55 protein-coding genes, 4 tRNA genes and 1 riboswitch (2 of these 60 running past the window's edge) are annotated in these 56977 nt (G+C 65.3%); of the genes, 41 read left to right on the top strand and 18 right to left on the bottom strand.

Features of this window, described 5'->3' with window-relative positions; all coding sequences use genetic code 11:
* The 6 genes from ileS to ACX80T_RS04695 all read left to right on the top strand — a co-directional run.
* On the top strand, positions 1–2150 hold the 3' portion of the coding sequence (gene ileS / locus ACX80T_RS04720; RefSeq protein WP_459303840.1) for an isoleucine--tRNA ligase. The gene continues 1180 nt to the left of window position 1, outside the view; only the last 2150 of its 3330 coding nucleotides appear in the window; its start codon lies beyond the left edge, outside the window; the stop codon is at positions 2148–2150.
* A 50-nt stretch (positions 2151–2200) separates the two neighbouring features.
* Positions 2201–3586, top strand: a complete 1386-nt coding sequence (locus ACX80T_RS04715; protein WP_019482856.1) for a bifunctional folylpolyglutamate synthase/dihydrofolate synthase — start codon at positions 2201–2203, stop codon at positions 3584–3586.
* Positions 3587–3597: 11 nt separating this feature from the next.
* Positions 3598–4065, top strand: coding sequence for a DUF4233 domain-containing protein (locus ACX80T_RS04710; protein WP_459303839.1), 468 nt, complete (start codon positions 3598–3600; stop codon positions 4063–4065).
* A gap of 47 nt (positions 4066–4112) precedes the next feature.
* A complete protein-coding gene (ndk, locus tag ACX80T_RS04705; RefSeq protein ID WP_019482854.1) occupies positions 4113–4529 on the top strand; it encodes a nucleoside-diphosphate kinase in 417 nt (138 codons plus the stop codon).
* A 73-nt stretch (positions 4530–4602) separates the two neighbouring features.
* Positions 4603–5568: an aldo/keto reductase gene (locus ACX80T_RS04700; RefSeq protein ID WP_459303838.1), complete on the top strand. Its 966-nt coding sequence runs from the start codon at positions 4603–4605 to the stop codon at positions 5566–5568.
* A gap of 2 nt (positions 5569–5570) precedes the next feature.
* Positions 5571–6323: an EAL domain-containing protein gene (locus ACX80T_RS04695; RefSeq protein WP_459303837.1), complete on the top strand. Its 753-nt coding sequence runs from the start codon at positions 5571–5573 to the stop codon at positions 6321–6323.
* A 256-nt stretch (positions 6324–6579) separates the two neighbouring features.
* Here ACX80T_RS04695 and ACX80T_RS04690 read toward each other — a convergent pair whose 3' ends face one another.
* From ACX80T_RS04690 to ACX80T_RS04670, 5 genes are all read right to left on the bottom strand, one after another.
* Positions 6580–8691 carry a 3-hydroxyacyl-CoA dehydrogenase NAD-binding domain-containing protein gene (locus ACX80T_RS04690; protein ID WP_459303836.1) on the bottom strand — a complete coding sequence of 704 codons (2112 nt, stop codon included), beginning with the start codon at positions 8689–8691 and terminating at the stop codon, positions 6580–6582.
* Positions 8688–9947, bottom strand: coding sequence for a thiolase family protein (locus tag ACX80T_RS04685; protein WP_459303835.1), 1260 nt, complete (start codon positions 9945–9947; stop codon positions 8688–8690). The genes ACX80T_RS04690 and ACX80T_RS04685 overlap by 4 nt, the downstream gene beginning before the upstream one ends.
* 114 nt (positions 9948–10061) lie before the next feature.
* Complete coding sequence (locus tag ACX80T_RS04680) at positions 10062–11369, bottom strand: HRDC domain-containing protein (protein WP_019482849.1); 1308 nt, start codon at positions 11367–11369, stop codon at positions 10062–10064.
* 74 nt (positions 11370–11443) lie between these two features.
* On the bottom strand, positions 11444–12079 hold the full coding sequence (locus ACX80T_RS04675; protein WP_084442900.1) for a DUF3000 domain-containing protein: 636 nt from the start codon (positions 12077–12079) through the stop codon (positions 11444–11446).
* 67 nt (positions 12080–12146) lie between these two features.
* Positions 12147–13247, bottom strand: a complete 1101-nt coding sequence (locus ACX80T_RS04670) for a threonine aldolase family protein (RefSeq protein ID WP_019482847.1) — start codon at positions 13245–13247, stop codon at positions 12147–12149.
* Positions 13248–13497: 250 nt separating this feature from the next.
* On the opposite strand from ACX80T_RS04670, the gene ACX80T_RS04665 reads away from it, so the two are divergent.
* A complete protein-coding gene (locus ACX80T_RS04665; protein WP_459303833.1) occupies positions 13498–15057 on the top strand; it encodes an LTA synthase family protein in 1560 nt (519 codons plus the stop codon).
* Between the two features lie 8 nt (positions 15058–15065).
* Here the strand turns inward: ACX80T_RS04665 and ACX80T_RS04660 are convergent, their stop codons facing one another.
* The 4 genes from ACX80T_RS04660 to ACX80T_RS04645 all read right to left on the bottom strand — a co-directional run bounded on the left by ACX80T_RS04660 (position 15066) and on the right by ACX80T_RS04645 (position 18246).
* The gene (locus ACX80T_RS04660) at positions 15066–15818 is read right to left on the bottom strand and encodes an SDR family oxidoreductase (RefSeq protein ID WP_019482845.1); all 753 of its coding nucleotides are present in this window, start codon (positions 15816–15818) and stop codon (positions 15066–15068) included.
* A complete protein-coding gene (locus ACX80T_RS04655; RefSeq protein ID WP_019482844.1) occupies positions 15815–17191 on the bottom strand; it encodes a DUF6421 family protein in 1377 nt (458 codons plus the stop codon). Before ACX80T_RS04655 ends, ACX80T_RS04660 begins: the two co-directional genes overlap by 4 nt.
* Before the next feature lie 126 nt (positions 17192–17317).
* Positions 17318–17740: a peptide-methionine (R)-S-oxide reductase MsrB gene (gene msrB, locus ACX80T_RS04650; protein ID WP_459303832.1), complete on the bottom strand. Its 423-nt coding sequence runs from the start codon at positions 17738–17740 to the stop codon at positions 17318–17320.
* Positions 17741–17754: 14 nt separating this feature from the next.
* The gene (locus ACX80T_RS04645; protein ID WP_024477085.1) at positions 17755–18246 is read right to left on the bottom strand and encodes a hypothetical protein; all 492 of its coding nucleotides are present in this window, start codon (positions 18244–18246) and stop codon (positions 17755–17757) included.
* A gap of 114 nt (positions 18247–18360) precedes the next feature.
* Between ACX80T_RS04645 and ACX80T_RS04640 the strand changes: the two genes are divergently transcribed.
* Positions 18361–19614 (top strand): alpha/beta hydrolase family protein, encoded by a 1254-nt coding sequence (locus ACX80T_RS04640; protein WP_459303830.1) that lies wholly within the window; start codon positions 18361–18363, stop codon positions 19612–19614.
* On the opposite strand, the gene ACX80T_RS04635 is transcribed toward ACX80T_RS04640, so the two are convergent.
* Positions 19611–20054, bottom strand: coding sequence for a SufE family protein (locus tag ACX80T_RS04635; RefSeq protein WP_024477086.1), 444 nt, complete (start codon positions 20052–20054; stop codon positions 19611–19613). The genes ACX80T_RS04640 and ACX80T_RS04635 overlap by 4 nt on opposite strands.
* Positions 20051–20950 (bottom strand): sulfurtransferase, encoded by a 900-nt coding sequence (locus tag ACX80T_RS04630; protein ID WP_459303829.1) that lies wholly within the window; start codon positions 20948–20950, stop codon positions 20051–20053. The genes ACX80T_RS04635 and ACX80T_RS04630 overlap by 4 nt, the downstream gene beginning before the upstream one ends.
* 156 nt (positions 20951–21106) lie before the next feature.
* Between ACX80T_RS04630 and zapE the strand changes: the two genes are divergently transcribed.
* On the top strand, positions 21107–22141 hold the full coding sequence (gene zapE / locus ACX80T_RS04625) for a cell division protein ZapE (protein ID WP_459303828.1): 1035 nt from the start codon (positions 21107–21109) through the stop codon (positions 22139–22141).
* Positions 22142–22216: 75 nt separating this feature from the next.
* Here the strand turns inward: zapE and ACX80T_RS04620 are convergent, their stop codons facing one another.
* The gene (locus ACX80T_RS04620) at positions 22217–22468 is read right to left on the bottom strand and encodes an antitoxin (protein ID WP_019482837.1); all 252 of its coding nucleotides are present in this window, start codon (positions 22466–22468) and stop codon (positions 22217–22219) included.
* Between the two features lie 170 nt (positions 22469–22638).
* Positions 22639–22700, top strand: a riboswitch (guanidine-III (ykkC-III) riboswitch).
* A gap of 15 nt (positions 22701–22715) precedes the next feature.
* On the opposite strand from ACX80T_RS04620, the gene ACX80T_RS04615 reads away from it, so the two are divergent.
* The gene (locus tag ACX80T_RS04615; RefSeq protein WP_019482836.1) at positions 22716–23030 is read left to right on the top strand and encodes a DMT family transporter; all 315 of its coding nucleotides are present in this window, start codon (positions 22716–22718) and stop codon (positions 23028–23030) included.
* Between the two features lie 171 nt (positions 23031–23201).
* Here the strand turns inward: ACX80T_RS04615 and ACX80T_RS04610 are convergent.
* The 4 genes from ACX80T_RS04610 to ACX80T_RS04595 form a co-directional block, all read right to left on the bottom strand.
* A tRNA-Gly gene (locus ACX80T_RS04610) sits at positions 23202–23278 on the bottom strand.
* A 51-nt stretch (positions 23279–23329) separates the two neighbouring features.
* Positions 23330–23401: transfer RNA gene (locus ACX80T_RS04605), tRNA-Val, on the bottom strand.
* 26 nt (positions 23402–23427) lie between these two features.
* Positions 23428–23501, bottom strand: a tRNA-Cys gene (locus tag ACX80T_RS04600).
* A gap of 55 nt (positions 23502–23556) precedes the next feature.
* Positions 23557–23630 (bottom strand) — tRNA-Gly (locus ACX80T_RS04595).
* A gap of 173 nt (positions 23631–23803) precedes the next feature.
* Between ACX80T_RS04595 and ACX80T_RS04590 the strand changes: the two genes are divergently transcribed.
* The 5 genes from ACX80T_RS04590 (at position 23804) to rpe (ending at position 28605) form a co-directional block, all read left to right on the top strand.
* Positions 23804–24682, top strand: a complete 879-nt coding sequence (locus tag ACX80T_RS04590; RefSeq protein ID WP_019482835.1) for a hypothetical protein — start codon at positions 23804–23806, stop codon at positions 24680–24682.
* 88 nt (positions 24683–24770) lie between these two features.
* Positions 24771–25379 carry a peptide deformylase gene (def, locus tag ACX80T_RS04585; RefSeq protein ID WP_019482834.1) on the top strand — a complete coding sequence of 203 codons (609 nt, stop codon included), beginning with the start codon at positions 24771–24773 and terminating at the stop codon, positions 25377–25379.
* Positions 25376–26320 carry a methionyl-tRNA formyltransferase gene (gene fmt / locus ACX80T_RS04580; RefSeq protein ID WP_019482833.1) on the top strand — a complete coding sequence of 315 codons (945 nt, stop codon included), beginning with the start codon at positions 25376–25378 and terminating at the stop codon, positions 26318–26320. Before def ends, fmt begins: the two co-directional genes overlap by 4 nt.
* Positions 26321–26333: 13 nt before the next feature.
* Entirely contained in the window at positions 26334–27902 is a 1569-nt protein-coding gene (locus ACX80T_RS04575) for an RsmB/NOP family class I SAM-dependent RNA methyltransferase (RefSeq protein ID WP_459303827.1), read from the top strand.
* Between the two features lie 28 nt (positions 27903–27930).
* Positions 27931–28605 carry a ribulose-phosphate 3-epimerase gene (gene rpe, locus ACX80T_RS04570; RefSeq protein WP_019482831.1) on the top strand — a complete coding sequence of 225 codons (675 nt, stop codon included), beginning with the start codon at positions 27931–27933 and terminating at the stop codon, positions 28603–28605.
* Positions 28606–28680: 75 nt separating this feature from the next.
* On the opposite strand, the gene ACX80T_RS04565 is transcribed toward rpe, so the two are convergent.
* A complete protein-coding gene (locus ACX80T_RS04565; protein WP_459303826.1) occupies positions 28681–29346 on the bottom strand; it encodes an acVLRF1 family peptidyl-tRNA hydrolase in 666 nt (221 codons plus the stop codon).
* A 92-nt stretch (positions 29347–29438) separates the two neighbouring features.
* Here ACX80T_RS04565 and ACX80T_RS04560 point away from each other — a divergent pair, with 92 nt between their 5' ends.
* From ACX80T_RS04560 to nusB, 13 genes are all read left to right on the top strand, one after another.
* Complete coding sequence (locus tag ACX80T_RS04560) at positions 29439–30833, top strand: replication-associated recombination protein A (RefSeq protein WP_019482829.1); 1395 nt, start codon at positions 29439–29441, stop codon at positions 30831–30833.
* Positions 30834–31110: 277 nt separating this feature from the next.
* On the top strand, positions 31111–31737 hold the full coding sequence (rpsD, locus tag ACX80T_RS04555) for a 30S ribosomal protein S4 (RefSeq protein WP_019482828.1): 627 nt from the start codon (positions 31111–31113) through the stop codon (positions 31735–31737).
* 147 nt (positions 31738–31884) lie between these two features.
* Entirely contained in the window at positions 31885–32259 is a 375-nt protein-coding gene (locus ACX80T_RS04550) for a DUF948 domain-containing protein (RefSeq protein WP_019482827.1), read from the top strand.
* Between the two features lie 7 nt (positions 32260–32266).
* Complete coding sequence (locus ACX80T_RS04545) at positions 32267–32524, top strand: DUF6167 family protein (RefSeq protein ID WP_237715275.1); 258 nt, start codon at positions 32267–32269, stop codon at positions 32522–32524.
* 98 nt (positions 32525–32622) lie between these two features.
* Complete coding sequence (alaS, locus tag ACX80T_RS04540; protein WP_459303825.1) at positions 32623–35301, top strand: alanine--tRNA ligase; 2679 nt, start codon at positions 32623–32625, stop codon at positions 35299–35301.
* Between the two features lie 18 nt (positions 35302–35319).
* Positions 35320–35913, top strand: a complete 594-nt coding sequence (gene ruvX / locus ACX80T_RS04535; protein WP_459303824.1) for a Holliday junction resolvase RuvX — start codon at positions 35320–35322, stop codon at positions 35911–35913.
* On the top strand, positions 35910–37148 hold the full coding sequence (gene mltG / locus ACX80T_RS04530) for an endolytic transglycosylase MltG (protein WP_019482823.1): 1239 nt from the start codon (positions 35910–35912) through the stop codon (positions 37146–37148). The genes ruvX and mltG overlap by 4 nt, the downstream gene beginning before the upstream one ends.
* On the top strand, positions 37149–38060 hold the full coding sequence (locus ACX80T_RS04525; protein WP_459303823.1) for a shikimate dehydrogenase: 912 nt from the start codon (positions 37149–37151) through the stop codon (positions 38058–38060).
* Between the two features lie 32 nt (positions 38061–38092).
* Entirely contained in the window at positions 38093–39292 is a 1200-nt protein-coding gene (aroC, locus tag ACX80T_RS04520) for a chorismate synthase (RefSeq protein ID WP_024476966.1), read from the top strand.
* The gene (locus ACX80T_RS04515) at positions 39292–39819 is read left to right on the top strand and encodes a shikimate kinase (protein ID WP_019482820.1); all 528 of its coding nucleotides are present in this window, start codon (positions 39292–39294) and stop codon (positions 39817–39819) included. The genes aroC and ACX80T_RS04515 overlap by 1 nt, the downstream gene beginning before the upstream one ends.
* Positions 39820–39845: 26 nt before the next feature.
* Positions 39846–40955: a 3-dehydroquinate synthase gene (gene aroB, locus ACX80T_RS04510; RefSeq protein WP_024476965.1), complete on the top strand. Its 1110-nt coding sequence runs from the start codon at positions 39846–39848 to the stop codon at positions 40953–40955.
* 146 nt (positions 40956–41101) lie between these two features.
* The gene (gene efp, locus ACX80T_RS04505) at positions 41102–41665 is read left to right on the top strand and encodes an elongation factor P (protein ID WP_019482818.1); all 564 of its coding nucleotides are present in this window, start codon (positions 41102–41104) and stop codon (positions 41663–41665) included.
* Positions 41662–42072 carry a transcription antitermination factor NusB gene (nusB, locus tag ACX80T_RS04500; RefSeq protein WP_019482817.1) on the top strand — a complete coding sequence of 137 codons (411 nt, stop codon included), beginning with the start codon at positions 41662–41664 and terminating at the stop codon, positions 42070–42072. The genes efp and nusB overlap by 4 nt, the downstream gene beginning before the upstream one ends.
* 74 nt (positions 42073–42146) lie before the next feature.
* Here the strand turns inward: nusB and ACX80T_RS04495 are convergent, their stop codons facing one another.
* Positions 42147–43319 (bottom strand): PrsW family intramembrane metalloprotease, encoded by a 1173-nt coding sequence (locus tag ACX80T_RS04495; RefSeq protein WP_459303821.1) that lies wholly within the window; start codon positions 43317–43319, stop codon positions 42147–42149.
* A 186-nt stretch (positions 43320–43505) separates the two neighbouring features.
* Here ACX80T_RS04495 and pyrR point away from each other — a divergent pair, with 186 nt between their 5' ends.
* From pyrR to ACX80T_RS04430, 13 genes are all read left to right on the top strand, one after another.
* Positions 43506–44111 carry a bifunctional pyr operon transcriptional regulator/uracil phosphoribosyltransferase PyrR gene (gene pyrR, locus ACX80T_RS04490; RefSeq protein WP_192813077.1) on the top strand — a complete coding sequence of 202 codons (606 nt, stop codon included), beginning with the start codon at positions 43506–43508 and terminating at the stop codon, positions 44109–44111.
* Positions 44108–45112 carry an aspartate carbamoyltransferase catalytic subunit gene (locus ACX80T_RS04485; RefSeq protein ID WP_019482814.1) on the top strand — a complete coding sequence of 335 codons (1005 nt, stop codon included), beginning with the start codon at positions 44108–44110 and terminating at the stop codon, positions 45110–45112. Before pyrR ends, ACX80T_RS04485 begins: the two co-directional genes overlap by 4 nt.
* Complete coding sequence (locus ACX80T_RS04480; protein ID WP_459303820.1) at positions 45109–46452, top strand: dihydroorotase; 1344 nt, start codon at positions 45109–45111, stop codon at positions 46450–46452. Before ACX80T_RS04485 ends, ACX80T_RS04480 begins: the two co-directional genes overlap by 4 nt.
* Positions 46440–46979 carry a PH-like domain-containing protein gene (locus ACX80T_RS04475; RefSeq protein ID WP_459303819.1) on the top strand — a complete coding sequence of 180 codons (540 nt, stop codon included), beginning with the start codon at positions 46440–46442 and terminating at the stop codon, positions 46977–46979. The genes ACX80T_RS04480 and ACX80T_RS04475 overlap by 13 nt, the downstream gene beginning before the upstream one ends.
* Before the next feature lie 41 nt (positions 46980–47020).
* On the top strand, positions 47021–48217 hold the full coding sequence (gene carA, locus ACX80T_RS04470; RefSeq protein WP_459303887.1) for a glutamine-hydrolyzing carbamoyl-phosphate synthase small subunit: 1197 nt from the start codon (positions 47021–47023) through the stop codon (positions 48215–48217).
* Positions 48218–51532: a carbamoyl-phosphate synthase large subunit gene (carB, locus tag ACX80T_RS04465; protein WP_459303818.1), complete on the top strand. Its 3315-nt coding sequence runs from the start codon at positions 48218–48220 to the stop codon at positions 51530–51532. It begins immediately after the preceding gene.
* The gene (gene pyrF / locus ACX80T_RS04460; RefSeq protein ID WP_459303817.1) at positions 51519–52400 is read left to right on the top strand and encodes an orotidine-5'-phosphate decarboxylase; all 882 of its coding nucleotides are present in this window, start codon (positions 51519–51521) and stop codon (positions 52398–52400) included. Before carB ends, pyrF begins: the two co-directional genes overlap by 14 nt.
* A gap of 105 nt (positions 52401–52505) precedes the next feature.
* Positions 52506–52835: an integration host factor, actinobacterial type gene (gene mihF / locus ACX80T_RS04455; protein ID WP_019482808.1), complete on the top strand. Its 330-nt coding sequence runs from the start codon at positions 52506–52508 to the stop codon at positions 52833–52835.
* Positions 52836–52861: 26 nt separating this feature from the next.
* The gene (gmk, locus tag ACX80T_RS04450) at positions 52862–53443 is read left to right on the top strand and encodes a guanylate kinase (protein WP_459303816.1); all 582 of its coding nucleotides are present in this window, start codon (positions 52862–52864) and stop codon (positions 53441–53443) included.
* Between the two features lie 56 nt (positions 53444–53499).
* The gene (gene rpoZ, locus ACX80T_RS04445; protein WP_019482806.1) at positions 53500–53763 is read left to right on the top strand and encodes a DNA-directed RNA polymerase subunit omega; all 264 of its coding nucleotides are present in this window, start codon (positions 53500–53502) and stop codon (positions 53761–53763) included.
* Positions 53764–53784: 21 nt separating this feature from the next.
* The gene (locus ACX80T_RS04440; protein ID WP_459303815.1) at positions 53785–55065 is read left to right on the top strand and encodes a bifunctional phosphopantothenoylcysteine decarboxylase/phosphopantothenate synthase; all 1281 of its coding nucleotides are present in this window, start codon (positions 53785–53787) and stop codon (positions 55063–55065) included.
* An 80-nt stretch (positions 55066–55145) separates the two neighbouring features.
* Positions 55146–56360, top strand: a complete 1215-nt coding sequence (gene metK, locus ACX80T_RS04435) for a methionine adenosyltransferase (RefSeq protein WP_459303814.1) — start codon at positions 55146–55148, stop codon at positions 56358–56360.
* A 73-nt stretch (positions 56361–56433) separates the two neighbouring features.
* On the top strand, positions 56434–56977 hold the beginning of the coding sequence (locus ACX80T_RS04430) for a primosomal protein N' (RefSeq protein WP_459303813.1). 1649 nt of this gene lie beyond the right edge of the window; only the first 544 of its 2193 coding nucleotides appear in the window; the start codon lies at positions 56434–56436; the stop codon falls past the right edge of the window.

Raw genomic sequence — 56977 nt, 5'->3', positions numbered from 1 at the left:
AGGTCATCCTTTCAGTCGATGAAGGTGCGCGCTTCCTCCCGATGTACGGGCAGGGGCCTCTTGCCGACATCGTCGGACTGCAGGTCTTCGAGGCGAACAAACCCATCAGCCGGGTGCTGAAGGACAGCGGACGCCTGGTCCGTCAGGCCAGCTACGTGCACAGCTACCCGCACTGCTGGCGGTGCCGCAACCCGCTGATCTACCGGGCTGTGTCGTCCTGGTTTGTGGAGGTCACCAAGATCAAGGATCGGATGGTGGACCTGAACCAGGGCATCAACTGGATCCCCGAGAACGTGAAAGACGGGCAGTTCGGCAAGTGGCTGGCCAACGCCCGGGACTGGTCGATCAGCCGGAACCGGTACTGGGGCAGCCCCATCCCGGTCTGGCAGTCCGACGATCCCGCCTACCCGCGGACCGACGTCTACGGCTCGCTCGCCGAGATCCAGGCGGACTTCGGCCGGTTGCCGCTGAACAAGGCGGGGGAGCCGGACCTCCACCGTCCCTTCATCGATGAGCTGACCCGCCCCAACCCCGACGACCCCCGCACACCAGCTGAGGGCCAGTCCACCATGCGCCGGGTCGAGGACGTACTGGACGTCTGGTTTGACTCCGGTTCCATGCCCTTCGCCCAGGTACATTACCCGATGGAGAACCAGGAATGGTTTGACTCCCACAACCCTGCTGACTTCATCGTCGAGTACATCGGCCAGACCCGCGGCTGGTTCTACATGCTGCATGTGCTCTCCACGGCGCTATTCGACCGGCCGGCGTTCCGCAACGTGATCAGCCACGGCATCGTCCTGGGCGACGACGGCCAGAAGGCATCCAAGAGCCTGGGCAACTACCCGGACGTCACCGAGGTCCTCGACCGGGACGGCGCCGACGCCATGCGCTGGTTCCTGATGTCCTCCCCGGTGCTGCGTGGCGGCAACCTGATCGTCACCGAACAGGGCATCCGCGACGGCGTCCGGCAGGTCATCCTGCCACTCTGGAATGTCTGGCACTTCTTCAGCCTCTACACCAACGCGGCAGCCGGCGGCACCGGCTACGAGGCAAAAACGGTCAGCCCCGAACGGGCCAATCGCCTCGCCGAACCAGTGGACCGCTACATCCTCGCCTACACCGGAAACCTGGTGCGGGATATGACAGCGTCGCTCGATGCCTTCAACATCAGCGACGCCTGCGAGACGCTGCGCCGCTACCTGGACACGCTGACCAACTGGTACGTCCGCCGGAGCCGGCAGCGGTTCTTCGATGAGGACGCCGACGCCTTCGATGTGCTCTACACCTGCCTCGAAGCGGTCTGCCGGGCCGCAGCGCCCCTGCTGCCCCTGGTCACCGAGGAAATCTGGCGTGGGCTCACCGGCGGGCGCTCGGTGCACCTGACCGACTGGCCGGAGGCGTCGGCATTCCCGGAGGCACCCGACCTCGTGGAACGGATGGAACGCACCCGCCAAATCTGCTCCACCGGGTCGAGCCTCCGGAAGGCAGCCAACCTGCGCGTCAGGTTGCCGCTGGCCCACCTCACCGTCGTGGCGCCGTCGGCGGGCAACCTGATTGGTCAGTACCAGGGGATCATCGCCGATGAGCTGAACATCAAGCAGGTCCGGCTCCTCGACGCCGCCGACGCATCACCCGAAGAATTCGGGATTGTGCAGAAACTGGTGGTGAACGCCCGGGCCGCCGGGCCGCGCCTGGGAAAGAATGTCCAGGCCGCCATCAAGGCCGCCAAGGCCGGCGACTGGACGGTCTCCGCAGCCGGTGCAGTGACCGCCGGCGAGCTGGCGCTCGAACCCCACGAATACACCCTGGAAACAGTGGTGGCCGACGACGGCGACAACTCCGGGAAGGCTGTCACGGTGCTGCCCGGGGGCGGCTTCCTCGTGCTCGATACCGTCGTCACCGGGGAGCTCGCCGCCGAAGGAGCGGCCCGGGACGCGATCCGGGCAATCCAGCAGGCCCGCCGCGACGCGGACCTGCACATCAGCGACCGGATCGTGACCACGCTTGGCGTCGCATCGGACCTGGTCGATGCCCTGACATCGAACGCGGCACTCATCAAAGCGGAAACGCTGACCAACGAACTGCACGTTGTCGCTGCTGCGCCAACGGACGGCGAGTTTACCGTCAAAGTAGAGAGGCACTCATGAGCCAGCAGAACCCAGAGCCAAGGGATTCAGAGCCAAGGGATTCAGAATCAATGGATTCGGAGTCAAACGGCCCGGCGCCCACAGCGTTCGACAAGTTTTCGGTGGAAAGTGTCTACGCGGAACTGCTGAGCCGGGCACCTGAGAACAAAATGGAACCGCGGATGGCCCCGATGATCAGGGCAATGGAAATCCTCGGCGAACCCAACAAGGCGTTCCCGATCATCCACCTGACCGGAACCAACGGGAAAACCTCGACCGCACGCATGGTCGAGGGCATCCTGCGGGCGCATGAGCTGCGGACCGGGCGCTACACGAGCCCGCATCTGAGCAGCGTCACCGAGCGCATCAGCATCGACGGCGAACCGGTCTCCGACGAAACCTTCGTGCGGATCTGGGACGAGATCAGGCCGTTCCTGGAAATCATCGACGGCGAACTGGAAGCGGCGGGCGACCCCCGGCTGACCTACTTCGAGAGCATCACCATTCTCGCGTTCGCGGTCTTCGCCGACGAGCCGGTCGACGTCGCGATCATCGAGGTGGGCCTCGGCGGGATCACCGACGCCACCAACGTGGGCGACGGCCAGGTTGCTGTCGTCACGCCGATCTCCCTGGACCACACGGAACTCCTCGGCGACACCGAATACGACATTGCGCTGGAAAAGTCGGGGATCATCAAGCCCGGCGGGTTCCTGATCAGTGCGGCCCAACCCCAGGAGGCCGCCCAGGTGCTCCTCGAAAAGGCCCGCGAAGTCGGCGTTGAGTTCCGCTTCGAAGGTGTTGAGTTCGGGGTTGAAACCCGGACGATCGGCGTCGGCGGCCAGGTGCTGTCCATCAACGGGATCGCCGGCCGGTACGAGGAACTGCTGCTGCCCCTGCACGGGGCGCACCAGGCGCAGAACGCCGCCGTCGCCGTCGCCGCCGTCGAGGCATTCATCGGTGGCGGGACCCGTGAACTTGATGCGGCGGTGGTCCGCGAAGGGTTGCGGACCGTGACCTCGCCGGGGCGGATCGAAGTGGTGCGGACCGCACCGAGCATCATCGTCGACGCCGCGCACAATGCCGCCGGCGCCAAGGCAGCAGCAGCGGCGGTCAAGGAAGCCTTCGACTTCAGCCGGCTGATCCTGGTGGTCGGTGTGCTCCAGGACAAGGACGCGGGGGCCATCCTGGCCGAACTGCATGAGGAACTCGGTGGCATCCTCGAGGACATCTGCCTGACCCAGTCAACCTCGCCCCGCGCCATTCCCGCGGCCGAGCTTCTGCAGGATGCGTTGGCGGCTGGTTTCGCCGAGGAAAACGTCCACATCGCCGAACGGCTCGATGACGCCCTCGAATGGGCGGTCATGAAGGCCGAAGAAAACAACGACCTCGCAGGGGGCATCCTCATCACCGGTTCCATCACGGTGGTGGGGGAAGCCCGCACCCTGCTGGGCAAGTGAGGCTGACTCTGATGGAGCAGAATCGAAAGCGTCGCATGACCAAGGCGCAACGCGAATGGCGACCCGGAATGCCCAAGAAACGGCGTTCCATCAAAGTCACCTTCGCCTCGGTGGTCCTCACCCTCGAGGCGCTGGTGGTGCTGTTCGCGACCCTCACCGCATTCGGCTTGTTGCGCGACACCATCTCACCGGTGCTGATCCTCTCGGTGGGGATCGCATTGGCCATCGCGTTGGTCGGGGCATGCGCGTTCCTCACCAAGCCCTACGGCATTGCCATCGGCTGGATTCTCCAGCTGGTGATCATCGCGACCGGGTTCATCGAACCCACCATGTTCCTGATTGGGGTGCTGTTCGCCCTGACCTGGCTGTACGGGATTCGTACCGGCATCCGCCTCGACGCCGAGAACGTCGAGCGGGACCGCCAGCAGGCTGAGTGGGAGCGGGCCAACCCGGAGGACGGGTCAGAGCCCGCAGGATAAGTTTAGTAGAGTTCCACTGGCCATACCCAACACTTTGGAGGACTTCTGTGAGCGCTGAACGCACTCTTGTACTGATCAAGCCCGACGGCGTGTCCCGCGCACTGTCCGGGACCATCCTGTCCCGGGTGGAAGCCAAGGGATACACCCTGGTGGACCTCAAGCTGGTCTCGGCCAGCCGCGAGATGCTCGAAGAGCATTACAACGAGCATGTTGGGAAGCCCTTCTTCGAACCACTCGTCGAGTTCATGCTCAGCGGGCCCATCGTGGCTGCGATTTTCGAGGGCGAGCGGGTGATCGAGGGATTCCGGTCCCTTGCCGGCGCCACCGAGCCGACGGCAGCCGCACCCGGCACCATCCGCGGCGATCTCGGCCGCGACTGGGGGCTGAAGGTACAGCAGAACCTCGTCCACGGCTCGGACTCGGCGGAGTCGGCACAGCGCGAAATCGGTATCTGGTTCGCCTGACCCCTCGTCGATGCCTGGTGTTACCCGGGGCGCCGAAAGATGCCTCGGGTAACCGGTGTTGTAGCGTAGAGCCATGACTGAATATCGCAGGCTCGGCAACTCCGGATTGAACGTTTCAGTGGTGGGACTCGGGTGTAACAATCTGGGTCGCCCCGGAACGCCAACCGAAACCCAGCGCGGCACCAACGCGGTGATCGGCGCAGCTGTCGACGCGGGAATCAACTTCTTCGACGTGGCGGACTCCTATGGAAAGACGCCTGGCCTGAGCGAGGAAATGCTCGGCAAAGCCTTGGTCAAAAATCGCGATGACGTGCTGGTCGCCACCAAGTTTGGGCTGGACCTCAAGGGTGCCAACGGCCCGGACTGGGGTGCCAGGGGGTCGCGGCGCTACATCATGAAGGCGGTCGAGGCATCACTGCGGCGTCTGGGCACGGACTTTATTGATCTCTACCAGTTCCATGCACCGGACCCGCTGACCCCCATCGAGGAGACCCTTTCGGCCCTCGACGCACTGGTCAAGAGCGGCAAGGTCAGGTACATCGGCCATTCAAACCGGGCAGGCTGGCAGCTCGCCGAAGCCGAGTTTGTTGCACAGCTCGGCGGGTACACGCCCTTCATCTCCGCGCAAAACCACTGGAACCTGCTGGAGCGCAGCATCGAGGCCGAGGTGGTTCCGGCAGCCGAAGCCTATGGGATTGGCGTGCTGCCGTTCTTCCCGCTGGCGAACGGTCTGCTGACCGGCAAATACAGTGCCTCGAAGGTTCCGGCCGGTAGCCGGCTGACCCACTCCCGGACGAACCTGCTCGAAGGGGCTGACTGGAACCAGTTGGCCGACTTCGGAGCGTTCGCCCGGGCCCGCGACCTGACCGAACTGCAGGTGGCCTTCTCCTGGCTCGCCGCGCAGCCGTCCGTCGCGTCAGTGATCGCCGGAGCCACCAAACCGGAGCAGATTCAACAGAATGCCGAGGCGGTGTGCTGGGTCCCGTCCGAAACTGAACTTCAGGAACTGGACCGGATTTTCCCGAGGTCGACTCCCTGACCATGGCCTGCGGCAGTTGCACTACAGCGGCGGAGCTCGACTTCGACTTCAGCATGGCCTTCCAGCCGATCTACGACGCCGTTGCCGGTCGCGTCTGGGGCTATGAGGCGTTGGTCAGGGGAACCTCGGGGGAGGGCGCCTACGAGATCCTGTCCAAGGTGTCACCCGAGCAGAAGTATCGCTTTGACCAGGACTGCCGTGTCAAAGCCATTGAGCTGGCATCGCGGTTGTTCCCTGCGGGTGAGGATCTGAAACTTTCGATCAACTTCATGCCGAACGCGGTCTACGAACCGGCTGCATGCCTTCGCGCGACGCTGCGGGCCGCCGCCCGCTTCAGCTTCCCGACGTCGGCGATCATGTTCGAGTTCACCGAGAACGAGGAGGTCTCCGACACCGGCCACCTCACGAACATCATCATCGAATACCGCAAACATGGGTTCACCACCGCCATCGACGACTTCGGTGCCGGACACGCGGGACTGGGTCTTCTGGTCGATTTCCAACCCGACCTGATCAAGATCGACATGTTGCTGATCCGCGGCATCGATACCAGCCCGGCGCGGCAGACAGTTGTGTCCAGCATCGTGGGCATGTGTAGGGAGTTCGGTATCACGGTCCTCGCGGAAGGCATTGAGACGGAGGCGGAGTTTGCGACCCTGAAGGCAGCCGGTATCGGCCTGTTCCAGGGATACTGGTTCGCGAAGCCCGCCTTCGAGGAGCTCCCGCAGCTACAGTTCGGGGCGGCTGTCCTCTAGCAGCGGTCAGGTTTCAGGCTGGGTCGTGAGGAACCTGGACGCCGGTGGTCAACATTCCCGGCATCGATGCCAGATTGACCCCACCTGACCGGGTTGCTCACCAAACCGCGGGAGGTCAGCCGGGTCACCTATCTTGAGTCAGTTGAGCCAGTTAGGCCAGTTGTGCCACTTGAGCCAGACGCAGAACGGCGCCCGCACCAAGGCCGGTGCGGGCGCCGTCAGTGTCGTTGGGTGACGACGAGCGGCGGGGAAGTGCCTAGTGGAAGGTCTTCCCATTGACCCGCTCGGACGCGCCCACCCGATCCAGGTACGGTGTGATGCCGCCCTGGTGGAACGGCCAGCCAGCGCCCAGGATGACGCACAGGTCAATGTCCTCAGGTGCGGCAACAACTCCCTCATCGAGCATCCGGCCAATCTCGTCGGCGAGGGCATCCTGGGTTCGGCGGAGCACCTCCGCGCTGTCCGACGGCGAATCGCCCCGGGTCATCAGGGCCAGGGTCGACTCGGGCACGGTCTCGGCGTCGTCGTCGCCCTTCACCCACAGACCCTTGATTCCGGCGTCAATGAGTTTCTGCTGGTTGGCAGAAACATGGAAACGGTCACCAAACGCGGTGTTCAGCGACTCCTGCACGTGCTGGCCGACCGGCAGGCCCACGAGCGCGAGCAGCCGGAACGGCGTCATCGGGTGGCCCATGGGGCGCAGCGCATTGTCAGCTGTCGCCGCGTCTGTACCCTCATCGAAGACCGCAGTGATCTCGCCAAACATCCGGCCGAGGATGCGGTTGACCACAAACGCCGGAGCATCCTGCACCAGCACCGCCGACTTTTTCAGCTCCTTGGCCAGCGCAAAAGCTGTCGCCAGCACGGCGTCATCCGTGTGCGGTGCTTTGACGATTTCCAGCAATGGCATGGCAGCGACCGGGTTGAAGAAGTGGAAACCCACCACACGTTCCGGGTGGGCGAGGTCAGCTGCCATCTCGGTGACCGACAGTGACGAGGTATTGGTCGCGAGAATACACTCGGCAGAGACCACCGCTTCAACCTCGGCGAACACTGTCTTCTTGACCGCCATCTCTTCGAAGACCGCTTCGATCACAAAATCGGCGTCAGCGAACGCCTCCTTCGAGACCGAACCCGAGACCAGGGCCTTGGTCCGGTTCGCCGCATCGGGGGACAGCCGCTTCTTCGACAGCAGCTTGTCCACTTCTGCGTGGACATAGGCCACACCCTTGTCGACGCGCTGCTGGTCGATGTCGGTGAGGACTACCGGCACCTTCAGCTGACGGGCGAACAGCAGGGCGAGTTGCCCGGCCATCAGACCAGCACCGACGACGCCGACCTTGGTCACCTTCCGAGCCAGCTTGCGGTCGGGCGCGCCTGCCGGACGTTTGGCGCGCTTCTGCACCAGATCCAGGAACGCGTAGACGGTCGCATGGAACTCGGGAGTCTGCATGAGGTAGGTCAGGGCCTCGCACTCGGCGGCGGCCGACTCTTCGCGGGTCAGGGTCTTCCCAGCCTCAAAGAGGTCCAGCACCTTCCCCGGCGCCGGTGCGGCGTTCGAGGTCCTGGCGGCCACGAAGGCCCGCCCGGCGGCGGCCGCCGCGTCCCAGTCGGCATCGGTGTAGGCGGCGTGTTTGGCCCGGCTTGCTGCAACTGCCGAGGGGTCCTTCAGGACGCCCGCAGCCCAGGCGAGGGACTGCTCAAGGAAATCGGCAGGCTCAAGCAGGACATCGGCAATGCCTAGCCCATAGGCCGCACGCCCGTCGAGCATCCGGTTGTTGCTGAGGGGGTTCTCGATCATGACCTTCATCGCCGCAGCAGGACCAATCAGGCGTGGCAGCCGGTAGACCCCGCCCCACCCCGGAACCAGGCCAATAAATGCCTCCGGCAGGCCAATGCCGTTGGCTCCGGTGGAGATGGTGCGGTAATCGGCCGCAAGGGCAACCTCCAGGCCGCCGCCGAGCGCCACGCCGTTGATGAAGGCGAAGCTGGGCACGCCGAGACTGCCCAGCAGGTTGTAGGCTTCGTGTCCGAGCTCGGCCATCAGGGCGCCGTACTGTGCGGCCTTGAGTGACTTGACCGTCGACAGGTCAGCGCCCGCCACCAGGAAATAGGGCTTGCCGGTGATCCCGACGGCGGCCAGCTCACCGGCGGCGGCCCGGAGTTTCAGGCCCTCAAGTACCCGACCCAGTTCGATCAGGGTGTTCGGGCCGAGGGTGGTCGGCTTGGTGTGGTCCAACCCGTTGTCCAGGGTGATCAACGCGAGGGTTCCCGCGCCCTGGGGGAGGGCAATGTCCTGCACGTAGGAGTGGGTGATTACCTCGTCCGGAACCAGGGCTGCGAGTTCTTCATAACGGTCAAAGCTCATGCTGCGTCCTCTGCTGTGTTCGACGAGTAGTCAGGGTGGTGGGGGTTCTCCCAGATCACTGTGGCGCCCATGCCGAGGCCAATGCACATGGTGGTCATGCCGTACCGCACCGCTGGGTCTTCCTCGAACTGCCGGGCAAGTTGCAGCATCAGCCGCACTCCGGAGGACGCCAGGGGGTGCCCGACGGCGATGGCGCCGCCATAGCGGTTCACGCGGGGGTCGTCGTCGGCAATGCCGAAGTGATCGAGGAACGAAAGCACCTGCACGGCAAATGCCTCGTTGATTTCAAACAGGCCGATGTCGTCAATGGACAGGCCCGCCTGCCGCAGTGCCTTCTCGGTCGCCGGAACCGGTCCAATGCCCATCACCTCAGGCTCAACGCCGGCGAAGGCGTACGCCACCAGGCGCATCTTCGCGGGCAGGCCCAGCTCGGCGGCGGCATCCGAGGATGCGAGCAACGCGGCGGTGGCGCCGTCGTTCAACCCGGCGGCGTTTCCTGCAGTGACCCGACCGTGCGCACGGAACGGGGTGCGAAGCGCAGCCAGGTCCTCGGTGGTGGTTTCGGGGCGGGGTGGCTCGTCGACAGAATTGAGCGTCCAGCCTGCCCCTTCCTTTCGGGAAGCGACGGACACCAGATCGGGCTGGATCTGGCCGCTGGCATAGGCGGCGGCCAGCTTCTTCTGGCTGCCTACTGCGTACGCGTCGGTTCGTTCCTTGGTGATGGCGGGGAAGCGATCATGCAGGTTTTCTGCCGTGTTTCCCATGTTCAGCGCCGCGGGGTCAACCAGCCGTTCGGACATGAACCGCGGGTTGGGGTCGGTGTCCGCGCCCATTGGGTGGTTGCCCATGTGCTCCACGCCCCCGGCGATCACCACGTCGTACGCACCGAAAGCGATGCCCGAGGCGGTCGTCGTCACGGCTGTCATCGCACCGGCGCACATCCGGTCAATCGCGAAGCCGGGAACGGACCGGGGGAGTCCCGCCAGCAGGGCAGCGGTGCGACCGATGGTCAGGCCCTGGTCACCGGTTTGGGTGGTGGCGGCGATGGCGACGTCGTCGATTCGCTCAAGGGGCAGGGTTGGGTTGCGGCGCATCAGGTCGCGAATGCACTTCACCACCAGATCATCGGCACGGACGCCCGCGTAGATGCCCTTCTCACCGGCTTTGCCGAATGGTGTCCTGACACCGTCGACGAATACGACATCCTTGATCCGGCGGCCTGAGCCGGACTGCGCTGGCACTGTAGTGGTGCTCACCTATTGCTCCTCATTGAGTCTTTATTCGATCCGAGATAGTGATTCGACCCTATGTTACTTGTGAGTAACTTAGCCTGCAAGGATTGCCCGGCGGAAGTGTCGAACAGTGAGGGGCTACCGGGTTGAGTCTGCGGTCCTCGGTGCTTTCTCGGGCAGCGGATCGGGGTCCAGAAACGCGACCGTGAGCACCGCAGCTATTTTTTCGATCTGCCACGGACGCGCGCCAAGCTCGGCCAGCGCGGCGCTGATCGACTCGAGCGTGATCTCGGCTGGCGGACGCCAGGCCACCCGGCGCAGGTAGTCGGGAGTCAGCAGGTTCTCGATGGGTAGATTTGAGGATTCCGCTATTGCTGCCAGCCGGGGACGCGCAGTCGCCAGGCGCGCAGCGGCCTCGGGATCCTTGTCCGCCCAGACCCGCGGCGGTGGGGGCGCGTTGGTGGGCACCTGGAGATCCGGGAGATCATCCGATGACCGTCCGTCGCTGATGCAACGCAACCACCTGGGCGCCTCCCGTGACGCCGCTCGGCCATGGAAGCCGCTGGTGCCCAGAAGCTGCGGGACTGTTGTCGGCATGGCCTTGGCTGCGGCCAGGATTGCCGAATCAGGGATCAGGCGGCCCGGGGCAATGTCCCGGTTTCTGGCGAGGTCCTCGCGTTCCAGCCAGAGCTGGCGAACCACTGCCAGTTGGCGCCGGTCGCGGATCTGGTGCAGGCCCGACGTCCTGCGCCACGGATCGACGCGCGGCTCGGCGGGTGGGGTGTTACGGATGTGCTCGAATTCCTGCTCGGCAAGGTCGAGTTTGCCGTCGCGGGTCAACAGGGCAATAAGTTCGCCGCGAAGCTCGGTCAGCACCTCAACGTCGAGGGCGGCGTAGCGAAGCCACGGTTCGGGCAGCGGGCGGCGCGACCAGTCAGCGGCTGAGTGCTCCTTGGCAAGGGTGTATCCGAGGAGACTCTCGATGACCGCCGCCAGCCCCACGCGGGGCATCCCCGCGAGGCGGGCAGCGAGTTCGGTGTCGAAGAGCCGGTCGGGCCACATCCCAAGTTCCGACAGGCAGGGCAGATCCTGGGATGCCGCGTGCAGGATCCATTCGACTCCCTCAAGTGCCTCATCAATGATGCGGAGGTCGGTGAATGGCTCGGGGTCGATCAGCCAGGTGCCGGCTCCTTCGCGCCGGATCTGCACGAGGAAAGCGCGTTGCCCGTACCGGAATCCGGATGCGCGCTCCGCGTCGACGCCGGCCGGGCCGGTGCCCTGAGCCAGCGTCCGGGCTGCACGTTCCAGACCCGCCTGGGTGTTGATGACCAGGGGGACGCCGTCTTTGGGTTCGTTGAGGAGGGGGAGCGGTTCGATGACGTCCTCAACCGGTGCGTCATCACCTGGAGTGCGATCGTCAGGGTGCTGCGAAATCTGGGAGGTCATGATGATCCAGTCTAGCCGCGCGGTTCGGAGTGGTGAGCCAGCACGACGGCGGGGTGCGGCTGGGTCACGGCGGGCTAGTTTCGGCGACGGTTCGGCAGGGAGGTGACGCCGTCGGGCAGCGGTGGTAGACCGGCGAAGGTGCACACCATATCCGCCCAGGCCTCCAGATGGTTCCGCACCATCGACGAGTCAGGGGTCCAGGACGCACGTAGTTCAATATCGATACTGTCGGGTCGGTCGGTCAGCGTGCCGTAGCTTTCGGAGAGGATCCGGGTGGCTGTTCCCCCTGCGGAGCCGTAGTCGGCGCCGTGGTTCTGGAGGGCTTCCACCAGCCACGTCCAGGCGACTGATCCCAGCAGGGAGTCGTTGCCCATCTCGGGTTCGAGTTGCGCCCTGATGTAGGTGACAATCCGGAAAGTGCCATCCCACAGGTCGGACCCATTGGGGTCATGCAGGAGGATGAAGCGTCCGGTGGCTAATTCTTCCGGCTCACTGCCAGCGGAAGCGGCCATTGCCGGGCCGTGCACCGGCATCCGGTGCGGGCCAGCCTGGAATACTTCAGCGCCGAGGGCCACAGCAAAGGGTGCCAGCCGCGAGGGCGCCGGAATTTCGTCCAGTCGAATCTCGCCGCGGCACTTCGCCTGGCGGAGTTCGGTCAGGGCTGACTGGAACTCGCGGGGCAGGGGGGTCAGATCGCCAATTGCGCTCACTCAGGAAGGCTATGGCACACCGACCCCCGTGCCGGGCAGGCTCGCCGGTGCGGCCGGCGAGATTGTTCTAGGCCCGGGGAGCCCCGATCTGGTGTGGGCTGGCGGCCGTTTCCCGGCGGATCGCTTCGGCGAAGGCGTCGACGTCGTCGGCTGTGGTGTCGAAGGAGCACATCCAGCGCACTTCCCCGGTGGCGGTGTCCCAGTCATAGAACTTGAACTGCTCACGGACCCGGTCCGCGGCGTCCCGGGGGAGGACGGCGAAGACTGCGTTCGCGGTGGTCTGCTGGGTGAGCTGCACCCCGGGAATCTCCTGGACCAGCGCGGTCAGGCGTGCCGCCATGGCGTTGGAATGGGCTGCCGAACGAAGCCACAGCCCATCCTCAAGGAGGGCGATGAGCTGCGCCGAGATGAAGCGCATTTTGGACGCGAGCTGCATGTTCATTTTGCGCAGGTAGGTGAGGCCGGTGGCCGCGTCAGGGTTCAGCACCACGACGCACTCACCAAAGATCAGGCCGTTCTTGGTACCGCCGAAGGAGAGGATGTCGACTCCCGCGTCCCTCGTGAAGGCGCGCAGCGGCAGGTTGAGGGCCGCTGCGGCGTTGGCGATCCGTGCGCCGTCCAGGTGCAGATGCATGCCGCGGGCGTGCACGTGGTCCGCGATCGCCCTGATCTCTTCAACCGTGTAGAGCGTCCCCAACTCGGTGGTTTGCGTGATGGAGACGGCCAGCGGCTGGGCCCGGTGCTCGTCGCCCCAGCCCCAGGCTTCCAGATCGATGAGTTCCGGGGTGAGTTTGCCGTCCGGGGTGGGAACGGTGAGGAGTTTGATTCCGGCAATGCGTTCGGGCGCCCCGTTCTCGTCCTTGTTGATGTGGGCCGTTTCAGCGCAGATCACGGCGCCCCACCGTGGCAGCAGGGACTGCAGGCTCAGGACGTTTGCTCCGGTCCCGTTGAAGACCGGGAACGCTTCGGTGCCGGCGCCGAAGTGCTCCTGCATCAGTTCCTGCAGGCGGTGCGTGTAGACGTCCTCGCCGTAGGCCGTTTGATGGCCGCCGTTTGCGGCAGCCAAGGCCGCGAGGATTTCCGGATGTACTCCCGAGTAATTGTCGGACGCGAAGCCGCGAACGTCGGGGTCGTGCAGGGAGGCAGGGGGCGCAATTGTTTCAGTCACCTATCAATTATCACCTAGGCGGTGGGTCATCCTCAGCGTTTCAGCCTGACTGTTCCCCTGACTTTTCCCCTGACGCCTCTCCCGACGCCGGAACGGGCCCGAGGTTGCGCTGGGGTGAACGATTCACCACCGCCAGCTGAACGCCTGTTGAACGGGGCATGAAACGGTATTACGCTTTTATGGGCCCGGGAATGGGTTGGTGACACGGATGGTCATCGGACATCCAGGCATCCGAAAGGCAGGGGGTGCCATGTTTGGTCGTATTGTTCAGGTGACCCGCCGGGCCGGCGTCGTGGTCGGACACCTTGTGGTCCACCTTCTGATCGGAGTGGGGCTCGCCCTCCTCATGGCTGCCGTCATCATCCGCCTCTTCTGGGGCGAGATTTCGGTCAACCAGATGTTCCTGAACATTGTCGCCGTGGAAGCCGATGGTGGTGGCGGGTCCATCGTCTGGATCAGCATCCTAGGCATTGCTGTGGTGCCCCTGCTGGTTACGGTGGGGATCGCGCTCTGGCTGTTTTTCCGGCGCCGTAAGCGCCGCCGTGATGGCGACCTTCGGCGGCCGCCTCGCGTGCAGTGGATCATGCGCGCCGTTTCTGCCGCCCTGGTGGCCGCAGTCGTCATCGGCGGGACCACCGCTTTTGCCGCCACGGTAGGCGTTCGGGACTACCTTGAGGCGGCCAACTCCGGGTACGACGTCGGCGACTTCTATGTGGAACCGACCATCACCGACGACACGGACAAACGCAACCTGGTACTGATCTATCTCGAGTCCGGGGAGGCCACGCTCGAGGACGACCAGCTCTTCGGGAAGGATGTCTTCGCTCCGCTCAAGGCGGCCACGAAGGCGTCGGATGGCTGGCAAAGCGTCGAGAACCTGAAGCAGTACGAGGGGGGCGGCTGGACCATGTCCGGGATCACCGCGACGCAGTGCGGGATCCCGCTGAAGGGTATCGGCTCCACCTCGGGCGGCGGCGCCTACAACGCGCTCGGCGGTAACGTCCAGACGTACCTCGAAGGGGTGACTTGCCTGGGCGATGTGCTCGCTGAGTACGGCTATACGAACGTATTCCTTGGCGGCGCCAATGCCTCGTTTGCGGCGAAAGACGTCTTCCTGGGCGGGCACGGCTACTCCGAGGTGAAGGACCTGCCGGACTGGCGTGCCGCGGGTGAGCCGGAGAAGGCCTTCCGCAGTGACTGGGGTCTGAGCGATGAACGCCTGTTGGCCCACGCGAAAGACGAGGTCGACGAACTGCACGCCGAGGCGGAGAGGACTGGTCAGCCATTTAACCTCTCGATGCTGACCCTGGATTCGCATGAGCCGGTGCACATTTATGACTACTGCACCGTGGGTACGCAGAGCGAGGTAACCGCCGCGTTTTCCTGCTCCATGACGCAGGTGGCCGGATTCGTGGACCACATGAGGCAGCAGGGTTATCTCGAGGACACTGCCGTAGTGATTATGGGTGACCACCTGAAGCAAATAGGTGGCGGCCATGCGTTCCAGGCGGAATTGACGGACCACAATAACCGCACCATCTTCAACCGGATCTGGGTGCCGGGCGAGGACGGTAACAGTGACCTGCGCCCCCGCGTGGACCAGCTGAGCATGTACCCGACGATCCTGGAAGCTGCCGGCCTGACGCTGGCGGGTCAGGAGGCAGGATTGGGTGTTTCAGCGTTCGCCTCGCGTGTCCCGGCCGGTTCAGCGCAGGCGCTGCAGCCCAGTTACTACGCGGACCTGGTGAGCTCACTTTCCCCGCAGTTTTACGCGAAGGCCTGGGGCGGCGAGGACGCCGCCGCGCAGTAGCGTTTGCCCTAACTGGGCAGGATGATGCGTTGTCCGTTTACCGATTGCGCCTCGGCGGCGTAAAGACCAACCACCGCTGCGGCCAGATCATCGACATGGGTGTACCCGGGGAATCTGCGTTCCGGATGCGCGGCCCGCAGTGCGTCGTCGACGAGGGCTTTCACCACGAGGATGGTGGCAGCTGATGTCTGACCGGCGCCCGGGGTGGTGCTGTCGCCGGCGGCGTCCTGATCGCGCCGGAATCCGTCGGCCACCGCTCGGGTCCAGGCTTCCGCGGCTGACTTGAGAGCCGCATAGGAGGCGGCTGCCGCCGTCGGGCTGTCCACGGCTGTGGAGGACACGATGGCCACCCGCCCCCTGGAGGATGCGAGGAGTGGGGGGTAGAAGGCACGAGTGGTGTTCCGCAAGGTGGTGAGCACGCTGGTGTGGAGCAGCTCGTAGTCCTCATCCGTCTGCCCGGTGATTCCGTTGCCGCCGCGCCAGCCGCCCACCAGATGAATCAGGCCGTCCAGTGACTCATAGTCCGCAGTGAGCGCATGGCATAACGCAGTGACAGCCTGGGCATCGGCCAGGTCGCAGACCCGGCGGTCGACGTCGTCGAGCTGGCCCAGCGCCTGCTCAAGCCGGCCGGCGTGGGATCCGACAGCTACCACCGCGGCACCCTGCTGGCGGAGCAGGGTGGCGCACGCGATCCCCGAAGCGCCGGCGGCGCCGGCCACCACCACCGTCAGTCCGTCGAGTGCTGGCAACGCGTTGCTCATTCAGCGGCCCCGGTGATACCGGCGGTGGACTCGATGACCGGTTTCATTTTGCGGTCCAATGCCTCAAAGAACATCGACAGCGGGAATTCGTCGTCGAGGACGGCATCGGTCAATCCACGAGGTGGTCCGGTCAGTTCGAGGGCGTCCGGGCCCTTGGCCCAGACCGACGCCGGGTGGGGTGTCACGGTTTCGGTGACCAGCTGGTAGGCGGCAAGCCAGTGGGCGGTCTTCGGCCGGTCAATGGAGCGCCAGTAGAGCTGCTCAATTTTCTCGCCGAGGGCGATGACGACGTCGGGAACCTCCGCCCAGTCGATGCTCAGGCGGCTGTCGGTCCAGTGGAGCACGTGGTGCTGGTGCATCCACGCGAACAGGAGTTGACCGCCCAGACCGTCGTAGTTGCGGACCCTGCTGCCGGTGATGGAAAAGCGGAAGATCCGGTCGAAGATGACTGCGTACTGCACCAGTCGTGCATGACGGCGGGTCTCGTCGGGAGCCGATTCGTCGAGGGCGATCTTCACTGATTCGCGGAACGCCGTCAGGTCGCACCGGAGTTCCTCCAGGGAGTACAGGAAGTAAGGCATGCGTTGCTTGATCATGAACGGGTCAAACGGGAGGTCACCGCGCATGTGGGTGCGGTCATGGATGAGGTCCCACATGACGAAGGTCTGCTCGGCCAGCTGTTGGTCTCCCACGAGCTCGCTGGCTTCGGCAGGCAGTTCCAGCTTGGTGATCTCCGCCGCGGCGGTGACCACCCGGCGGAAGCGTGCCGCTTCGCGGTCGGCGAAAATGGCGCCCCAGGTGAACTGCGGTGTGGTGCTGACGGCGACGGTCTCCGGGAAGAGGACTGCCGAGTTGGTGTCGTATCCGGCGGTGAAGTCGAGGAAGCGGATGGGGACGAAGAGCTTGTTGGAGTAGTCACCGGCTTCGAGCTCGGCAATGAACTCGGGCCAGAGCACTTCAATGAGCACCGCTTCGACCAGCCGGTTGGTGCTGCCGTTCTGCGTGTACATGGGGAACACCACCAGGTGCCTGAGGCCGTCGACCCGATGCTCCTGCGGTTGGAACTGCAGCAACGAGCTCAGGAAATCGGGCACTCCGAAGTCCGAGGACTGCCAGGTCTGGAAGTCCTCCACGAGGGCCGTGAGGTAGCCGGCGTCGTGGGGGAAAGACGGAGCCAGGGTCCTGATCGCCTCGACAATAGCGTCGACCAGTTCGGACGCCAACGCATGGTTCGAGGTTTCCGGGACGGATCCGTCCTTGACCTGGAGCGGTTGAAGGGCCGAAGCGGCGGCTTTGAGCTGATGCCAGGCGGGTGAACGCTCAGGGGCTCCGGCAGGTGAGGCGAGGCTGGTGTCAATGGTCGTCGAAGTCATGAAAGCGAGCGTAGCAACTGAAAAGGTTTACTTACTCAAAAAACCCTTGAGCATAAGCAACTCTTATTTGTGACTGGGTTGCACTGGTGGGGAGGCCCAGACATGCTGGACCTCCCCGCGGTTCTGCTAGGACTGTTCGAGCAGCTTCATGGACACCGAGTTGATGCAGAAGCGCTGGTCGGTGGGGGTGCCATAACCCTCACCCTCAAACAGGTGGCCGAGGTGCGAGTCGCAGTTGGCACACCGGACCTCGGTGCGCTGCATCCCCATGGAATTATCGTGCAGGTAGCGGACCGTGTTCTCGGCGAGGGGCGCCCAGAAGGATGGCCAACCGCAATGTGAATCAAATTTTTCGTTGCTGGTAAAGAGTTCGTGCCCGCAGGCGCGGCACTGGTAAACACCCTTGGTGTTGGTGTCGTAGTACTCGCCGGTATAAGGCCGCTCAGTACCAGCCTGACGAAGGACCCGGTACTCCTCACTGGTTAGCTCGGAGCGCCATTCCTCGTCGGTCTTCTGGACAGGGACATCGCTGGGTTCTGTTGTGCTCATGATTCCTTCAACGCCTAAGAACCGCCGATAAATCCCGAACCGGAATAGAGGTGCAGCACAGGCACACCCAGTCGGTCCTGGGCCTGATTCGCCCAGTCTGTGTGGAGGGTATCGGCGACGGCGTGCGGTCGGGTGATGACAACCGCTTGCTGTGCGCCATGCTGGCTGACGGCGTCGACCATTGCCTCGACAGCGTTGCCGGTGGCAATAATCCCGTGGGCGGTAAGGCCGTGGGCCTCGGCCACCCGCAACGACGCTTCGAGAGCCGCCTCGGCGCTCCCACGTGATTTCTGGGCCGATGGCTGCCCCTGGGACAATTCGCGGAACGCGTCGGCGAACTCCAGCAAGCTCAGGTGATGGAAGAACTCGGCCATCACATTCTTGTGCCGGTCATCGGGGATCAACACCAGCAGTGTGGCCTGTTCCTCACCCACCAGGGTCAACAGGTTCTTCGCGTCGCCGTCGTTGAGGCTTTCTTCGGTTAGTACCACTATCGTCTCGGACATGAGCCAAGACTAGTGCTCCAACGCGTGGCGCCCTAGTGCACGGAGACAGCAGCTCTCACGACACCCCGCTCCCGTGTGCCGCCGATCCTCCGGTCCACAGGCAAGAATGGGGGTATGCGTAAACTTTCCGCCACGGTGCCGGAGCAGTCCACCACCGCCCCCTGGGTCAAATGGACCATGCTCGGGGTGGGGATTGGTGGTGCCGTCGGCTCAACAATTGCGGCCGGCACCTCCGGTCTCGCTGCGCATTTCGCGCGTCAGGTAGTGACCCCAGCCCGGGTCAGGGACGAAAACCTCGACATCCTGGCGGTGATCGGCACCGGGGGTAGCCAGCAGGTCATTCTCCCCGCGAATGACGACACCACCGTCGAAGGGACCTACAGTCTCTACTTCGACGGTGGAGCAGGACATGCCCGGATTGGGGCGATCCTGTCCTACGTTCCCCGTGAAGGGACTGTGCAACGCGAGGTGGAGGCGGTGTACTCCGGGCATCTGGCCAGCGCGACGCGGGGCTGGTGGAGCGGCGCGGTCTTCCCGTCGCCGTCGGCGGTTGGCTTCGCTGATGAAGAGGTGGACATCCCGGTTGACGGGGGAGTAGCTCCGGCCTGGCTGATCCGCGCCGAGGAAGCCTCGAAGGATTGGGCGGTCATGGTCCACGGCAGGGGAGTGCAGCGGACCGAAGGACTGCGGGCGGTGCGTCTGGCCAGGTCATTGGGCATGACCAGTTTGTTGACCTCTTACCGGAACGACGGCGAAGCCCCGCACGCAGCCGATGGCAGGTACGGACTCGGGATGACCGAGTGGCGTGACGTTGAGGCGGCAATCGACTACGCGGTGGCACACGGCGCCGAGGGCGTGGTGCTTTTTGGGTGGTCGATGGGTGGCGCCATCTGCCTGCAGACCGCCGACCTCTCGGGTCATCGTCAGCGGATCAAGGCACTGGTACTTGACGGTCCGGTGGTCAACTGGATTGAGGTGCTGGCGTATCACGCCCAGCTCAACCGCATCCCCGCACCGATTGGCCGGCTTGGCCAGTGGCTGCTGACCAACCGGGCCGGCCGGAAAGCCACGGGCCTCGCGGCACCGCTCGACCTGAAGAGCCTCGACTGGGTGTCACGGGCCGAGCAGCTGACCATTCCCACACTCATCATCCACAGCGAGGACGATGAGTTCGTGCCGGTGGGTGCTTCGGCTGAACTTGCGGAACGCAACCCTGCGTTTGTCACCTTCGAGCGGTTCCACCGGGCCCGCCATACCAAGGAATGGAATGTGGACCCGATGAAATGGGAGCAGACGGTGGCCAATTGGCTTGCCCCCGTACTCCACGGCCGCGCCCGCCCGGGCGTCCGGAACGGGCAAGTCGGTTAGCTGGTTTGCCCGGCCCTGACGGTGCGTTTGATCCGCCCCAGCATGGCCGTCATCCCGCGCATCCGCAGCGGCGTGATGGCCCGGGTGAGTCCCAGCCGGTCCGGAACGTCGTCCGGCACGGCGAGGATGTCGGCCGAGGAGAGCCCATCGAGACCTTCCAGCAACACCCCGGCGAACCCGCGGGTTGTCGGAGCCTCAGGCGGGGCCGAGAAGTACAGGCGCACGATCTGCTCCGGGCTGTCGTCGATGTCGACGCTGAGGAACAGGGGAGTCTGGCATTCGACCACCTGTTCCAGCAGTTCCGGATGCTCCTGAAGGTGCTGGGGGAGCTCGGGGAGTCCCTGGGAGAATTCGAGCAGCAGCTGCAACCGGTCAGGTTCGTCGAGGGCCTGAAAGTCCTCGACAATCTCACTCAATTTGGTGGGAAGTTCAGTGGTCATGACGCCGGAACCTCGCCGCGCTCTTCACCCTTGACGATCGGGACGCGCACAGCGTTGCCCCACTCGGTCCACGAACCGTCGTAGTTGCGGACCTTGGTGAAGCCCAGCAGGTGGAACAGGACAAACCAGGTGTGGCTCGACCGTTCACCGATACGGCAGTAGGCGACGACGTCGTCGTCGTCCTTCAGGCCCACCTCATCCCGGTAGATTGCATCGAGTTCGGCCCGGCTTCTGAAGGTGCCATCCTCGGCGGCGGCGCGAGCCCACGGGACGGAAGCCGCGGTTGGGATATGACCGCCGCGAAGCGCGCCCTCCTCCGGGTACGCAGGCATGTGGGTCCGTGCGCCGGTGTACTCGTCCACTGAGCGGACATCGATCAGCGGTTTGCCCAGGTGACCGAGGACGTCGCTCAGATAGGCGCGGATCGGCGCGTCGTTGCGTTCCACCACCGGATAGTCGGCGGTCTGGGCCGCCGGCACCTCGGTGGTGGTGGGCCGGCCCTCGGCGAGCCACTTGTCGCGGCCGCCATCCAGCAGCCGGACATCCTCGTGCCCGAACAGGCTGAAAACCCAGAGCGCGTAGGCTGCCCACCAGTTGCTCTTGTCGCCGTAGATGACGACTGTCGAATCCCTGGTGATTCCCTTGGCCGACATCAGCCGGGCGAAAGCGGCGCCGTCGACATAGTCGCGGGTCACCTCATCGTTCAGATCCGTGTGCCAGTCGACCTTGACCGCACCGGGGATATGGCCCGTGGAATACAGCAGAACATCTTCATCAGACTCCACCACCACGACCGACGGGTTGTCGAGGTTCTGGGCGAGCCAGTCCGCGGAGACGAGCCGTTCCGGGTGGGCATAGTGAGCGAACTTCTCATGGGGGTCTGCTGCGACTGACATCCGTTGGCCTTTCTCGTGACGTTCTTGTGGTCTCTACTAGCCTAACCACGCGTTCCCCCATTTATTTCCGATGCGTTCACCGCATGCCATAAATGGCGGGCCGTGGGGTCGTCGCAGGGCGCGGCGGCCAGCGAAAGTGCCGTATTCTTGCCTACCGTGGCAACAATCGAGCAGCTCTCCCAGCGGACCCCCAAAGTTTCGGTCGACGAACTCCTGACCGGGTTCTATCCGTCCCCTCGATTCGGTGAGGTGTCCTTCGACAGTTACCGTCCGGACCCCGGGCAGCCGTCGCAGGCCGCGGCCGTCAAGGCGTTGTCCGAGTTCGCCGACATGGTGAATCAGCCGGAGCCGACAGGGTTGCGGAAGCTCTTCGGCGCGAAGAAGCCAGCGGCGCGGGCCGGAATCTACCTCGACGGCGGTTTTGGTGTCGGAAAGACCCACCTCCTCGCTTCCCTCTGGCATGCAACAGCCGGTAAAAAGGCCTTCGGCACGTTCGTCGAGTACACCAACCTGGTGGGTGCGCTGTCCTTCCGCCGGGCCGTCGACGCGCTGAGCGGTTACGCCCTGGTCTGCATTGACGAGTTTGAGCTCGACGATCCAGGCGACACGGTCCTGATGTCCCGCCTGATGCGTGAATTGGCGGATGCCGGGGTCAAGCTCGCGGCCACGTCCAACACCCTTCCCGGTTCGTTGGGGGATGGGCGTTTTGCGGCAGTGGATTTCCAGCGGGAGATCCAGGTCCTCGCCGACCAGTTCGACGTGCTCCGGATTGATGGCGAGGATTACCGTCACCGGGGCCTTCCCGAGGCACCCGTCCCCTTCAGCGAATCCGGCCTTCACGACCGGGTACGTGAGCTCAGGGCCGGCCCGGACGGCATCCTCGCCGAGGATACGTTCAGCGATCTGGTGAAGCACCTGTCCGGAGTGCACCCAAGCCGGTACCGCCAGCTGATCGACGGCGTCGATTTCATTGCCTGGCACAATGTGACAACTATTTCGGAGCAGGCGGTAGCGCTCCGCTTCGTGGTCCTCGCGGACAGGATTTATGACAAGGACATTCCGGTGCTGGCTAGCGGCGTAGCCTTCGACCAGCTCTTCACCGAGGAAATGATGACCGGCGGCTACATGAAGAAGTATCACCGTGCGGTGTCACGCCTGACAGCCCTGGCACGCCAGGGCAGTGAAGCCTAGCCAGACCCCTGGCACGCAAAAAGTGCCGGTGCTGCCTCGCGGCAGGACCGGCACTTTCTTGTCGAGCAGTAGGTCTTATACGGCCGGGGGAGTCCCGGGGCCAGCTGGCCGGTTGGTGTCCCCGCGGTCGGTCTTATCGACCATTTCGGAGGCTTTGGACTGAACCTTGTCGATCTTGTCGGCGTACTTGCCTCCGGTCTTGCTGTCAACAAAGTTGCCAGCGTGACCGATGCCGTCCTTGATCTTGCCAGAGTTCTCGCCCACCAGCTCGGTCGCCTTTTCCTTCAGCATCCCGGCCTTGCCTTTGAGCCCGTCAAATACAGACACAGGCACCTCCTTTCGATCCGGGAACCTGTTGTTCCCTCTGCCAAATATCTTAGGCCGATGGAATGGCAGTTCCAAGGACGTAACCTGTGCAACACCTGGGTGTCCGCCCTCGGCGTATTTCCACCCAGTTCCCACCCAGATTGCCCCGGCACCGGGGGTGTGACAATCTTGACGAGCCAGATGGCACCCGGACGAGGTGCGCCGTACCCGGTCAGCGACAAGACGGCGTTTCAGGAGTGAGACTGTCATGGCATGGATTGTTCTAGTGGTATCCGGCGTACTTGAAGCCGTCTGGGCTACGGCCCTGGGGAAGTCCGAGGGGTTCACCCGGCTGGTTCCCTCAATCGTTTTCGGTGTCGCGGTGACGCTGAGCATGGTCGGGTTGGCCTGGGCCATGCGCACACTGCCCGTCGGGACCGCCTATGCGGTGTGGGTGGGAATCGGCGCCTCGCTGACTGTGGCCTACGCGATGATTTTCGACGGCGAATCCGCGTCCGTCATCAAAGTGCTGCTGGTCCTCGGGATTGTGGCCTGCGTGGTGGGCCTGAAACTGCTGCACTGACCCTGGGCCAAGCCCTGCACGGAGGCCCGCTACCGGCGGGCTGTCCCTGGGCGGCGGTGCTCAGGCCCAGTGAAACCGTCCGCCGCGCGGGCATCGGGGTCGCATGGAGCCGAACCAGCAAGAAAAAACACCCCCAAACGAAGCTGGGGGTGTCCTGGGTGCTGCGTGGTGTGGAGCGGACGACGGGATTCGAACCCGCGACATCCACCTTGGCAAGGTGGTGCTCTAGCCAGCTGAGCTACGTCCGCGAAAAAGCGGTACCCGGTGAATTCCGAAGAAACCACGGGAACCGCTTTGAGTGGGCGATACTGGGATCGAACCAGTGACCTCTTCCGTGTCAGGGAAGCGCGCTACCGCTGCGCCAATCGCCCATCGAGATGGGTGCAAGCTTTTGTACTGGAGGTGGGGACGGGATTCGAACCCGCGTATACGGCTTTGCAGGCCGCTGCCTCGCCTCTCGGCCACCCCACCGTGCCTAGTAAACCAGGACTGCCGAAACGTACTTCGACAGCTACAGTGACTTGCGAGCGGACGACGGGATTCGAACCCGCGACATCCACCTTGGCAAGGTGGTGCTCTAGCCAGCTGAGCTACGTCCGCATGTTGAGTGATGATCCATAACCCAGTGAAAATCCTTGGATTTGCAGGGTTATTCGTCGTTTTCCAACGAGTAAAAACTCTATAGGAGGAAATGGGGTTCGTCCAATCCGCGTCCACCAGCGTCAGATTCGGGCCAAATGTAGATTGTCAGTATCCGATGTCAGACTGGAAGCATGACACAACCGCTGCTGGCTCACTCAACAGAGCACGGACGCATGTATTCCCGCTCCACCAGGGACCGCCCGATAGTCCCCTCGATCACCACAGTGATCTCGCAGGCTGCTGCGTCGCTGGACGGGTGGATCGGCTACATGGCTGCCAACGCCGTCGCCAATGATCCCCGCGTCCCCGCGGCACTGGGCAATCCGGCGCAGCTCCGGACCGTCGTGAAGGACGCATCAGTCGCTGCGGAGCGGTACCGCGATGAGGCAGCGGGCAGAGGCACCCGGGTGCACTACTACTGCGAACAGGTGGCGCTTCGTGATCTGGAACAGGCGCACGACGTCGACGCCGCCCGGCTAGCCCTGGTGGAGAACGGCGAGGAAGCCTTCGCCGACCGGTTTGACGAATGGTGGACGCTCTACCAGGTCCGCCCGATCGCTGCTGAATTGACCGTCTGGAACGACGAGGTCGGCTACGCCGGGACACTTGACCTACTGGCCGAGATTGGGGGACGGCTGTGCCTGATCGACTTCAAGACCAAGAACACCGACCGTGACGGACAGGTCAAACCGCTGGACGACAAAGTGGTGATGCAACTGGTGGCCGGCATGAAAGCTCAGGAAAGCCTGGTCGACGGCGAGAAGGGGGTCTGGGAGCCGTGGAAGTATGACCACGAGCTGATCCTGCTGGGAGTCGCAATCGGTAAGACCGAGGTACGCGCCATGCGCGCCAACCCCGAGGTCCTGAAAGAGCACTGGTTCCGGTTCTGTGCCCTGCGCCGGTCCTGGGAGGCCGGGCTCGACGCCGCCGCCGCCGGCCGCGCGCTGCTGCCCATCGGCCCACCGCCGGTACCCGCCGCGGGCGTCACGGCAAGCGGGATGGTCGGCTAGCCTTCCTTCGACCGAGGTCGACGAGGTTCGCGCCTAGAATGGCATCGACCCAAAGTGAAGTATTCCCAACGTTAGGACCACGGAGAGCATGGCCGTCTTGAGCATTCGGATCATCGGCGACCCGGTACTGAGAACCCCCTCTGCCGAGGTCACCAGTTTTGGACCCGAACTCGCCAGACTGGTTTCCGACATGATGGAAACCATGGACGACGTGCATGGCGCCGGACTCGCAGCGCCCCAGGTGGGGGTGAGCCTGAGGGTCTTCACCTTCAGGATCGACGACGTTTCCGGGTACGTCATCAACCCTGTCCTGGAGGTAAAAACCGGGACCGGGGACGAGGAACTGGAAGGTTGCCTGTCGATCCCCGGACTCGGCTACCCGTTGAAGCGCGCGGACTGGGCGCGGGTGACTGGCGTGGATATCCATGGTGACGCTGTCGCCTATGAGGGCACCGGTATGCTCGCCCGCTGCTTCCAGCACGAGACCGACCACCTCAACGGCTCCCTGTACATCGAACGCCTCGACGGGGAGCACCGCAAAGCCGCCATGCGTGCCATCCGGAGCTCGGCCTACTCCTCGGTTGCCGACCAGACCACCCGTGACCGGTCACAGTCACTCGGTTCCAGTTTCGGGCTCGGAGCGTCAACCGCCCGACCAACCACTGGGACGAGCCGGAGTGGGGCCAGACGATCATGAGGGTGCTCTTTGCAGGCACTCCGGCCGTGGCGGTGCCCTCCCTCGACGCGCTGGTGGCTGCCGGGTTCGACGTCGTCGCGGTGCTGACACGTGAAGACGCGCCACTGGGCCGTAAACGGATCATGACGCCCAGTCCGGTAGCCGCCCGAGCGGCGGAACTGAATCTCCCGGTCATTCGCGCCAACCGGATTGACGGCGCAGTTACCGCGCAGATTGCCGACCTCAATATCGCAGTGGCAGCCATCGTTGCCTACGGCGGGCTGGTTCCGCAGCCAGCGCTGGAGCTGCCGCAGCATGGCTGGATCAACCTCCATTTCTCGCTGCTGCCATCCTGGCGCGGTGCCGCCCCGGTGCAGCACTCAGTCATCGCCGGCGACGAAATCACCGGAGCCTCCACCTTCCGCCTGGAAGCGGGCCTCGACACGGGGCCGGTCTTCGGCACCATGACCGAAACGGTGCAACCCAGCGACACCAGTGGCGAGTTGCTGGAACGGCTAGCCCACAGTGGCGCCGTCCTGCTGGTCCAGACCCTGTCAGCCATCGCGGCCGGCCAGGCCGTGGCAGTTCCCCAACAGGGAGATATCAGCCTGGCACCCAAACTCACCATCGACGATGCCCGGGTGGATTGGGGTCAGCCGGCTCTTGCTGTCCGCCGACGGATCAATGGTGTGACACCCGAGCCGGGCGCCTGGACCCAGCTGGGTGATCAGCGGGTAAAGGTGGGCCCGGTGTCGCCGTGGGTCGCGAATCCCGATGTGGGTGCGGACGCGGTTGCGGCTCTCGCCCCGGGCGAAGTGACGATGGCCGGCGCTGCCGTGCTGGTCGGAACAGGCTCCACTCCCGTGGTGCTGGGCGATATTCAGCCTGCTGGGAAAAAGATGATGCGTGCACAGGACTGGGCGCGCGGCGCCCTTCAACAAGGAGAGCTGGTTTTTTCGTGACGAGGTTATTTTCGTGAGCAATCCAGGGCAGGGCAAAGCGGGCGGTTCCGACCGCCGTCGCAATGCGGCCGGACGGGAACGTAACAGGTCAGAGCCGCGCGGGTTCTCCACCGCCGCACCATCGGAGCGGACCCGACGCGCCGACCCGGCACGACTGGTCGCCTTCGAGGTGCTCCGCGCCGTCGCCGCCGACGACGCCTACGCCAACCTGGTGCTGCCGGTCAGCATCCGCAAACACAAGCTCGACAAGCGCGACGCAGGCTTTGCCACCGAACTGGCCTACGGAGCGTTGCGCGGCCAGGGCACGTATGACGCTGTGTTGGCGAAGTGCGTCGACCGCCCCCTGGAGAAGCTCGATCCTGCCATCCTCGATGCCCTGCGGATCGGCACGCACCAGCTGCTCGCCATGCGGGTTCCCGCTCATGCTGCACTGGACCAGACCGTCGGCCTCGCCCGCGCCGTCATCGGTGCCGGACCGTCGGCTCTGATCAATGCAGTCCTGCGGCGGGTTTCATCGAAATCCCTTGAGGAGTGGACAGCAGAACTCACCGCTGGCCTGACCGATGCCACCAAGATCAGTTCGCTTACCCACAGCCACCCGGAGTGGATTGTCCGGGCGCTCCGGCAGGCCCTCGTCGACCACGGCCGGGACGTGTCCGAGATAGAAACGCTGCTCGCGGCGAACAACGCGGCACCGGTAGTCAATTTACTGGCACTCCCCGGGCTGGGGTCCCTCGATGAGGCGTTCGAAGCCGGGGCTGTTCCCGGGGAGCTGGCCGAAGGATCGGCACTGTTCTCAGCGGGCGACGTCGGCCGCCTGGAAAGCATCAGGACCGGCACCACCCGGGTCCAGGATGCCGGATCCCAGTTGGTTGCCCGTGCCCTCGCGGCAGTGAAGCTGGTGCCAGCTGAGTCGGAAGCCGTGAAACCGGAGGCGGCGGAAGACGGAGCGGGGTCGGTGAAAACCGGCACTGCCGGCCACTCCGAGCAGTGGCTGGACCTGTGCGCTGGCCCCGGCGGCAAGTCGGCACTGCTGGGTGCCCTGGCACAGCAGCGGGGTAACACGCTGGTGGCCAATGAGCCGTTGGAGCACCGGGCCCAGCTGGTGCGGCAGGCACTCCGGCCGCTCGACCCTGCGGTCTGGTCCGTCCGGGTCGGCGACGGTCGAACGGTCGCCGAGGATTTCCCCGACACCTTTGACCGCGTCCTGGTGGACGCGCCCTGCACTGGACTCGGCGCGCTGCGCCGCCGCCCGGAAGCCCGCTGGCGGCGCAAGCCTTCCGACATTGCCGGACTCGGAACGCTGCAGCGTGAACTCCTGGCCGCGGCGCTGACGGCCGTCCGACCCGGGGGAGTTGTCGCCTACGTGACCTGTTCCCCGCACCCGGCCGAGACCTCGGCGGTGGTCCAGGATTGCCTGCGCCGCCGTGACGACGTCGAACTCATCGACGCGGGCGCTGTCCTCGACGGCGTCAGCCTCACCGGGTCGCTGGCCGCCGGGCACGAGTCGACAGCCCAGCTCTGGCCACACGTCCATGGCACGGATGCGATGTATCTGGCCCTGATCCGCCGCACTGCATAGAACCATCCTCTTCCGCCCAAGGAGCGCCATGACCGCCTGTTGCATCAACCCGAGCATCCTGTCCGCCGACTTCGCCAACCTGCAGGCAGAGCTCGCACGTATTGCGTCGGCTGATGCGGTGCACGTGGACGTCATGGACAACAGTTTCGTCCCCAACCTGACCCTTGGTCTTCCGGTGGTCAAACGGATCCACGAGGTCAGTAACCTTCCGCTGGACGTGCACCTCATGATTGACGACGCCGACCGGTGGGCTCCCGGTTACGCCGAACTCGGTGCAGCCTCAGTGACGTTCCATGCCGAAGCAGCGGCGGCGCCGATCCGGTTGGCCCGCGAACTGCGCAGCATCGGCTCCAAGGCAGGCATGGCGCTACGCCCGGCGACACCCGTCGAACCCTACCTCGACCTCCTGGGCGAACTGGATCTCCTGCTGATCATGACGGTCGAACCCGGTTTCGGTGGCCAGCCGTTCCTCGACGTCATGCTGCCCAAAATCCGGCGCGCGGCCGAAGCGATCAGGGGGAGCGGTCTGCCGGTGGCACTTCAGGTGGACGGTGGCATCACCGAGGACACCATCCTCCGGGCCGCCGACGCCGGGGCAACAGTCTTTGTCGCAGGCTCCGCGGTGTACGGTGCGGACGATCCCGATCAGGCTGTTATACGTCTCCGCGACGCCGCCCAACGCGCCTCAGACGAACGCCGGTAAGTCCGGCAACCGGCAGGTCAACCGACGCATCAACCGGCTGAGGCAGGTCAACCGACGCATCAACCCGCACCCGAGTCACGGGTCGGTGATGGTAATCCTGATCGAGCGGGCGTCGATTGCTGCCTGCTTGAGGATGTCCAGCCGCGGATCGGGTACCACCAGGAATGCCAGCTGCGGCAGCGCCCGATAGCTGCGCAGGACCGGGTTCGCCAGGGTTTCGCTGGCCAGCGGCCGGTCTCCGCCCAGCTGCAGGCTGCCGGGGCTGTGCTCGGCGAACAGCCGCGCCGCATGAACCGCTGCTGCATCGGCCAACCCGGCCGCCTGATTGGCCCGCCGCCGCGCGAAGCGCTGCTGTGACCAGCCGCCGGCCGCGGTCCGGGACTGGACATATTTGGTGCCGGTCTTCGACGCCACCAGCTTGCCGTGCTCGGCCACACCCACCGCATAGCCGCCCCGGCGTACCAGCATCAACCCAATGAGACGCTGGCTGGTGGCCGCCGCGACCAGGTCATCGACCGTTGGGCCCCCCGGGCTGTCCCCGGCGGACTCCCCGCCGGACTCCCCGGGCGGGTGGAGCACGGCCACGCAGCCGTTGGCGCCGCGGAGCATGAGCGCCCCGCGCGACCGGGCGTCGTCGTCGAGCCCGTCGGTCGGAGCCAAACCGCCGTTCCCCGCACTGAACCGCTCCACCCAGCCGGGCAGCCGCTCGGGTGACACCAGCACCTGGCGCGGTGATCCCACTAGCGTCTCCGTTTCCTCTGCGACTGGTTGTCCCTCAGCTGGGCCGGCTGCCGATAGCCCGACCGTCAGTGCTTCACAGTAGCCTTGGCTGTGTGAATGATCTATTCAGCGCGGCGTACGGGTCCGACGACGACGACGACGTCACCAGCCACAGCGTCACCAGTGCCGAACGCCACCGCAGCCCCCTGGCCGTGAGGATGCGGCCGCGTTCAATTGACGAAGTAGTGGGTCAGCAACACCTCCTCGGCCCAGGGTCGCCGCTGCGGACCCTGGCGGGCGACGCCGACCGTACCGGCCCGGCAGGACCGTCCTCGGTGATCCTCTGGGGGCCGCCAGGCACCGGTAAGACCACCCTCGCACATGTGATTGCGCGGGGCCGCGGCCGGACCTTTGTTGAGCTGTCGGCCATTACCGCCGGGGTGAAGGACGTCCGCCGGGTGATGGACGAGGCCCTCACCGCCCGCGACCTGCACCGCACCACCACGGTCCTCTTCCTCGATGAAATCCACCGCTTCAATAAGGCACAACAGGACGCGCTGCTGCCCGGGGTCGAGAACCGCTGGGTGGTGCTTATCGCCGCCACCACCGAAAACCCCTCCTTCTCGGTGGTATCACCCCTGCTGTCACGGTCCCTGCTGCAAACCCTGAAACCTCTCACCGAGGCGGACATCGCCGATCTCCTGACCCGCGCGGTGAATGATCCGCGGGGACTCGACGGGTCGGTTCGGGTCAGCGACGACGCTCTCGAACACCTGGTCCGGCTGGCCGCAGGGGACGCACGCCGGGGACTGACCGCCCTCGAAGCCGCAGCCGGGGTGGCCCACTCGGCCACCGACGAGCCCGGGGAACAGGTTCTGGTGCAGCTCGAACATGCCGAGAAAGCAGTCGACGTGGCCGCCCTGCGCTACGACCGTGCCGGCGACCAGCACTACGACGTCGCCAGTGCCTTCATCAAATCGTTGAGGGGGTCCGACGTCGACGCGGCGCTGCATTATCTAGCGAAGATGCTGGAGGCGGGGGAGGACCCTCGCTTCGTGGCTAGGAGGCTGATGATCTCGGCCGCCGAGGACGTCGGGATGGCCGATCCGACCGCCCTGCAAACGGCCGTCGCTGCAGCACAGGCCGTCGCGTTGATCGGCATGCCCGAGGGGCGGATCATCCTGGCCGAGGCGGTGGTGCATATCGCGACGGCGCCCAAATCCAATGCCTCGTACAACGGAATCAACGCAGCCGTCGCCGATGTGCGCGCCGGGCGGGGGCAGGGCATTCCGCAGCACCTGCGGGACGCCCACTACCCGGGGGCCAAACAACTGGGGCACGGCAGCGGCTACCTCTACTCCCACGACGAGCCGCACGGCATCGCCGCGCAGCAATACGCACCTGATGATCTGACCGGCCACGACTACTACCAGCCCACCGATCGTGGGGCCGAACGGGACATCGGCTCCAGGCTCGCCCGACTGCGGCGGATCATCCGCGGCAAGTGATTCAGCTCGGTGCCCGCAGCACTGCTAGGATTGACGGTTGACTGGCAAGTCGCGTTCTGCGCAACCCACCATCGAAGGTTTGATTCATTCAGGCATGACCCGCTCCGGCGGTTCACTTCGGGGCAGGGCTGCGCGTACTGCGAACTGTAGTACCGGGAAGCGGCCACTCCCGGCTCTCCGCAAGTGGAGGCCAGCGACACTGAAAGTGCCTGCCGTTCAACTGGGAAACCAACTGGGCAGCAGCGCAACTTTGCCGCAAAAATAATGGAAGGTATTCGTGGCTAACAACACACGTGCCCGCCGTAAGGTTCGCATTTCGCGTGCCCTCGGCATTGCTTTGACCCCTAAGGCCGAAAAGTATCTGGAACGTCGGCCGTACGCGCCCGGCCAGCACGGACGCGCCCGCCGCAAGCAGGACAGCGACTACGCTGTACGGTTGCGCGAAAAGCAGCGTCTGCGCGCCCAGTACGGCATCCGCGAAGCCCAGATGACCCGGGTCTTCGAGGAAGCTCGCCGCACCAAGGGCCTGACCGGTGAGAACCTGATTGAACTGCTCGAAATGCGTCTCGATGCCCTGGTGCTCCGCGCCGGCTTCGCCCGCACCAGCGCGCAGGCTCGCCAGCTCGTCGTTCACCGTCACATCATGGTCGACGGTTCACGCGTTGACCGCCCGTCCTACCGCGTCGCCGAAGGACAGCTCATTCACGTACACCCACGCAGTGAGGTCCTCGACCCACTGCAGGTTGCCGCCGCAGGCGCGCACCGCGATGTGCTGCCCGCAGTACCCGGCTACCTGGAGGTCCAGCTGGACAAGCTCCAGGCGCGCCTGGTGCGCCGCCCGAAGCGCTCCGAGGTCCCAGTGACCTGCGAAGAGCAGCTCGTGGTGGAGTACTACGCACGCTAGTTCCTTAGCTTTTACAGCAAGGACCGGCGCTCAAAGGCCCGCGGCACACGCCGCGGGCCTTTGAGTAGGTAAGGTACATAGGTAAGTTATCGCCGCTGAGCTATCGACGCCCAGGCGGCCTACCTGATTCAAAAGGAGACACGATCCATGTCTGGTGGAGATATCGCCGGTCTCATCGCAGCCGGTGTGTTCGCGGTGCTGGTCGCACTGCTGGCTATACCGGTGTGGAAGCTCGGCAAAGTGTTTGACGAACTGCGGACCACCATCAGGAGTGTCAGCAACGAAACCACACCCCTGATCGAGGAAGTGACAAGCACCGTCACCACCACGCATCAGCAGCTGAAGAATGTCGACGGAATCACGTCCAACGTCTCCGACGCGACCGCCAACCTCTCGGCCCTGTCATCCCTGATCGCCGCTACCGTCGGTGCCCCGTTGATCAAGGTTGCCGCGTTCTCCTACGGGGTGCGCACCGCCCTGGCCGGTCGAGGCAAGCCCGCTCCCCGCCGCCGCAGCCGCTAAGGAAACGATGAAAAACACAATGATCATGCGCGTCATCTGGATGGGCGCCGGAGTTGCCATCGGCGTCATCGCCGTACGGAAACTGGCCTCCGTCGCCGACAGCTACGGGCCTGCCGGGTTGAACCGTGCGATGGGCGAAGTGACTGATGGTGTCGCCAACTTCGCTGATGCGCTGCGGACAGGGATGCAGGAGCGCGAATCCGACCTCCGTGCCGCCCTCGGCATCGACCCCGCCGAAGTTCGCCCGGAACGTCCCGGCCAGTAACCGGACCGGGGCTGCCTGGCAGCCCGTCCCGCACCCCCAGCTGGGGTGCGACCCACAGGATCCTGGCCCTGAAAAAACCATAAGGACTGAAAGCTTCAATGAAATCCCATGAGATTGCACGGCGCTGGCTCGCGTTTTTCGAGGGCAAGGGGCACACGGTTGTGCCGTCGGCGTCGCTGGTATCGACCGACCCGTCACTGCTCTTCAACATCGCCGGAATGGTCCCTTTCATCCCGTACCTGACGGCTCGTGAGAAGGCCCCCTTCGACCGGGCCACCAGTATCCAGAAGTGCATCCGGACCGGCGACATTGAAGAAGTAGGCAAAACGGCCCGGCACGGAACGTTCTTCCAGATGTGCGGTAACTTCTCCTTCGGAGACTATTTCAAGGAAGGCGCCATCCCGATGGCGTGGGAGCTCCTGACCTCCCCACTCGACGCCGGAGGCTTCGGGCTGGACCCCGATCGTCTCTGGGTCACCGTCTACCAGGACGACGACGAGGCCCTCGCCATCTGGCGCGACCAGGTCGGTATCCCCGTTGAACGCATCCAGAAGCTCGGCGAAGCGGAAAACTACTGGAGCACCGGGCAGCCCGGGCCAGGCGGACCTTGCTCGGAAATCTTCTACGACCGGGGCCCCGAGTACGGCATTGCCGGCGGACCGGCCACCGACTCCCCGCGGTACATCGAAATCTGGAACCTGGTGTTCATGCAATACCAGCTGTCAGCAGTCCGTAGCAAGGAAGATTTCGACATCGCCGGCGAACTGCCGGCCAAGAACATCGACACCGGGCTCGGCCTCGAGCGCCTCGCCATGGTGCTGCAGGGTGTCGAGAACATGTATGAGACCGACCAGGTGCGTCCGGTGCTGGACCGCGCCGCGGAACTCTCGGGCAAGACCTACACCAGTGCCGAATCAGACACGGACCCGCACCACACCGATGACGTGCGGATGCGCGTCGTGGCCGACCACATCCGTTCAGCCCTGATGCTCATAGCCGACGGTGTGACCCCCTCCAACGAGGGCCGCGGGTACGTGCTGCGCCGCCTGATCCGGCGGGCCGTCCGTGCCATGCGTCTGCTCGGCGTCGAACGCGCCTGCCTCCCCGAACTGCTGCCGGCGTCCCGGGACGCGATGAAGGGCACCTACCCCGAGGTGGAGAAGGACTTCGAACGGATCAGCCGGATCGCCTACGCCGAGGAACGTGCTTTCCTGCGCACCATCGCCTCCGGTACCGCCCGCCTTGAGGGCGCGGTCCTGGAATCGAAGGCCGCAGGACGCCCGCTGTCCGGTGAGGACGCCTTCGCGCTGCATGACACCTTCGGCTTCCCCATCGACCTGACCCTCGAAATGGCTGCCGAAGCCGGCCTCGCGGTCGACGCCGACGGGTTCCGATCGCTGATGCTCGAGCAACGCCAACGCGCCCAGGCTGACGCCCGCGGAAAGAAGGCTGGCCAGGCCGATCTGTCCGTCTTCACCGAGTTGCTGGCCAGCGGCCAGACCGTGTTCACCGGGTACGACGAGCTGACCACCGAAGCCATCGTCACCGGAATTGTCCGCGACGGCGTTGCCGTGCCCGCGGCATCGCAGGGCGAAGAGATCGACCTGATCCTGGACCAGACGCCGTTCTACGCTGAGGCAGGCGGCCAGGCCGCCGACGCCGGGCTCATCACCGGCAACGGCTTCGTGGTCGAAGTCCTCGACGTGCAACGCCCCATCAAAGGCCTCAGCGTCCACCGCGCGGTTGTCCGGGAAGGCGACATTTCGGTCACCGCACCCGTGGTGGCGGCCGTGGACCGGCAGCGCCGTCACGCCGGGGAGCAGGCCCACTCGGGTACCCACATCGTGCACGCCGCCCTCCACCAGATCCTCGGCCCCGAAGCGCTGCAGCGCGGCTCCTTCAACAAGGCCGGGTACCTGCGGTTCGACTTCTCCTGGGGCGAAGGCATCAGCGCCAGCGCCAAGTCGGAGATCGAAGAAGTCTCCAACATCGCCATCCGCAACAACCACACGGTAGAAACCAAGCTGATGAAGCTCGACGAGGCGAAAGCACTCGGCGCGACCGCCCTGTTCGGCGAAGCCTACGGCGACACCGTCCGGGTGGTCGAAATTGACGGTGACTGGTCAAGGGAACTCTGTGGAGGCACCCACGTCGGATCGACGTCGCTCATTGGATCGTTGACCCTGCTCGGCGAACAGTCGGTCGGTTCAGGTAACCGCCGCGTTGAGGCGTTCGTCGGAATGGACGCGTTCCGCCACCTCGCGGCTGAGCGTGCCCTGGTGACCGAGCTGTCGGACATGCTCAAGGTGCCGTCAGTCCAGCTGCCGGAACGGCTCGCAGCCACCCTGGCGAAGCTCAAGACCGCCGAAAAGGAACTTGAACGGCTGCGGAAGGAAGCGCTCAGCGCGTCGGCTGCGGCCCTGGTGGGCTCCGCGGTCGACGTCGACGGCGTCCGCCTCCTTGCGCACGACGCTGGAACGGTGAGCGGAGCCGACGACCTGCGGATTCTCGCTCTCGACCTCAGAAGCCGGCTAGGATCAGGCGCTGCAGTGGTGGCTACCGCCGGAGTCAGCAACGACCGTCCGCTTGTCCTGGTCGCGACCAACGAGGACGCCCGCGCCGCCGGCGTGAAGGCCGGCGCGCTGGTCCGCGTCGCCGCTGGAATCCTCGGCGGCGGCGGCGGCGGTAAGGACGACGTGGCCCAGGGCGGAGGGTCCGATCCAGCGCAGATCGAGGCCGCCCTGACCGCCATCCGGTCCGCTGTCGCGTCCCGCTGATCACCCGCCTGAACAGCGATGACTGACACTGCACCCGGCACCGGGGACTACCCGCGGGGCGTCAAAATTGGCGTCGACGTCGGAATGGTACGGGTGGGGGTAGCCAGCAGCGACAGCGGGTCGCTGCTCGCCACCCCCGTCCGGACGATGAAACGGGATCTGAAGAAAAAATCGGACCTCAACATTCTGGTCCGGGAGATTGCCGAACGGGAGGCCGTCCAGGTGTTCGTGGGTCTGCCGCGGAACCTGAGCGGCACCGAATCGGCGTCCGCCGAGATGGCCCGCGGCTATGCGCTTGAGCTGGCGAACGCGATCCAGAGGGCCGGTCTCACCGCCAGCGTCCGGCTGATCGACGAACGGTTGAGCACCGTTTCGGCACATCGTTCCCTGAGGCAAGCTGGCTTGAATACCCGCGATCACCGTAAGGTGGTAGATCAGGCGGCGGCTGTCGAAATTCTGCAGCACGCCATGGATATGCAAAGGTCACAAATGCGGGATGTGGGGGATCCGGTTGCAGCGCGACAGCGGGCCCGCCCACAAGGGGACCCGCTGACCCTTAACAAGGAGCAGGACATTACGGAGAACAGCCGCGAAAGGAACCTGGAACTGTGAGCCATCACCACCCCCAGTTCCCGGCCGCCGACAGCGAACCGGAGCGTCACACCGACGACGCCCAGCACGACGACGGGTACGAGGGTTCCCACGACGAAACAGTCGAACCCGTCGAACAGTTCTTCGAACCCCGGTCGGGCCACCGGCGCAACCGCCGTCCGTCGAAAGCCAGGCAGCGTCGCCGCCGTCGTCGCACCATCGTCATGCTGGTGGTCATCCTCGGATTCATCGGGGTAGTCGTTGCGGTGTCCCTGATGCTTCGCGATCTGCTTGGACTGGACGACATCACCGACTATCCCGGACCCGGCGAAGGCAGCGTTGTCTTCACGGTGCCCGAGGGTGCGGGCCCACTCGCCATCGGCAACGGCCTGGAATCTGTCGATATTGTCGCTGACGGCTCCGAATTCGTTTCCGCGCTGCAACAAGTGGCAGACGGACGCGAAGTGCAGCCCGGCGAGTACGAACTCAGCTACCAGATGTCCTCCGAGGGTGCGGCGCTGGCACTGCTGGACGTCGAAGCGAACAAGGTCCTCTACGCGGCTGTCGCGCAGGGACTCCGGCAGGGGGAAACGCTTGACATTCTCGCCGAGTCGACCGGCATCGCGCGGGACGAGTTTGAAGAATTGGCCGCCGATCCCACCCAGTTCGGGCTTCCCGACGACGCTCGGAGCCTTGAAGGCTATCTCGCTCCGGGAGAGTACCGGTTCGACGTCGACGCCACCGCAACCGAGATGATCCAGACGATGGTCGATGGGACATTCGCCCTCCTCGAGGACGCGGGTGTCACCGATCCGGAGGAGCAGTTCAGAATTCTGACGATCGGCAGCATCATCGAGGCCGAGGCCGGCGAAGCCGACTACGCCGCGGTCTCCGGGGCTATCGAGAATCGGCTCGGAGAAGACAACACCGAGACGAACGGGCTAATCCAGTCGGATGCGACGGTCACCTATGGGCTGGACCGGCGCAGCTTCGACTTCACCGAAGAGGAACGCGCCGACGAGTCCAACCCGTACAACACCTTCGCCAACCCGGGTCTGCCGGTGGGGCCAATCGGGTCACCCGGTGCCGAAGCAATCGATGCCGCGGTGAATCCCGCGGACGTGCCCTTCTACTACTGGGTCACCGTTAACCTCGACACAGGCGAAACAAAGTTCTCGGAAACACTCGCCGAGCACGCCGTCTATGTCGCGGAATACCAGGCCTGGTGCGCTGACAACCCCGGCCGGTGCAGCTAGGTGAATCGGTCGGCGCACGCCGCCGCCAGCACAGCCCGCGCCCGGCAGCCACTGCGGGCAGCAGTGATTGGGTCACCGATCGGACACTCAAAATCGCCTGCGCTTCACCGGGCCGCCTATCGGCTTCTGGGGTTTGATTGCAGCTATGAGGCCATCGAGGTGTTGCCCGAAGACCTCCAGTCGTTTGTCAGCCAGGTCCGGACGGCTGACGGCTGGCGTGGACTGTCGGTGACCATGCCGCACAAGGCAGCGATGGTTGACCTGGTCGACCAGGTGAGTGGGCACGCAGCTGCGTTGGGCGTGCTCAACACTGTGACTGTCGACGGCGCGGGGGGAGACCGCGTCCTGACCGGCCACAACACGGACGTCGCAGGCATTGTGGGTGCGCTCAGGCACGGCGGAGTCCGTGTACCGCCGGAGACTGCGGTGATCCTCGGTGGCGGCGGGACCGCTGCCGCCTCCCTGGCCGCCCTCCAGGAACTGGGTGCCACCCGGGTCACCGTCTTTGTCCGATCCCCTGAGCGTGCTGCACCCCTGGAGGTCCTCGGACGCTCCCTCGGGCTCGACGTCGCTGTCCGCGGGTGGAACGACGCCGTGGAGGGTCTGCGACACGCCGACGTCGCCATCTCCACCCTCCCTCCGCACGGGGCTGATTCGCTCGCCCAGGAAGTGTCCTGCGCTCCGGAAGCATTGGCGGGGGTCCAGCCGGTGCTCCTGGACGTTGCCTATGACCCCTGGCCGAGTCCCCTCGCTGACGTCTGGCAGGCCCGAGGCGGGGCCATCGTGCCGGGACTGGAGATGCTGATCTATCAGGCGGTGGAGCAGGTCAGGCTGTTCTCCGGCGGTGCTTTCACCGACAATCTGCCGGTCCTAAAAGTCATGTGTGACGCAGTCGGAGCGCCCTCGCGCTGAAACAGCAGCGACACCGTGGCAGGATTGGAGGCATGTTGCGTTGGTTAACTGCCGGAGAATCCCACGGACCGGCACTGGTGGGAATTATTGAAGGAATGCCTGCAGGCGTGGAGATCACGAGCAGTGACATTCAGGCTGCGCTGGCCCGTAGGCGGCTCGGCTATGGGCGTGGCGCCCGAATGAAGTTCGAGCAGGATCAGGTCAGCATCATCGGCGGTGTCCGGCACGGGCTGACCCAGGGCGGACCCGTGGCGATTCAGGTGGGCAACACCGAATGGCCCAAGTGGGACCAGATCATGTCAGCCGACCCGGTGGACCCCTCCGAGTTATCCGAACTCGCCCGGAACGCGCCACTGACCCGCCCCCGTCCGGGACACGCGGACTTCACCGGAATGCAGAAGTACGGCTTCGACGAGGCGCGTCCCGTGCTGGAACGGGCCAGCGCGCGGGAGACAGCCGCCCGGGTTGCGCTGGGAGAAGTAGCCGCCCGCTTCCTGTCAGCGCTCGGCATCTCCCTGGTCAGCCACACGGTCGCCATCGCGTCGGTCGCAGTCCCCGAGGGTTCACCCCTGCCCGGGCCATCCGATGTGATCGCGCTGGATCAGGATCCGCTGCGCTGCTTCGACCGCGAAACCTCCCTCGCGATGGTGTCCGAGGTGGACGCCGCCCACAAAGAGGGTGAAACACTCGGCGGGGTGGTGGAGGTGGTGGTCTACGGGCTGCCACCAGGGTTGGGGAGCTACGTTCACTGGGACCGGCGCCTGGACTCCCGCCTCGCGGCAGCACTGATGGGCATTCAGGCCATCAAGGGCGTTGAGGTGGGCGACGGGTTCCTCACTGCCGCGCGACGCGGGTCAAAAGCCCACGACGAGATTGTGCGCGGTGACTCCGGCATGATCGAGCGGACCAGCAACCGCGCCGGCGGGATTGAGGGTGGGATGAGCATCGGCGACACACTGCGGGTCCGTGCCGCCATGAAACCCATCGCCACCGTGCCACGAGCCCTGCGCACCATTGATGTCAGCACCGGTGACGCCGCCCGGGCGCACCACCAGCGGTCCGACGTCTGCGCCGTCCCCGCCGCCGGGGTGGTCGCCGAAGCCATGGTGGCCCTGGTCATCGCCGAAGCGGTCACCGAGAAGTTCGGTGGGGACTCTGTCCAGGAGACAGCACGCAACCTGGCAGCCTATCTGGCGGCCATTCCCACCTCGCTCAACTCGGCTGGGAACTAGTGGCTTCACCCGGTGTCGGACCGGTGGTCTTCATCGGACTGATGGCTACCGGTAAGTCAGCGGTCGGCGCGGGCCTCGCCGCACGGCTGGGCTGGCCGTTCGTCGACACTGACCAGATCATCGTTGCGCGGCACGGGCGGATCAGCACCATATTCAAGAAGCAGGGTGAACCGGCTTTCCGGACGCTGGAGGCCCAGGTGGTTGCTGAGGTGCTCACCGAGGCACCGGCGCACCAGGTGGTATCGCTCGGTGGGGGAGCCGTCCTCGACGAGGGGACCCGCGCGCTGCTCGCCGGGGCACGGGTGGTCTTCCTGGACGCAGACATAGCCACGGTGCGTCGCCGGATCACCCGGGACCGGAGCCGGCCGCTCCTCGCCGGCGATCCGGTGGAGGCCTGGACCCGGATGGATCGGGAGCGGCGGCCAGTCTACGAAGGCCTGGCCGACTGCGTCCTTGATACGCGGGGCCGCTCCATTGACCAGCTCGTCGCCGAGCTCATCCAACAGTTTCAGCTGACACAGTCGTAGCTGATCAGACCAACGAAGGGACAGTCATGGCCAACGAGCCGACAGTCAGCAAAGAGCCGACCGTTATCAACGTCACCGGAACCCAGGCGGCAGAGAACTACGAGGTAGTCATCGGGCACGGGCTGCTGGAACGGCTCCCGGCTGTGTTGGGGGAGCGGGTTCGCCGCGTCCTGGTGATCCACCCGCGGGCACTCAGGAGCACCGGCGACACGGTGCGGGCCGAACTGGCCGATGCGGGATTCACCGCTGTCACGGCAGAAATCCCCGACGCCGAGGAAGGCAAACACATCCAGGTCGCCGCGTTCTGCTGGCAGGTCCTGGGCCAGAACGACTTCACCCGCTCCGACGCAGTCGTGGCGGTGGGCGGAGGCGCCGTGACTGACCTCGCTGGCTTCGTTGCGGCCACCTGGTTGCGGGGCGTCAAGGTGGTCCACCTGCCCACCAGCCTGCTGGGAATGGTTGACGCCGCAGTGGGCGGCAAGACCGGCATCAACACAGCCGAAGGCAAGAACCTGGTTGGCGCGTTCCACCCGCCCGCCGCTGTCCTGGCCGATCTTGACACCCTCGCGACGCTACCCCGCAACGAACTGCTCACCGGGATGGCTGAAGTGGTCAAATGTGGCTTTATCGCCGATCCGCGCATCCTCGACCTGATCGAGGCAGACCCCGCAGCGGTGTCCGACGGCGGTTCGGCGACGGTCCGCGAACTCATTGAACGGGCGGTCGCGGTGAAGGCCGAGATCGTGTCAGCCGATCTCAAGGAAAGCGGACGACGAGAGTTCCTCAACTACGGCCACACCCTCGGCCACTCCATCGAACTGGCCGAGCGGTACTCCTGGCGGCATGGTGCAGCCGTTTCAGTGGGGCTGGTGTTCGCCGCGGAACTCTCCCGGATGGTCGGGCGGCTCAGCGACGAGACAGCCGACCGGCACCGCAGTATCCTCGAACTCCTTGAGCTGCCGGTGACGTATCGCCGGGACCGCTGGGCCGCCCTGCTGGACGGCATGCGCCGGGACAAAAAGTCAAGGGGTGACCTGCTGCGCTTCGTCGTGCTCGATGGCCTCGCCCGTCCCGGCATGCTGGAAGTCCCCGACACTTCGCTGCTGTTCGCCGCGTACCAGGAAATCGCTTCGTAGGAGCACCCGGCAGGTCACCCGCGACACCCGCCGCAGCCGCCTCCTGCACCACAGGGTAGAATGGGCTCTGGACTTTTCCCACCTCATCGCATGTGGCCTCCGGATGCTTACTGCCCGGACGTCGCTGTTTTACCCGAAAGAGACCTGTGGCTACCACAAACGACATCAAAAACGGCACGGTGCTGAAGCTCGAAGGCAACCTGTGGAACGTTCTCGAGTTCCAGCACGTCAAGCCAGGCAAGGGCGGCGCCTTTGTGCGCACCAAGCTGCGGAACATCCTGTCGGGCAAGGTAGTCGACAAGACCTTCAACGCCGGTCTGAAGATCGAAACAGCCACAGTGGACCGTCGTGACTACCAGTACCTGTACAAGGACGGCGAAGACTTCGTGTTCATGGACACGTCGGATTACGATCAGCTCACCGTTCCGGGCAAGACCGTCGGTCAGGCCGAGAACTTCATGCTGGAGAGCCTCATGGTCACCATTGCCATGCACGAAGGGTCAGCCCTCTACGTTGAGCTTCCGCCGTCGGTCGTTCTCGAAGTGACCTACACCGAGCCTGGGCTGCAGGGCGACCGCTCCACCGGTGGCACCAAGCCGGCCACTGTCGAAACCGGTTACGACATCCAGGTTCCGCTGTTCCTGGAAACCGGGACCAAGGTCAAGGTTGACACCCGCACCGGCGATTACCTGGGACGCGTCAACGAGTGAGTGCCCGCAGTAAGGCCCGACGCCGGGCACTGGACATCCTTTTCGAAGCGGAGCAGCGCGCCGTTTCACCACTCGAAGCGCTCAAGGCCCGTCGCGAAAAGACCGACACGGTGGTTGCCCCCTACTCAGTGGACATCATCGAGGGCGTCATGACCCAGGGCGAGCAAATCGACGAGTTCCTTGGCACCTACTCACAGGGCTGGACCCTGGACCGGATGCCAGCCGTGGATCGCATGATCCTCAGGGTGGGCGCCTGGGAGTTGCTGTACAACGCGGACGTGCCCGACGGCGTCGCCGTCAGCGAGGCGGTGGAGCTGGCGAAAATGCTCTCCACCGACGAATCTCCAGCGTTTGTCAACGGTCTGCTGGGGCGTCTCCAGCAGCTGAAACCGACGCTGCTCGCCTAGACAGCAATTCCGCGCCATCCCGGACGCCGCGCTCCCTGGCAGGCCCAGGGGCAGACGCTCGGACGCTCGGAGATTCAGCCGCGGGTGTTGGCCGCCGCCGTCGTCAGTAACTCGTGGCGGAGCCGGGTCACGTCGGCCAGCAGCAGCTGTTCCCGGCCGACGTTGAGCTGCAGGTCATGCCCGGCGATGATGCGTTGCCGGGTGAAGGCCAGCCGGGTGGCGGACCTGATGAATGCCTTCATGGTGCGCTGCCGGCCGATACGCCTGGCCCAGCCAAGCGCCTGTGACCGGCCGCCACGGGTGGCCAGCATGTGGACCTCCTGGGCAGTGAACCAGCCTGCTGCCGCGTAACCGCCGAGCCGGTCTTCGGTGACCCGCCGCTCGGCCCGTCGCAGTGCCATGATGCTGGCCAGCGCAGCAAGAAACAGGGGCAGCTGAATCAGGAAATAGAACTCGAAAAAGTCGGTGAAGAGTACCAGCAGGCCGCCGTTCCACAGCATGTGCCCGGCGATCGCCGGAACCAGGCCCACAATGAAGGCCGGGAAAATGAAGCGCGTGCCGCTGCGGGCTACCGCCAGCCCGAGCACCACGCCCAGGGCGGCGGTGAACATGACGTGCGCGAACGGCGAGAACAAGCCCCTGATCACGAACACGGCGACCAGCCCGCCCAGCCCGCCGCCATCCAGTGCCGCAGCACCGAAGTAGAGAATGTTCTCGGTGAATGCGAAGCCTGCGCCGACCATCCCCGCGTACACGATGCCGTCCACCGGTCCGTCGAAATGGCTGCGCCGGGAGAAGACCAGCACCAGGACGCCGAGCCCCTTGGCGATTTCCTCCACGAGTGGCGCCTGCAGCACCGGCCCAATCACGTCGGAGGAGGTGGAGGCCAACGCCAGGGACAGCAACTCAGTGACATAGCTACCCAGCAGCAGGGCTGCGACCACCGAGATTCCGGCACCCCACAGGAACGCGAACCAGAGGGCACCGCGGGGTTCAGGATCCCAACGGTCAATCCACATCAGCCCGGCGATACAGATGGACAGCGGGATCAGGGCGAGGATCCCGCATAAAATCAGGGCCCCGCCACCAAGGCTGCTGCTGAGGAACCAGGCGAGCACCACGAGGACCAGCGCCGCGATAATCACCAGCAGCACATTGACGACGCCGGGTCCCCGGCGCACAGCCCGGTCCCAGACCGGCTGAACAGGTTGCTGTGATTCCCAGTGCGGTGGCGCCGACATAGTCATTCTCACAGGGTAGATCGTCGCGGGGTAGATCGTCGCAGGGGTGTGCCGTCGCGGGGAGGGGGCGTCACAGGAGGGGGCGTCACAGGGGGAAGTATCACAGGGCAGGCGGGGCGCGCTGTGATAGTTTTGACATCGCAACCAACCTTTAAATTCCGTCCTGTGAGGCGGGGAAGGAGGAAGCGTCCAATGACTATGCCCGCACCTCAGTCTGAGAGTGTTCTTTCGCGTGTCGTTCTCGCCGAAGCCGATATTGACCGAGCGCTAACCCGCATCGCCCACGAGATCCTGGAAGCCAACAAGGGCACCACCGATCTGGTGCTGCTGGGCATCCCCCGTCGTGGCTATCCGCTAGCCCAGCGCCTGGCCCGGAAAATCGCTGCCGCCGAAAACCAGACCACCGGTTCGCCGCTGGACCCCACCGCGATCGTCGGCCAGCTCGATGTGACCATGTTCCGGGATGATCTGCGCCACCACCCCACCCGGCCGCCACTGCCAACCCAGCTGCCGCCGTCGGGCATTGACAACAAGGTAGTGGTCCTCGTCGACGACGTCCTGTATTCCGGGCGGACCATCCGGGCTGCCCTCGACGCTCTCGTGGACCTCGGCCGGCCGCGGGCGGTACGGTTGGCGGTCCTGGTGGACCGGGGCCACCGCGAATTGCCGATCCGCGCCGACCACGTGGGCAAGAACCTCCCCACCTCCTCGGCGGAGAAGGTGAGGGTCCACCTCGCGGAAATCGATGCCGTCGACGGGGAACCCATCAACGAGGTTGTCATCGAGGGCCCCGCATGAGGCACCTGCTCTCCACCCGCGACCTGTCCAGGCAGGACGCCATCCGCATTCTGGACGTAGCCGAGGAAATGTCGGCGGTCGGTGAACGGGAGATCAAGAAGCTTCCGGCGCTGCGCGGTCGCACCGTGGTGAACCTCTTCTTCGAGGACTCCACCCGCACCCGGATTTCCTTCGAAGCCGCAGCCAAACGACTCTCGGCGGATGTCATCACGTTCGCCGTCAAGGGCTCCTCGGTGTCCAAGGGCGAATCGCTCAAGGACACGGCCCAGACCCTCGAAGCGATGTCCGCCGACGCCGTAGTGATCCGGCACTGGGCTTCCGGTGCGCCCGCCCGGCTCGCGACGTCGGACTGGATCGACGCAGCAGTGATCAACGCCGGGGACGGGATGCATGAACATCCCACCCAGGCGCTGCTCGACGCGTTCACCCTCCGGCGCCACTGGGCGAAAATCTCGGGCGTACCATCGGTCGGATCCGACCTGTCGGGCATGGCCGTCACCATCGTCGGCGACGTCCTGCACTCCCGGGTCGCCCGCTCAAACCTGTGGCTGCTGGAAACCCTCGGCGCCTCGGTCACCCTGGTTGCGCCGCCCACCCTCGTCCCGGTCGGTGCCGAACGGTGGCCCTGCCGGATCACCTACAACCTGGACGAGGCGCTGGCCGCCGGACCCGACGCGGTGATGATGCTGCGGCTGCAGGCCGAACGGATGAACGCGGCCTTCTTCCCCTCGACCCGCGAATACTCCCGGCGGTGGGGGTTCGACGACGCTCGGCTGGCGGCCCTCGATACCCACGGCCTGGACCACACGGTCATCATGCACCCGGGTCCGATGAACCGGGGACTGGAAATATCGGCGGCGGCAGCCGACTCTCCCCGCTCAACAGTCCTGGCCCAGGTCCGCAACGGGGTCTCCGTCAGAATGGCCGCCCTGTATCTGCTGCTCTCCGGCGACGAACACCAGTCGCCGGCCACCGAACCCACCCAGGAGAACCCACGATGAACGCACCAGCCCCGGCCCGCTATCTCATCCGCGGCGCAGCGCTGCTCGGCCGGGAACGGGCAGACCTCCTGATTGCCGACGGGATCATCGCCGGCGTCGGCCAGGGCCTTTCAGCCGCCGGTGCCGAGGTGATTGACGCTGACGGCCTGATCGCCCTCCCCGGCCTGGTGGACCTTCACACCCACCTCCGCGAACCGGGCCGGGAGGACGCCGAAACCGTCGAGACCGGTACCCGGGCGGCAGCCAGGGGCGGGTTCACGGCTGTGCACGCGATGGCCAACAGCACGCCCGTCGCGGACACCGCCGGAGTGGTGGAGCAGGTGTACAGCCTGGGCCGGCGCGCCGGCTGGGTGGAAGTGCGGCCGGTCGGTGCCGTCACCGTAGGACTCGGGGGCACCCAGCTGGCTGAGCTCGGCGCCATGGCCGACTCCCGCGCGCGAGTCCGCGTCTTCTCCGACGACGGCGTGTGCGTCAGCGACCCCGTCCTGATGCGCCGGGCGCTGGAGTATGTGAAGGCGTTCGACGGCGTCATCGCCCAGCACGCGCAGGAACCCCGGCTGACCGAGGGGGCCCAGATGAACGAGGGCGCCGTCTCCGCGGTCCTCGGACTGACCGGCTGGCCCGCCGTCGCCGAGGAAAGCATCATTGCCAGGGACGTCCTGCTGGCCCACCATGTGCAGTCACGGCTCCACGTGTGCCACGTGTCGACGGCCGGGTCGGTGGAAATTATCCGCTGGGCCAAGGCCCGCGGCATCAGGGTGACCGCCGAGGTCACCCCGCACCACCTGCTACTCACCGACGAGCTGGTCCGTAGCTACAACCCGGTCTACAAGGTGAACCCGCCGCTCCGCACCAGCGAGGACGTGCGAGCACTGCGGGAGGCCCTGGCCGATGGGACCATCGACGTCGTCGGCACCGACCACGCCCCGCATCCTTCCGAGCACAAGGACTGTGAATGGGCGCAGGCCGCCATGGGCATGACCGGGCTGGAAACCGCGCTCTCGGTGGTGCAGCACACCATGATCAACACCGGCCTGATGGATTGGGAAGGCTTCGCCAGGGTCACCTCGAGCACCCCGGCAACGATCGGAGGCCTTGAGCAGCAGGGACGGCCGCTGGCCGAGGGTGAGGCAGCTAACGTCACACTCGTCGATCCGGAGGCACGCTGGGTGGTCGATCCGGATAAAATGGCCACGATGGGCCGTAACAGCCCATTCGCCGGCACCGAACTACCCGGAGCCGTGCATGCCACGTTCTTCAGGGGCCACCCAACCGTCCTGGCTGGCCGACTGAACACACCGCACCCAACTGCAGCTGAGGAATCCACATGGACTGGCTAATGCCCGTCGCCATCTCACTGGGCACCATCGCCGTCGTCGTCGCGCTCGGAGCCCTGGGCTGGCGTGCCCGCCTGGCCCGGCAACGCGACATCCCGGCGCCGTCCCCCGCCCCCGAAACACTCAGCGAACCGCGTTACCTGGCCAACGGCCAGTATGTGGTCACGACGACGGCGGGGGACTGGCTCGACCGGATCGCCGTCCATGGCCTGGGCGTGAAATCCAACGCCACGGCGAGCGTCCACGACGAAGGAATCCTGATTGTCCGCAGCGGCGCCCGGGACCTCTTCATCAGTCGGCCGGACCTGCGCGGCGTCCGCCTCGACCGGGGGATGGCCGGCAAGTTCGTCGAGAAGGACGGGCTGGTGGTGCTCACCTGGACCCTGAACGGGACAGCCGTTGACACCGGATTCCGGACCCGCGAGGCAGCCGCCCGCACCCGCCTCCTCGATGCCGCCGCAGCCCTCGCCCCCGCAGCACCCAGCACCTCACAGGCTCAGGTTCACAACCCCACGAAGGACACACAGTGACAGATTCCAGCCAGCCAGCAACCGAAAGCGCTGCCGTTCTGATGCTCGAGGACGGCCGGATCTTCCGCGGCCGCAGTTACGGGGCCGAGGGCACCGCCCTCGGCGAGGCGGTCTTCGCCACCGGCATGACCGGATACCAGGAGACCATCACCGACCCGTCCTATGCCCGCCAACTGGTGGTCCAGACGGCACCCCACATCGGCAATACCGGGGTCAACGCCGCCGACGCCGAGTCCCGCCGCATCTGGGTGGCCGGCTACATTGTGCGCGACGCCGCCCGGAAACCCTCCAACTGGCGGTCTGAGCAGAGCCTCGACGGTCAGCTCCGCGACCAGGGCATCGTGGGCATCCAGGGGGTCGACACCCGGGCGGTCACCCGCCATCTGCGCGAACGCGGCGCAATGAAGGCGGGAATCTTCTCCGGGCCGGCTGCGGCTGGATCCGATGCCGAATTGCTGGCGCTCGTCGCCGGTCAGGAGTCAATGCAGGGTGCCCGGCTGGCCGAGGAAGTCAGCGCCACCAGCCGGTATGTGGTCGAACCGTCCGACAACGGCTGGGAGGGTGAGCCCCTGTTCACCGTCGCCGCGCTGGATTTGGGCATCAAGTCCATGACCCCCAAGCACTTCGCCCAGCGCGGCGTGCGCACGATCGTGCTGCCCGCCAGCTCAACCTTCGACGACGTCGCCCGGGAGTCACCGGATGGCGTGTTCATGTCCAATGGGCCCGGCGACCCTGCGACCGCCGACCCCCAGGTCGCCCTGCTGCGGGAAGTGCTCGACGCGCGGATCCCCTTCTTCGGGATCTGCTTCGGCAACCAGATCCTGGGGCGCGCCCTGGGGTTTGGCACCTACAAACTCCGGTACGGCCACCGCGGCATCAACCAGCCGGTGCTGGACCGGCGCACCGGAAAGGTGGAGATCACCTCCCAGAACCACGGCTTCGCCGTCGATGCTCCCGTCGATGGTCCGACCCAGGCGCCCGAGGGGCGCTTCGGCAGGGTCGAAGTCAGCCACGTCAGCCTCAACGACGACGTCGTCGAGGGCCTCGTCTGCCTCGACCTGCCGGCCTTCTCCGTCCAGTACCACCCGGAGGCAGCAGCGGGACCCCACGATTCGGCGTACCTCTTTGACCGGTTCATCCAGCTGATGGGTGACACGCGGTCCTCCGACCAGCCGAGCAGCGACGCGAACGACAGCGACACGAACGACAGCGCCGCAAACGATAAGGAAGCAAACTAGATGCCACGCAGAACTGACCTCAAAAGCGTCCTGGTTATCGGCTCAGGACCCATCGTCATCGGGCAGGCCGCCGAGTTCGACTATTCGGGAACGCAGGCCCTGCGGGTATTGAAGGAGGAGGGCCTGCGGGTCATCCTGGTCAATTCCAACCCGGCCACGATCATGACCGACCCGGAGTTCGCCGACGCCACCTATGTGGAACCCATCACCCCCGAGGTGGTCGCCAAGATCATCGAGAAGGAGCGCCCCGACGCCCTCCTGCCCACCCTCGGCGGCCAGACCGCCCTCAACGCTGCGATCGCACTCGACAAGAACGGCGTACTGGACAAGTACGGTGTTGAACTGATCGGCGCCAACATCGCAGCAATCGAACTGGGGGAGAACCGCGAGAAATTCAAGGGCGTCGTCGCCCGCTGCGGCGCCGAATCCGCCAGGTCGATGATCATCCATTCCATCGACGGTGCGCTCGAGGCAGCCGATGACCTGGGCTACCCGATGGTGGTGCGCCCCTCCTTCACCATGGGCGGTCTCGGCTCGGGTCTTGCCTACAACGAGAAGGACCTGCGCCGCATTGTTGGCCAGGGACTGCAGTACAGCCCCACCACCGAGGTCCTCCTCGAGGAGAGCATCCTCGGCTGGAAGGAATACGAGCTCGAGATGATGCGGGACAAGAACGACAACGTGGTGGTGGTCTGTTCTATCGAGAACTTCGACCCGGTCGGCGTCCACACCGGGGATTCCATCACCGTGGCCCCGGCCATGACCCTCACCGACCGCGAATACCAGCGGCTGCGTGACATCTCGATCGCTATCATCCGAGAGGTCGGCGTCGACACCGGCGGCTGCAACATCCAGTTCGCCATCGAACCGGATACCGGCCGGATCGTGGTCATTGAAATGAACCCGCGGGTGTCCCGGTCCTCGGCCCTGGCTTCCAAGGCCACCGGCTTCGCGATCGCGAAGATCGCCACGAAGCTCTCCCTCGGCTACACCCTGGACGAGATCCCGAACGACATCACCAAGAAGACGCCGGCCTCCTTTGAACCGACCCTCGACTACGTGGTGGTCAAGGTGCCCCGGTTCGCGTTTGAAAAGTTCCCGGCGGCCGATCCCACCCTGACCACCACCATGAAGTCGGTGGGTGAGGCCATGGCGATCGGCCGGAACTTCACCGAAGCGCTCCAGAAAGCCCTGCGCTCCCTGGAGCAGAAGGGCTCCCAGCTGTCCTTTGACATCTCAGCCGACATCGACGTGCCGGCTCTCATCAGTGCCGCCAGGCGCCCCACCACCGAGCGGCTCGCCCAGGTGCAGCAGGCGCTCCTCGGTGGTGGCACCGTTGACGAGCTGTACCAGGCCACAGGAATCGACCCATGGTACCTGGACCAGCTGGTCCTGCTCAACGAGGTGGCGGAAACTATCCGGGAGGCACCCGCGCTGACCGAGGAAATGCTGCGCCTCGCCAAACGCCACGGCTTCTCCGATGAACAAATCGGGGCGCTGACCCACACCCCCGAAGCGGTGGTGCGCGGGGTACGCCATGCGCTCGGGGTGCGGCCGGTCTACAAGACCGTCGACACGTGTGCCGCCGAATTCGCTGCCTACACTCCCTACCACTACTCGTCCTACGACGAGGAAGACGAGGTGGGCCCCCACGCCCAGCCGTCCATCATCATTTTGGGATCCGGGCCCAACCGGATCGGCCAGGGCATCGAGTTCGACTACTCCTGCGTCCACGCGTCGATGGCGTTGCGCAAAGCCGGCTACGAAACGGTGATGGTCAACTGCAACCCGGAGACCGTGTCCACCGACTACGACATCTCCACCCGGCTGTACTTCGAGCCGCTGACCCTCGAGGATGTCCTCGAAGTCATCGCGGCCGAGGAACGCACCGGCGGCGTGATGGGCGTGTTCGTGCAGCTTGGCGGGCAGACTCCGCTGAAACTCGCGCAGGAACTGGCCGACGCCGGCATCCCGATCCTGGGCACGTCCCCCGAAGCCATTGACCTGGCCGAGCACCGCGGCGCGTTCAGCCGGGTCCTCGACGCGGCAGGGCTGATTTCGCCCAAGAACGGCACCGCCGTTTCGTTCGAGGACTCCAAGAAGATCGCCGACGAGATCGGGTACCCGGTGCTGGTCCGGCCGTCCTATGTGCTGGGCGGCCGTGGCATGGAAATCGTCTACGACGAGGCCAACCTGTCCCGTTATATCGCCAACGCCACCGAGATCACCGAGGCGCATCCGGTCCTGATCGACAGGTTCCTGGAAGACGCCATCGAGATCGACGTCGACGCCCTGTACGACGGCACCGACCTGTACCTCGGCGGCATCATGGAGCATATCGAAGAGGCGGGAATCCACTCCGGCGACTCGGCCTGCGTTCTGCCACCGATCACCCTCGGAGCCGATATCCTGCAGCGCGTCCGTGAAGCCACCCTCGCCATCGCTGAAGGCGTCGGGGTCCGGGGTCTGATCAACATCCAGTTCGCGTTGGCCTCCGATGTGCTCTACGTCCTGGAAGCGAACCCGCGTGCCTCGCGCACCGTGCCGTTCGTCTCCAAGGCCACCGGTGTGCAGCTCGCCAAAGCCGCGGCGCTGATCGGCACGGGAGTCTCCATCGCGGCCCTCCGGACCGAGCATGGTCTGCTTCCGGCGACCGGCGACGGCGGGGACCTCCCGCTGGACGCTCCGGTCTCGGTGAAGGAAGCAGTGCTGCCGTTCAGCAGGTTCCGCACCACCGACGGCACGGTAGTGGATTCACTGCTCGGCCCCGAGATGCGGTCCACCGGTGAAGTCATGGGCATCGACAAATACTTCGATACCGCCTTCGCCAAGAGCCAGTCGGCTGCCAACGCAGCACTGCCGACCGAGGGCCGGGTGTTTGTTTCGGTTGCCAACCGGGACAAACGGTCAATCATCATGCCGGTCAAACGTCTCGTGGATCTCGGCTTTGAAATACTGTCCACCGGCGGCACCGCCGATGTGCTGCGCCGCAACGGTATCCAGTCCACCACGGTGCGCAAGATTGCCGAGGGCACCGGGGAACACGGTGAGGGAACTGTGGTCGACCTGATCACCGATGGCACCATCGACATGATAATCAACACCCCCACCGGCGGGCAGGCCCGCGGCGACGGGTACGAGATCCGGGCCGCGGCGACGTCGTACGGTCTTCCGGTGATCACTACGGTGCCCGAATTCGGTGCTGCGGTGCAGGCCATCGAGGCCATGCGGTCCTACGAGTGGTCGGTCACCAGCCTCCAGGAACACGCCGCTAACCTTCGGGTTGCCACCGAAGCCCGCGATGCCGCACGGTAACGGAACTTTCGGGGTCCGGCTTGCGGAGCGGATGCGCAGCAGGGGCAACCTGTGTGTGGGCATTGACCCGCACCCGGCGCTGCTGCGCGACTGGGGGCTGAACGACGACGCCGCCGGATGCGAACGCTTCGCCATGACCGTGCTGGACGCGGTGGGGGAGACCGCCTGCATCCTGAAACCGCAGGTGGCATTGTTTGAGCGGCACGGGTCGGCTGGGCTGGCCGCCCTGGAACGCCTGCTGGCTGCCGCCGCGGACCGGGAGGTGCTGACGATAGCCGATGCGAAGCGCGGGGACATCGGCTCGACCATGGCCGCCTACGCCGACGCGTGGCTCCGGGACGGGTCAGCCCTGGCCGCCGATGCGGTGACGCTGAACCCGTACCTGGGGTTTGAATCGCTGCGCCCCGCCCTCAACCTTGCCGCAGAAACCGGTCGAGGCGTCTTCGTGCTCGCGCTGACCTCCAATCCGGAGGGAGCTGACATCCAGCACGCCCAGGTCCGGGACCCGGCAGCCGCCGGGAACCAGGGTGGGGCCAGTATCGGCCGTGCAGTGGCCCGGATCATTGCCGACGCTGCTGCGTGGGAGAACCGCGACGCCGTCGGTCTTGGATCGGTGGGCCTGGTGGTGGGTGCCACGGCGGGCGCAGCAGTGCGCACGCTGGGCCTGGAACTGGGAAAGCTGAACGGTCCGATTCTGGCACCCGGGATCGGCGCCCAGGGCGCGGGGCGAGCCGAAATCGCTGACACGTTTGGCGGGGCCTCAGCCCTGGTCCTCGGAAGTGCCAGCCGCAGCATCCTCGCTGCGGGTCCCGAGCACGGCAAGTTGCGGGCGGCAGCGGAACTGGCGCTGGCTGAGCTCGGCAATTGATTTTGGGCCGCAACTACGGATAGGTTCAGTGCAAGCCCATTCCACAAGAATTTGCATCTACCCGAGCGATCAGCGCGGGACGGTGCCTACTGCAGGGGAGCACTTGTGAGCTTGAAGCCGCTATCGGACTCCGAACGGACGCAAGCGCGCGAGAAAGCCACTGCCGCCCGTGCGGTCAGGGCTGAACTGAAAGTGAAGCTGAAGACCGGTGAGACCACTGTCAGCGAAGTGGTCAACGGGATGTCCGAGGATGAAGCCGTCAGCCGGTTGAAAGTCCTTGACCTCCTGAAGGCTCTCCCCGGGGTCGGTGAGGTGCGGGCAGCAGGCATCATGAACGACGTCGGCATCGCCGCCACGCGCCGCGTGCGCGGGCTGGGTGTCCACCAGCGACAAGCATTGATCGAACATCTAGCAAAGCAGGATCCAACGCCCTGACCGGGGCGAGCCAAGGACGCCTGTGAGTGAGGAACCACGTGTCGCAGCCTCGGCTGACAGTACTCGCCGGGCCGACGGCCGTCGGCAAGGGAACCGTCTCGACCTACATTCGCGATAACTACCCCCAGGTCTGGCTGTCGGTCTCCGCCACCACCCGGCCAGCCCGTCCCGGCGAGCTCGACGGCGTCCACTACTTCTTCGTCAGCAACGAGGAATTCGATGACCTGGTCGGGTCGGGCCAAATGCTCGAATGGGCCCTGGTCCATGGGCGGAACCGGTACGGCACCCTGCGACGCACCGTTGACGCGGCAATGGCCGACGGCAAATCGGTGCTCCTGGAGATCGATCTGCAGGGCGCGCGGCAGGTCAAGGAGTCAATGCCGGAAGCGAATTTTGTGTTTCTGACCCCGCCCAGCTGGGACGAAATGGTGCGTCGGCTGGTCGGCCGCGGCACCGAAACGGAACAGGAGCAGCAGCAACGGCTGGAAACCGCTAAACTAGAACTTGCTGCGGAACCTGAATTCGATCACACGGTGGTCAATGACAGTGTTCAGCGTGCAGCGGACGAGCTTGTATCACTGATGGGACTAAGCCCGCAGGAGCGCTAACGCGCGGTCCGCGAGCCGATGTTCCACCAACAATCTGAAACATTTACGGAGTATTTGTGTCAACACAGCCTGAAGGCATCATCAACCCGCCGATTGACTCCCTGTTGGAGGCATCGGACTCGAAGTATGCCCTGGTGATCTACGGAGCCAAGCGCGCCCGCCAGATCAACGCGTACTACTCCCAGCTCCACGAGGGCCTGTTCGAGTACGTCGGCCCACTGGTCGACACCCGTCTGAACGAGAAGCCACTCTCAATCGCCCTGCGCGAAATCAACGAGGGCATGCTCGTCGCCACGCCGGTCGAATCCACCGAGCAGTAGCTTTATCCAGCTGCCAACCACGTGCGCATAATTCTGGGAGTCGGGGGAGGGATTGCCGCCTATAAGGTGGCTGCCCTCCTCCGGCTTTTTACTGAGGCGGGGCACAACGTGACGGTGATCCCCACCGATGCTGCCACCCGGTTCGTGGGGACCGCCACGTGGGAGGCGCTGTCAGGCAATCCAGTCAGCAACAGCGTGTTCGACGACGTCGACAAGGTCAACCACGTCCGGTTGGGGCAGCTCGCTGACCTCGTGGTCATCGCCCCGGCCACGGCCGACCTGCTCGCGAAGTCGGCAGCGGGGATGGCCCCCGACCTTCTCACCGGGACTTTGCTGATGGCCAGCTGCCCCGTCCTGATGGCACCCGCCATGCACACCGAGATGTGGCAGCACCCCGCTACCGTCGCCAACGTGGCCACCCTGCGGAGCCGGGGTACGCTCATCCTCGACCCGGCCTCCGGACGATTGACCGGCACCGACTCGGGTGCTGGCAGACTCCCCGAGCCCGCTGAAATTTTCGCGGCAGCAATGGCCGCCTATGACGCTGCCCACGGTCGACCTGACGCCCAGCACACCGGGTCAGGCGCCAAAACCGGGGCCGGAACCCTGTCCGCCCCCGGTTCCCTCACCGGTCGCCGTGTGGTCATTACCGCCGGAGGCACCCGCGAACCCATCGACCCGGTGCGCTACCTCGGTAACCGTTCCTCAGGCAAGCAGGGGATGGCGCTGGCCGCGGCGGCTCTCGCCGCGGGGGCAACTGTTGAACTGATCCTCGCCCACGTCGAAGTCCCGGCGCCAGACGGCGTCGAACTGGTCCAGGTCGAAACCGCCGAGGAACTTCGGACCGCGACCCTGCGCGCCGCCAAGCAGGCCGATGCGCTGATCATGGCAGCAGCCGTGGCGGATTTCCGCCCCGCCGAACAAATTCTCACCAAAATCAAGAAACGTGCCGACGGCGTCGACCCCGTCATCACCCTGGTCCGCAACCCCGACATCCTCAGGGAAGCCGTAGAGCAGCGAACCGCGGCGGGCGCCGGACCCGTGATCGTCGGGTTCGCCGCCGAGACCGGAGACCCGACCGCTGATCCCCTGAGCCACGCTCGGGAGAAACTCGCACGCAAAGGCTGCGACTATCTGGTGCTCAACCAGGTGGGCGACGGCAGGGTGTTCGGACTGGATGACACGGCAGCAACCATCCTTGCTGCTGGTGGCACCGAACCTGTTGAGGTCATCGGAACCAAAGCCGAGGTAGCCACTGCCGTGGTGGCCCGGTTAGCAGCAGCCCTTGCGGGCCGGGGCTAGCCGCCCGCACGCCACCCGGCACCGCACACAGTCCGTCACCCAACCGCCGTCCTGTCGGTCGAACCAAGTAGAGTGATCAAGTGAATTCAGCCAATCCCGTTCGCAGCGACCTGCGCCTGTTTACCTCGGAATCAGTCACCGAGGGCCATCCGGACAAGATCTGTGACCAGATCAGTGACGCCATCCTCGACGCCATGCTCAAGAAGGATCCCAAATCCCGGGTCGCTGTGGAAACCCTCGTCACTACCGGACTGGTGCATGTGGCCGGCGAAGTCACCACCGAGGCCTACGTGGAAATCCCGGAACTGGTCCGGCAGACCCTCCTCGGTATCGGGTACGACTCCTCGGCCAACGGCTTCGACGGCGCACGGTGCGGCGTGTCGGTGTCCATCGGACAGCAGTCACCAGATATCGCGAACGGCGTGTTCAACTCCCTGGAGACCCGCCAGGGTACCGGGCTCGACCCGTACGACGCGCAGGGCGCCGGCGACCAGGGCATCATGTTTGGTTACGCCAGCGACGAGACGGCAGTGCTCATGCCGACGCCCATCTGGTTGGCGCACCGGCTGTCCGAACGTCTGACGACCGTCCGGAAGGATGGCACCCTCGATTACCTTCGTCCCGACGGCAAGACCCAGGTCACCATCGGCTACGACGGCGACATCCCGGTATCGGTCGACTCCGTGGTCGTTTCTTCCCAGCATGCCCAGGGCGTGAACCTGGACCAGCTGCGGGCCGACCTCGCCACCTACGTGATCGATCCGGTGCTGGCGGCGTCCGAGCTGGATATCAGCAACGTGCGGCACATCCTCAACCCGGGTGGTGATTTCGTGATCGGCGGCCCGGTGGGCGACGCAGGACTGACCGGACGCAAAATCATCGTTGACACCTATGGCGGCATGGCCCGGCACGGTGGCGGCGCGTTCAGCGGCAAGGACCCCTCAAAGGTCGACCGTTCGGCGGCCTACGCGATGCGCTGGGTAGCGAAGAACGTGGTGGCGGCAGGCTTGGCCCGTCGCGCCGAAATTCAGATCGCCTACGCGATCGGGATGGCCCAGCCAGTGGGAATCTACGTTGAAACCTTCGGCACTGAAACGGTCGACCCGGCCGCTATTGGCAAAGCCATCCGCGAGGTGTTCGACCTTCGCCCGCTGGGCATTATCAACGCCCTTGACCTGCTGCGCCCGATCTACCAGAAGACCGCTGCTCACGGCCATTTCGGCCGCGAGGACGTCGGCTTCAACTGGGAACTCACCGACCGGGTGGACAAGCTGCGGAGCTATTTCAACGCCTAGGACGGATCCGGCCGGTAGCGGACACGGGGACGGCTCCGACGGCGGCGTCACTTCTCAGCCCCCGCACCGGACCGTGCCCGCTGCGTCCCCCAGCGGCGGGGCCGGCGGGGCTGTCCAGCTGTCGCTCCTCCAGGGCTTCCCGACAGCCCCACGGGCAGTCGGTGCCACCGTCCCCGCAGGAACCCTGCCGGTCGCCCAGGTCATCCTTGATTCGCCCCTGACCCACCTCGACCGGGTCTTCGACTACGCCGTTCCCGCGGAGCTCGCCGACGCAGCCCAACCCGGGGTGCGGGTCAAGGTGCGCTTCAGCGGGCGGGAATTCACCGGGTTTATCGTCGCACGCACTGCCACCACCGAAAGCGCCAAGCGGTTGCTGCCGCTGGCGAAAGTGATCTCCGAGCAGCCGGTTCTCACGCCCGAAGTACTGGCCCTCAGCAGGGCAGTCGCCGCCCGGTACGCGGGAACCGTCAGCGAAGTTCTGAAGGTCGCCATCCCGCCCCGGATGGCGCGCGTTGACGCTGCCTTCGCGGTGACAAGTGAGGAGGCTGCTGCCGGGGTTGTGGGCACTTCCGAGCCCGCAGCAGGTCAACCCGAGACAGGTGCGGGTCAACCCGAGA

It is taken from the genome of Arthrobacter sp. Sr33, assembly GCF_054511195.1.
The sequence above is the reverse complement of the archived record's forward strand: the minus strand, read 5'-3'. Positions and strand labels throughout refer to the sequence as shown.

Coding starts and splice junctions, on each gene's coding strand:
- rpe (WP_019482831.1), top strand. CDS start 27,931: ATGACCGCCTGTTGCATCAACCCGAGCATCCTGTCCGCCGACTTCGCC.
- ACX80T_RS04645 (WP_024477085.1), bottom strand. CDS start 18,246: ATGTCCGAGACGATAGTGGTACTAACCGAAGAAAGCCTCAACGACGGC.
- ACX80T_RS04710 (WP_459303839.1), top strand. CDS start 3,598: ATGGAGCAGAATCGAAAGCGTCGCATGACCAAGGCGCAACGCGAATGG.
- msrB (WP_459303832.1), bottom strand. CDS start 17,740: ATGAGCACAACAGAACCCAGCGATGTCCCTGTCCAGAAGACCGACGAG.
- ACX80T_RS04615 (WP_019482836.1), top strand. CDS start 22,716: ATGGCATGGATTGTTCTAGTGGTATCCGGCGTACTTGAAGCCGTCTGG.
- carB (WP_459303818.1), top strand. CDS start 48,218: ATGCCACGCAGAACTGACCTCAAAAGCGTCCTGGTTATCGGCTCAGGA.
- ruvX (WP_459303824.1), top strand. CDS start 35,320: ATGACTGACACTGCACCCGGCACCGGGGACTACCCGCGGGGCGTCAAA.
- ACX80T_RS04700 (WP_459303838.1), top strand. CDS start 4,603: ATGACTGAATATCGCAGGCTCGGCAACTCCGGATTGAACGTTTCAGTG.
- ACX80T_RS04480 (WP_459303820.1), top strand. CDS start 45,109: ATGAACGCACCAGCCCCGGCCCGCTATCTCATCCGCGGCGCAGCGCTG.
- ACX80T_RS04635 (WP_024477086.1), bottom strand. CDS start 20,054: ATGACCACTGAACTTCCCACCAAATTGAGTGAGATTGTCGAGGACTTT.
- def (WP_019482834.1), top strand. CDS start 24,771: ATGGCCGTCTTGAGCATTCGGATCATCGGCGACCCGGTACTGAGAACC.
- ACX80T_RS04630 (WP_459303829.1), bottom strand. CDS start 20,950: ATGTCAGTCGCAGCAGACCCCCATGAGAAGTTCGCTCACTATGCCCAC.
- aroB (WP_024476965.1), top strand. CDS start 39,846: ATGGCCAACGAGCCGACAGTCAGCAAAGAGCCGACCGTTATCAACGTC.
- aroC (WP_024476966.1), top strand. CDS start 38,093: ATGTTGCGTTGGTTAACTGCCGGAGAATCCCACGGACCGGCACTGGTG.
- ACX80T_RS04475 (WP_459303819.1), top strand. CDS start 46,440: ATGGACTGGCTAATGCCCGTCGCCATCTCACTGGGCACCATCGCCGTC.
- ACX80T_RS04485 (WP_019482814.1), top strand. CDS start 44,108: ATGAGGCACCTGCTCTCCACCCGCGACCTGTCCAGGCAGGACGCCATC.
- alaS (WP_459303825.1), top strand. CDS start 32,623: ATGAAATCCCATGAGATTGCACGGCGCTGGCTCGCGTTTTTCGAGGGC.
- pyrF (WP_459303817.1), top strand. CDS start 51,519: ATGCCGCACGGTAACGGAACTTTCGGGGTCCGGCTTGCGGAGCGGATG.
- ACX80T_RS04680 (WP_019482849.1), bottom strand. CDS start 11,369: ATGACCTCCCAGATTTCGCAGCACCCTGACGATCGCACTCCAGGTGAT.
- fmt (WP_019482833.1), top strand. CDS start 25,376: ATGAGGGTGCTCTTTGCAGGCACTCCGGCCGTGGCGGTGCCCTCCCTC.
- ACX80T_RS04495 (WP_459303821.1), bottom strand. CDS start 43,319: ATGACTATGTCGGCGCCACCGCACTGGGAATCACAGCAACCTGTTCAG.
- ACX80T_RS04545 (WP_237715275.1), top strand. CDS start 32,267: ATGAAAAACACAATGATCATGCGCGTCATCTGGATGGGCGCCGGAGTT.
- ACX80T_RS04695 (WP_459303837.1), top strand. CDS start 5,571: ATGGCCTGCGGCAGTTGCACTACAGCGGCGGAGCTCGACTTCGACTTC.
- ACX80T_RS04665 (WP_459303833.1), top strand. CDS start 13,498: ATGTTTGGTCGTATTGTTCAGGTGACCCGCCGGGCCGGCGTCGTGGTC.
- carA (WP_459303887.1), top strand. CDS start 47,021: ATGCTCGAGGACGGCCGGATCTTCCGCGGCCGCAGTTACGGGGCCGAG.
- ACX80T_RS04550 (WP_019482827.1), top strand. CDS start 31,885: ATGTCTGGTGGAGATATCGCCGGTCTCATCGCAGCCGGTGTGTTCGCG.
- ACX80T_RS04690 (WP_459303836.1), bottom strand. CDS start 8,691: ATGAGCTTTGACCGTTATGAAGAACTCGCAGCCCTGGTTCCGGACGAG.
- ACX80T_RS04660 (WP_019482845.1), bottom strand. CDS start 15,818: ATGAGCAACGCGTTGCCAGCACTCGACGGACTGACGGTGGTGGTGGCC.
- ACX80T_RS04640 (WP_459303830.1), top strand. CDS start 18,361: ATGCGTAAACTTTCCGCCACGGTGCCGGAGCAGTCCACCACCGCCCCC.
- ACX80T_RS04655 (WP_019482844.1), bottom strand. CDS start 17,191: ATGACTTCGACGACCATTGACACCAGCCTCGCCTCACCTGCCGGAGCC.
- pyrR (WP_192813077.1), top strand. CDS start 43,506: ATGACTATGCCCGCACCTCAGTCTGAGAGTGTTCTTTCGCGTGTCGTT.
- ACX80T_RS04590 (WP_019482835.1), top strand. CDS start 23,804: ATGACACAACCGCTGCTGGCTCACTCAACAGAGCACGGACGCATGTAT.
- ACX80T_RS04715 (WP_019482856.1), top strand. CDS start 2,201: ATGGATTCGGAGTCAAACGGCCCGGCGCCCACAGCGTTCGACAAGTTT.